42 protein-coding genes and 1 tRNA gene are annotated in these 57,671 nt (G+C 61.9%); 26 read left to right on the plus strand and 17 right to left on the minus strand.

Annotated features, from left to right (window positions below):
- Positions 1 to 56: 56 nt before the first annotated feature.
- Positions 57 to 3,011 carry an autotransporter family protein gene (locus AC0GUR_RS05735; protein WP_472876513.1) on the minus strand — a complete coding sequence of 985 codons (2,955 nt, stop codon included), beginning with the start codon at positions 3,009 to 3,011 and terminating at the stop codon, positions 57 to 59.
- A gap of 580 nt (positions 3,012 to 3,591) precedes the next feature.
- Between AC0GUR_RS05735 and AC0GUR_RS05740 the strand changes: the two genes are divergently transcribed.
- Together AC0GUR_RS05740 and AC0GUR_RS05745 are read left to right on the plus strand one after the other, a co-directional pair.
- Positions 3,592 to 4,395: a Mut7-C RNAse domain-containing protein gene (locus AC0GUR_RS05740; RefSeq protein ID WP_472876514.1), complete on the plus strand. Its 804-nt coding sequence runs from the start codon at positions 3,592 to 3,594 to the stop codon at positions 4,393 to 4,395.
- Positions 4,396 to 4,750: 355 nt separating this feature from the next.
- Positions 4,751 to 7,531, plus strand: coding sequence for an autotransporter family protein (locus AC0GUR_RS05745; protein ID WP_472876515.1), 2,781 nt, complete (start codon positions 4,751 to 4,753; stop codon positions 7,529 to 7,531).
- 35 nt (positions 7,532 to 7,566) lie between these two features.
- On the opposite strand, the gene AC0GUR_RS05750 is transcribed toward AC0GUR_RS05745, so the two are convergent.
- Positions 7,567 to 9,069: a DcaP family trimeric outer membrane transporter gene (locus tag AC0GUR_RS05750; protein ID WP_472876516.1), complete on the minus strand. Its 1,503-nt coding sequence runs from the start codon at positions 9,067 to 9,069 to the stop codon at positions 7,567 to 7,569.
- Positions 9,070 to 9,819: 750 nt separating this feature from the next.
- Between AC0GUR_RS05750 and AC0GUR_RS05755 the strand changes: the two genes are divergently transcribed.
- Together AC0GUR_RS05755 and AC0GUR_RS05760 are read left to right on the plus strand one after the other, a co-directional pair.
- Positions 9,820 to 10,461 carry a response regulator gene (locus AC0GUR_RS05755; protein ID WP_472876517.1) on the plus strand — a complete coding sequence of 214 codons (642 nt, stop codon included), beginning with the start codon at positions 9,820 to 9,822 and terminating at the stop codon, positions 10,459 to 10,461.
- Positions 10,462 to 10,718: 257 nt separating this feature from the next.
- A complete protein-coding gene (locus tag AC0GUR_RS05760; protein ID WP_472876518.1) occupies positions 10,719 to 10,934 on the plus strand; it encodes a hypothetical protein in 216 nt (71 codons plus the stop codon).
- A gap of 244 nt (positions 10,935 to 11,178) precedes the next feature.
- Here AC0GUR_RS05760 and AC0GUR_RS05765 read toward each other — a convergent pair.
- Positions 11,179 to 11,255 (minus strand) — tRNA-Arg (locus AC0GUR_RS05765).
- Positions 11,256 to 11,414: 159 nt separating this feature from the next.
- Here AC0GUR_RS05765 and amaB point away from each other — a divergent pair.
- The 6 genes from amaB (at position 11,415) to murB (ending at position 16,958) form a co-directional block, all read left to right on the plus strand.
- Entirely contained in the window at positions 11,415 to 12,950 is a 1,536-nt protein-coding gene (gene amaB, locus AC0GUR_RS05770) for an L-piperidine-6-carboxylate dehydrogenase (protein WP_472876519.1), read from the plus strand.
- A 66-nt stretch (positions 12,951 to 13,016) separates the two neighbouring features.
- Positions 13,017 to 13,328, plus strand: a complete 312-nt coding sequence (locus AC0GUR_RS05775) for a DUF4190 domain-containing protein (RefSeq protein WP_472876520.1) — start codon at positions 13,017 to 13,019, stop codon at positions 13,326 to 13,328.
- Positions 13,325 to 14,116 (plus strand): SDR family NAD(P)-dependent oxidoreductase, encoded by a 792-nt coding sequence (locus tag AC0GUR_RS05780; protein WP_472876521.1) that lies wholly within the window; start codon positions 13,325 to 13,327, stop codon positions 14,114 to 14,116. The genes AC0GUR_RS05775 and AC0GUR_RS05780 overlap by 4 nt, the downstream gene beginning before the upstream one ends.
- A gap of 4 nt (positions 14,117 to 14,120) precedes the next feature.
- Positions 14,121 to 14,888: a class I SAM-dependent methyltransferase gene (locus AC0GUR_RS05785; protein ID WP_472876522.1), complete on the plus strand. Its 768-nt coding sequence runs from the start codon at positions 14,121 to 14,123 to the stop codon at positions 14,886 to 14,888.
- Positions 14,889 to 14,890: 2 nt separating this feature from the next.
- Positions 14,891 to 15,928 carry a quinone-dependent dihydroorotate dehydrogenase gene (locus AC0GUR_RS05790; protein ID WP_472876862.1) on the plus strand — a complete coding sequence of 346 codons (1,038 nt, stop codon included), beginning with the start codon at positions 14,891 to 14,893 and terminating at the stop codon, positions 15,926 to 15,928.
- Positions 15,929 to 15,938: 10 nt separating this feature from the next.
- Entirely contained in the window at positions 15,939 to 16,958 is a 1,020-nt protein-coding gene (gene murB / locus AC0GUR_RS05795; protein ID WP_472876863.1) for a UDP-N-acetylmuramate dehydrogenase, read from the plus strand.
- 357 nt (positions 16,959 to 17,315) lie between these two features.
- Here the strand turns inward: murB and AC0GUR_RS05800 are convergent, their stop codons facing one another.
- Positions 17,316 to 18,554: an MFS transporter gene (locus tag AC0GUR_RS05800; RefSeq protein WP_472876523.1), complete on the minus strand. Its 1,239-nt coding sequence runs from the start codon at positions 18,552 to 18,554 to the stop codon at positions 17,316 to 17,318.
- A 126-nt stretch (positions 18,555 to 18,680) separates the two neighbouring features.
- Here AC0GUR_RS05800 and AC0GUR_RS05805 point away from each other — a divergent pair, with 126 nt between their 5' ends.
- Together AC0GUR_RS05805 and ppk1 are read left to right on the plus strand one after the other, a co-directional pair.
- Positions 18,681 to 19,463, plus strand: a complete 783-nt coding sequence (locus AC0GUR_RS05805; RefSeq protein ID WP_472876524.1) for an AraC family transcriptional regulator — start codon at positions 18,681 to 18,683, stop codon at positions 19,461 to 19,463.
- A gap of 252 nt (positions 19,464 to 19,715) precedes the next feature.
- Positions 19,716 to 21,839: a polyphosphate kinase 1 gene (gene ppk1, locus AC0GUR_RS05810; RefSeq protein WP_472876864.1), complete on the plus strand. Its 2,124-nt coding sequence runs from the start codon at positions 19,716 to 19,718 to the stop codon at positions 21,837 to 21,839.
- A 631-nt stretch (positions 21,840 to 22,470) separates the two neighbouring features.
- Here the strand turns inward: ppk1 and AC0GUR_RS05815 are convergent.
- A complete protein-coding gene (locus AC0GUR_RS05815; RefSeq protein WP_472876525.1) occupies positions 22,471 to 23,028 on the minus strand; it encodes an NADPH-dependent FMN reductase in 558 nt (185 codons plus the stop codon).
- A gap of 314 nt (positions 23,029 to 23,342) precedes the next feature.
- Here AC0GUR_RS05815 and AC0GUR_RS05820 point away from each other — a divergent pair, with 314 nt between their 5' ends.
- Complete coding sequence (locus AC0GUR_RS05820) at positions 23,343 to 25,085, plus strand: GGDEF domain-containing protein (RefSeq protein WP_472876526.1); 1,743 nt, start codon at positions 23,343 to 23,345, stop codon at positions 25,083 to 25,085.
- A gap of 84 nt (positions 25,086 to 25,169) precedes the next feature.
- Positions 25,170 to 25,604, plus strand: a complete 435-nt coding sequence (locus AC0GUR_RS05825; RefSeq protein WP_472876527.1) for a VOC family protein — start codon at positions 25,170 to 25,172, stop codon at positions 25,602 to 25,604.
- 12 nt (positions 25,605 to 25,616) lie between these two features.
- Here AC0GUR_RS05825 and AC0GUR_RS05830 read toward each other — a convergent pair whose 3' ends face one another.
- Positions 25,617 to 26,504, minus strand: a complete 888-nt coding sequence (locus AC0GUR_RS05830) for an AraC family transcriptional regulator (protein WP_472876528.1) — start codon at positions 26,502 to 26,504, stop codon at positions 25,617 to 25,619.
- Between the two features lie 220 nt (positions 26,505 to 26,724).
- Between AC0GUR_RS05830 and AC0GUR_RS05835 the strand changes: the two genes are divergently transcribed.
- The 5 genes from AC0GUR_RS05835 to AC0GUR_RS05855 all read left to right on the plus strand — a co-directional run bounded on the left by AC0GUR_RS05835 (position 26,725) and on the right by AC0GUR_RS05855 (position 32,920).
- Positions 26,725 to 28,650, plus strand: a complete 1,926-nt coding sequence (locus AC0GUR_RS05835; protein WP_472876529.1) for a CocE/NonD family hydrolase — start codon at positions 26,725 to 26,727, stop codon at positions 28,648 to 28,650.
- Positions 28,651 to 29,340: 690 nt separating this feature from the next.
- Entirely contained in the window at positions 29,341 to 29,934 is a 594-nt protein-coding gene (locus tag AC0GUR_RS05840) for a TetR/AcrR family transcriptional regulator (protein ID WP_472876530.1), read from the plus strand.
- Positions 29,924 to 30,895, plus strand: coding sequence for an HlyD family secretion protein (locus AC0GUR_RS05845; RefSeq protein WP_472876531.1), 972 nt, complete (start codon positions 29,924 to 29,926; stop codon positions 30,893 to 30,895). The genes AC0GUR_RS05840 and AC0GUR_RS05845 overlap by 11 nt, the downstream gene beginning before the upstream one ends.
- 7 nt (positions 30,896 to 30,902) lie before the next feature.
- Complete coding sequence (locus tag AC0GUR_RS05850; RefSeq protein ID WP_472876865.1) at positions 30,903 to 31,832, plus strand: ABC transporter ATP-binding protein; 930 nt, start codon at positions 30,903 to 30,905, stop codon at positions 31,830 to 31,832.
- On the plus strand, positions 31,829 to 32,920 hold the full coding sequence (locus AC0GUR_RS05855; RefSeq protein WP_472876532.1) for an ABC transporter permease: 1,092 nt from the start codon (positions 31,829 to 31,831) through the stop codon (positions 32,918 to 32,920). The genes AC0GUR_RS05850 and AC0GUR_RS05855 overlap by 4 nt, the downstream gene beginning before the upstream one ends.
- A 63-nt stretch (positions 32,921 to 32,983) precedes the next feature.
- On the opposite strand, the gene AC0GUR_RS05860 is transcribed toward AC0GUR_RS05855, so the two are convergent.
- From AC0GUR_RS05860 to AC0GUR_RS05875, 4 genes are all read right to left on the minus strand, one after another.
- Positions 32,984 to 33,472, minus strand: coding sequence for a DUF3761 domain-containing protein (locus AC0GUR_RS05860; protein WP_472876533.1), 489 nt, complete (start codon positions 33,470 to 33,472; stop codon positions 32,984 to 32,986).
- A gap of 273 nt (positions 33,473 to 33,745) precedes the next feature.
- A complete protein-coding gene (locus tag AC0GUR_RS05865; RefSeq protein ID WP_472876534.1) occupies positions 33,746 to 34,225 on the minus strand; it encodes an RcnB family protein in 480 nt (159 codons plus the stop codon).
- A 185-nt stretch (positions 34,226 to 34,410) separates the two neighbouring features.
- Entirely contained in the window at positions 34,411 to 35,697 is a 1,287-nt protein-coding gene (locus AC0GUR_RS05870) for an alpha/beta fold hydrolase (RefSeq protein WP_472876535.1), read from the minus strand.
- 200 nt (positions 35,698 to 35,897) lie between these two features.
- Positions 35,898 to 37,550, minus strand: coding sequence for a serine hydrolase (locus AC0GUR_RS05875; RefSeq protein ID WP_472876536.1), 1,653 nt, complete (start codon positions 37,548 to 37,550; stop codon positions 35,898 to 35,900).
- A gap of 141 nt (positions 37,551 to 37,691) precedes the next feature.
- Here AC0GUR_RS05875 and AC0GUR_RS05880 point away from each other — a divergent pair, with 141 nt between their 5' ends.
- Entirely contained in the window at positions 37,692 to 38,483 is a 792-nt protein-coding gene (locus AC0GUR_RS05880; RefSeq protein ID WP_472876537.1) for a phosphatase PAP2 family protein, read from the plus strand.
- A gap of 92 nt (positions 38,484 to 38,575) precedes the next feature.
- On the opposite strand, the gene AC0GUR_RS05885 is transcribed toward AC0GUR_RS05880, so the two are convergent.
- The 5 genes from AC0GUR_RS05885 to AC0GUR_RS05905 all read right to left on the minus strand — a co-directional run bounded on the left by AC0GUR_RS05885 (position 38,576) and on the right by AC0GUR_RS05905 (position 43,880).
- Positions 38,576 to 39,094: an Ivy family c-type lysozyme inhibitor gene (locus tag AC0GUR_RS05885; protein WP_472876538.1), complete on the minus strand. Its 519-nt coding sequence runs from the start codon at positions 39,092 to 39,094 to the stop codon at positions 38,576 to 38,578.
- A gap of 92 nt (positions 39,095 to 39,186) precedes the next feature.
- Positions 39,187 to 41,454 (minus strand): thiamine pyrophosphate-dependent enzyme, encoded by a 2,268-nt coding sequence (locus AC0GUR_RS05890; RefSeq protein ID WP_472876539.1) that lies wholly within the window; start codon positions 41,452 to 41,454, stop codon positions 39,187 to 39,189.
- 89 nt (positions 41,455 to 41,543) lie between these two features.
- On the minus strand, positions 41,544 to 42,023 hold the full coding sequence (locus AC0GUR_RS05895) for a nucleotidyltransferase family protein (RefSeq protein ID WP_472876540.1): 480 nt from the start codon (positions 42,021 to 42,023) through the stop codon (positions 41,544 to 41,546).
- Positions 42,020 to 42,562 carry a GNAT family N-acetyltransferase gene (locus tag AC0GUR_RS05900; protein ID WP_472876541.1) on the minus strand — a complete coding sequence of 181 codons (543 nt, stop codon included), beginning with the start codon at positions 42,560 to 42,562 and terminating at the stop codon, positions 42,020 to 42,022. Before AC0GUR_RS05900 ends, AC0GUR_RS05895 begins: the two co-directional genes overlap by 4 nt.
- A gap of 148 nt (positions 42,563 to 42,710) precedes the next feature.
- Positions 42,711 to 43,880: an acyl-CoA dehydrogenase family protein gene (locus tag AC0GUR_RS05905; RefSeq protein WP_472876542.1), complete on the minus strand. Its 1,170-nt coding sequence runs from the start codon at positions 43,878 to 43,880 to the stop codon at positions 42,711 to 42,713.
- 392 nt (positions 43,881 to 44,272) lie between these two features.
- Between AC0GUR_RS05905 and AC0GUR_RS05910 the strand changes: the two genes are divergently transcribed.
- The 6 genes from AC0GUR_RS05910 (at position 44,273) to AC0GUR_RS05935 (ending at position 55,449) form a co-directional block, all read left to right on the plus strand.
- Positions 44,273 to 45,148 carry a DMT family transporter gene (locus AC0GUR_RS05910; RefSeq protein ID WP_472876543.1) on the plus strand — a complete coding sequence of 292 codons (876 nt, stop codon included), beginning with the start codon at positions 44,273 to 44,275 and terminating at the stop codon, positions 45,146 to 45,148.
- 239 nt (positions 45,149 to 45,387) lie between these two features.
- Positions 45,388 to 46,623: an efflux RND transporter periplasmic adaptor subunit gene (locus AC0GUR_RS05915; protein WP_472876544.1), complete on the plus strand. Its 1,236-nt coding sequence runs from the start codon at positions 45,388 to 45,390 to the stop codon at positions 46,621 to 46,623.
- 19 nt (positions 46,624 to 46,642) lie between these two features.
- The gene (locus AC0GUR_RS05920; RefSeq protein WP_472876545.1) at positions 46,643 to 49,750 is read left to right on the plus strand and encodes an efflux RND transporter permease subunit; all 3,108 of its coding nucleotides are present in this window, start codon (positions 46,643 to 46,645) and stop codon (positions 49,748 to 49,750) included.
- Positions 49,747 to 53,052: an efflux RND transporter permease subunit gene (locus AC0GUR_RS05925; RefSeq protein ID WP_472876546.1), complete on the plus strand. Its 3,306-nt coding sequence runs from the start codon at positions 49,747 to 49,749 to the stop codon at positions 53,050 to 53,052. The genes AC0GUR_RS05920 and AC0GUR_RS05925 overlap by 4 nt, the downstream gene beginning before the upstream one ends.
- A complete protein-coding gene (locus tag AC0GUR_RS05930) occupies positions 53,049 to 54,506 on the plus strand; it encodes an efflux transporter outer membrane subunit (RefSeq protein WP_472876547.1) in 1,458 nt (485 codons plus the stop codon). The genes AC0GUR_RS05925 and AC0GUR_RS05930 overlap by 4 nt, the downstream gene beginning before the upstream one ends.
- A gap of 64 nt (positions 54,507 to 54,570) precedes the next feature.
- Complete coding sequence (locus tag AC0GUR_RS05935) at positions 54,571 to 55,449, plus strand: aldo/keto reductase (protein ID WP_472876548.1); 879 nt, start codon at positions 54,571 to 54,573, stop codon at positions 55,447 to 55,449.
- 144 nt (positions 55,450 to 55,593) lie between these two features.
- On the opposite strand, the gene AC0GUR_RS05940 is transcribed toward AC0GUR_RS05935, so the two are convergent.
- Together AC0GUR_RS05940 and AC0GUR_RS05945 are read right to left on the minus strand one after the other, a co-directional pair.
- Positions 55,594 to 56,523 carry a 5'-nucleotidase gene (locus AC0GUR_RS05940; protein ID WP_472876549.1) on the minus strand — a complete coding sequence of 310 codons (930 nt, stop codon included), beginning with the start codon at positions 56,521 to 56,523 and terminating at the stop codon, positions 55,594 to 55,596.
- 117 nt (positions 56,524 to 56,640) lie between these two features.
- Positions 56,641 to 57,402: an NAD kinase gene (locus AC0GUR_RS05945; protein ID WP_472876550.1), complete on the minus strand. Its 762-nt coding sequence runs from the start codon at positions 57,400 to 57,402 to the stop codon at positions 56,641 to 56,643.
- Between the last annotated feature and the right edge of the window lie 269 nt (positions 57,403 to 57,671).

The raw sequence follows: 57,671 nt of genomic DNA on the forward strand, positions 1-57,671 counted from the left end.
GTTCTGTCGTTTTGTTAGCCGCGCTCAAGCACCGTGGCGCTCTTCGCTGTTGGCGCTCACCAGACCAAACGCACGCCAACATCTCCCCACACACCATTGCGGCGAGCCAAATCGGTGTTGTTGACCGCGAACTGATAGCCAATCTGGCCGTAGAAGCTGAAACCGGCATCCAGTTTTCCTGTGATGCCCGCTGCGACATCCATGCGCGTCGCTTGCTGATCCAGTTCTACGCCATCGCTACCAGCGAACGTGGTCATCGCTTGTCCGCCTGAATCACGCCACAGGTTGGCTCGCAGATAAGGTTGCCATACATCGCCATGGTCACCGGGAATGGTCCATTGGCCACGCACACCCAAGCGCGCGGAGACACCGGTTGTCCCTCCCAGAGAGACATCACCCAGCCCATCGTTGGCGGAGTCCAACATCACACGCTGCCAAACCACCTGGGCCTGGGGTTCGAGGATGAAATTGGGGCCGAACTGAAGCGCGAATGGATAGCCGGCTTCCAGCGACGCCGCATAACCGGAACCCGAGACGGGCAAACGCGTATTGATCGTTGTCGAGTGGCCGCTGTAGTGCGTGCCCTGGAAGATGGCGTCGAGATACCAGCCGGTGGGGCCATAGTGCGTCCAGTACGCGCCGCCGGTGTAAGCGTCGAGGCCGAGCGTGCCCGTTTTGACATTTTCATAGCCATTCGCCGCTGCGTTGGTGACAAGGCCATTCACATCCACCGAGCTATGGCTGAAGGCAAAGTAGACACCCACCGCATCGGTGTGATCTGGCGCGGTGCTGCCACGCCAGATATCGAGGCCGGTTTGAAAACCGATCAGGTCGCCGCCGGCCTTGGGCTCAGCAAATGCACGATAGGTGTTGTCGATTTGCTGCCCGAACACGCGCGCCCACGCAGAGGGCGCCCAGCCTTCCACATCCGTCCCGACATTGGCCTTGGTGAGTGTGTCGCCAATGCGCTCGTGCAAGGTGCCCAGCATGGTGAGCCCCATTTGGCGGGCAATGGGCTGCACTACACCGTAGGTGGCCAGCTCCGGACCAATAATCGGGTACACGCCCGGCGGAAGCGGGGCGGGTGGCGGTGGCTCGTCGGGCACCGGCGGTTCTTCCTCTACTTCCAACGGTGGGATTTCGGGCTCGGGTGGCGCCGGAGGCACTGGAGGCACTGGAGGCACAATGATGGTCGAGCGCAAAAACCAGTCGTTGGCGGCGCTGCCATCCGGCCCGCCCTGCAGCAGGCGATACTCGAATGCACCAGCGCGCAGCTCACCCGTGAGCGCGAACGCGCCCGCGTTGGTGGTGGCGCCGTTGAGGGTTTGCACGACGAGAATGCCGTTGGCCATGGTTTCATCGCCAGGGCCGCCGGCGTTGGTAATGGCGAGTCCGGTCGTGCCTGTTCCGGAGCCCCCGTTGATGACCAGGCGATCCGATGGTGAAAAATCATCCGCGAGGTAAGTGTTGAGGGCGATCGTTCCGCCAAGGCCTACGTAACTGTTCGTTGTCAGCAACGTACCCGGGTCGCCGGATAAACGTATCAACCCTGCGTTGGTAACGGTGCGGACGGTCTGATCGAAACCATGCAGATTCATGATGCCCGCTGCTTGAACGTGGTAGTCCGAGTTGGGGCTGAATACATTCGCCAATGCAGCCGCGAGGGTACCGCCGTGCACCGTCGTCGGGCCCGCATACGTGCTTGCACCACTCATGACCGTCACGCCGTTATAGACGTCGACAGCACCGGTGCCGGTGATGACAGCGGGGAATAGGTAGTTGCCGCTGGTGTCGCTGTGATTGAACACGATGTTGCCGGTGCCGCTACCAAAGGCGATGCTGCTGGTGTGGATGACACCCGGCGCGGCGGCCGCTGCGGTGGCGCCTGCGCCAATGTTCAATGTTCCCGTAGAACCCGCGGCCTGCGCGATCAACATGGATGCCGCGGTGACTTGACCGCTATTGGTGACTGTCAGCGTGCCCTGTCCGTCACCACCCACCATCAGATTCCCGGCAACGTTCCAGCCTGAGCCGGGGTCCGTCACCGTAACGGCACCGACGCTGCCAGGCGTGCCGCCGATAAAACTGTCATTGACAAAAAGTGGATCCGCATGGGTGCCGACACCCGAGTTCACGATGCCGCCGCTGGAGATGGTCATTGTGCTATTGCCGGCAAAGAGGCTCGTGGCATCCAGGCCGAAGTTGTTGAGGTAGTAGGCAAGCAACGCAGGGTTCGTACCACCCACAACAAGCGGGTTATTGCTGGTCAGCTCGGAACCAGCCCCAGTCACAGCCACGATACCCACCGCTCCCGTCGACGTGCCGATGCTATCAACGGGAGTGACCACCCCACCGATCAGCGCAGGCGAATTGACGCCAGAAAATACCTTGGCGCCGTTGGCGACCGTCATGGTGCCTTGCCCGGCATCACCCTCGAACATGGTCTGACCAATCGTCAACGTGGTTCCCGGGTCGGTCACCGTCACCGTACCAACGCTGCCTGCACCACCGGCGACATCGAGTGTAATTCCCGTCGAGACTTGGGCGCCCTGGGAGACGGTCATCGTGCCGTTATCGCCAGCGAACAGCGCCACATAAATATAAGTGGCCACCGTAGCGCGGGTTCCACTGCCGGTCGCAATAAAGGTGGACGTCGTGGGAAAGTTTTGCCCATAGCTCACGGCAAGATAGCCGCCACCGGAATTGGTCGTGACATCGAGCGTGCCGCCATTCCGGACGGTCAATGAACCCGTGGTGGAAGCGCTGGTACCGTCAGCGATACGAATGATGCGCGATGTCGCGGCACCACCATTGATAACGGTTGGATTGGGGCTAACGGTATTGAGCCAGGTGGTGTTGGTGGTCAAGTCGGGTACGACGCCGTTACTCCAGTTGCCCGGATCAAACCAATTGGTGGAATTGGCTCCGGTCCAGAAGTTATTTGTCGTCAATTGCGCCTGCGCGGGGATACTGCCCAGCGATGCAAGACCGAAAAGAACGGTCTTGACCAATAGTGTTCGGTGCAGAGGAGAGCGCGAAGGTTGCCGATTCAGCAAACAAAGGTCATGAGGTATTCGCTTCATTGCCGTTCACTCCACACCAGGAGGAATCTAAAGCGCCGGCATGTACGCCCCATCAAAGAATCCGTCGAATAAAACCAGACGGGAACGCTATTCCAAGGCGACCTGCCCCGATCTCAAGCGCATCCGCAACTCGCAACACCAGAACTAAATCAATGAGCAGGCTCCCGCAGCGAGAGCGCTTGCTTTCATGACGCCACCCGCCCGTTCAAGGACATGAACGCACCGCGTCATATCGACGGCGTCTTCCAGGGGAGGGCTCGATGCGTGGGAGTGACTCGGGCCACCAGCCCAGTGCGCCTGCCGAATAACGACGCATCAATGAAAATCCCACGCGTTAAGTGATGATTCTGTGAGGTTTTCCGGTAACCACGAATACGGACAGAAGGGCTTCAGCTGCACGGCCAATCGACAACAGACGTGAGAAAATACACAACGTGCGGCCTAGCCTTATCCACCTCTGCTCGACCGCCTTCGAGGCCTTAGCTGGCATTGAGCTACCCATTCATTCATGGACGCCAGATCCACCAGGGCAACACTCACCAAGCCAGCAGGTGTGGCGGCATCACCCCTGCATTTGGCTCAGTTTCGCTTCTACGAGGAACTGAACGACTTTCTGCCGCTGAGGCGGCGAAAGCAGTCTTTTACGCATGCCTTCCACGGAAAACCTACGGTAAAAGACACCATCGAAGCGTTGGGTGTACCCCATACCGAGGTCGACCTGATTCTGGTCAATGGCAGGTCTGTGCGCTTTACGTTTCACCTGCGCGGTGATGAGCGCGTGGCGGTGTACCCGATGTTCGAGCGCCTCGATATTCGCCCTGTGTATCGTTTACGTCCACGGCCCTTGCGCCGAACGCGCTTTGTCGCTGACGTTCACCTTGGCACCCTTGCACGACGCTTACGCCTGCTAGGCTTTGACACGATTTACGATCCGGCTTTCGATGATGTCCAGCTTGCGGCGGTGTCGGCCCGCGAGCGTCGCGTGCTTCTTACGCGCGACATCGGCTTGCTAAAGCGCAGCGTCGTGACGCATGGACATTGGGTACGCCACACGGAGCCACTGGAACAGCTGCAGGAAATCGTCGAAGCCTTTTCCCTTCAGAAGGACCTGCAGCCATTTACCCGCTGCATGATCTGCAACGGCAAGCTGCGATCGGTCGAGCGCCATGCCATCTTCGGCATGGTTCCGCCACGCGTCTACGCACAATGCCGCCGGTTCACGCAATGTGCTCAATGCAAACGCCTCTATTGGCGTGGAACCCACTACAAGCACCTCAGCGTGCTCGCTCTCGCGTCGCGGCGGCCGAACTAGCGAATCAATGCCGCATGAATCCGTTACGGGGAACGATTCTTGATCGGCATCGTCACCCAGCACATTCACACGACGTATACCTGGCCCGTCGCAAAAAGCCGAAAACATTGCAGCGTCGATCAGCGATCAGCGCCAGCTGTCGGAGACTCGAAGAGGTTGCCCTGAGCTTGCGCGCCAAGCCGCGCCACTGTCGGGAGAGAGCATGTTTCGTCGTCACCATGAGCGCAGAAACGCGCATCGTATGAAGATCTGGCGCGCGCCATGGGGCGCCCCTTCACTGCTTTGCTTTTGCCTTGCACCGCTAGGAGTGATCCATGCGACGTGCACGGCCACAGCGCCAACAACGGGCGCTACGGTGACCTGCAGTGGTAGCGGTGTCACACCAGTCATTGCCGCGACGGGCAGCGGCAATGTTGCGATCAATATTCTCGCTGGTGTCAATTTCACCAACACGCGCAGCGTGAGCCCGGTTTCTTTCAGCATCGATCATTCGAGTCAGATCGCCAACCAAGGTGCGCTGACGTTGACAGGTGGTGGTGGCACCGGCACCAACCGAGGTGCTGAACTATTGGCCGTGGCCGATGGCAATACGCTGACCAACGCTAATGGCGCCAGCATAACTACCAGTGGCGCCTACAACGACGGCATGGCGGCGAGCGGCAACGGCAACACGCTGATCAACAACGGCAGCATCAGCACGTCAGGCCCCAACGCCTACGCGATGACAGCGGCGTGGGGACAGACGCAAACCGGCCAGGCCAACAACTCACTCGCCAACAACGGGTCGGTGACTACGAGCGGCAGCAATGCACGCGCCCTTTCCATCCTGGGTCAAAACGGCACGATCACCAATGTTGGGTCGGTGCTCACCACGGGCACCAGCAGTAATGGCGTCTATATGCAGGGCAATAAAGATACCCTGGTCAACAGCGGAACGATCCAGGTGCAGGGCGGCGGCGCGGACGCGGTGTTTTCCAATACCGTGTCTGCCAATTTCACTGCGAATATCCAGAACTTGCCGGGTGGTCGGATCATCAGCCAGCAAGGCGCGGCTGTTCGCTCGCTCAACGGCGCCACGACGGTGACCAATGCCGGTCTTCTGCAAGGTGGCAGCGGCACCGCCGTGCAGATGGGCACGGGTGCGAATGTGCTTATCTTGCAGACGGGCTCCGTGATTCTTGGCGCGGCCGATGGTGGCAGCGGCACCAACAAGAACACACTGATACTGCAAGGCAGTGGCAGCGCCACCAATGCATTCACGCATTTCAACACGCTGCAGGCGCTTGGTACCAACTGGAGCTGGAGTGGCAGCGGCGCTTTCGATTCCGCGTTGATTCAAGGAGGCGCATTTCACCTTACCGGCACCGTAAGTGGCACAGGTGTTGCCCCAGGCTCGCTCACCTTTGATCACGCCACGGCCACCGGCGTCAGCGGCTTCAGCAACTGGAACAGCGTGAACGTAACCAACGGTACGCAACTAGCCATGGACGGAACACTCACCATGGGCACTGTCACCACCGGCACTGGCACGGTCACGATTGACGCCAGCAGCACGCTGCTCGCGGGCAATGGCGCCAACGGCAGTATTGCGCCGCTCACCGCCGGTCAGCTGGTGCAGGTGAACAATGCAGGCACGATCGACCTCACCAACGGCGATCCACCGGCGGCGAACACGTTCACCATCATCGGCAACTACGTGGGACAACAAGCCAATGTTGTTATGGATACCATGCTGGGTGCAGACAGCTCGCCATCCGACAAGCTGGTGATCAGTGGAGGCAATGCCAGTGGGTCAACTCTGCTGCGCGTCACCAATCTGGGTGGCGCTGGCGCATTGACGGTGCAGAACGGCATTCTGCTGGTCCAGGCCACACAGGGTGCCACCGTGGCACGCACGGCGTTCTCGCTGAACGGTGGAAAGCTGCAGGCCGGCGCGTATACCTATCTGCTGTTTGAAGGTGGTGTGACGCCGGGCACCTCGCAGAACTGGTATTTGCGCTCATCACTGCCGCCATCACCGCCGATAGCCTCGGTGCCGCCACCAGGTACTCCGACACCGCCCATCGGTCCACTGCCACCCACCGGTCCGGGTGGCGAAAGCCCGATTACCGAACCCACTCCGGGCGAAGGCTCTCCACTACTGCCGCCCCCGCCTGCGCCAGGTGATCCGCCGACGCCGCTTTATCGCCCCGAAGTTGCGCTGGACTCGGCCATTCCTGCGGTCAACGTGCAAGTTGGCTTGCTGCAATTGGGCACCTACGACCAGCGTCAGGGCGGACAGTTGCTTGCCACTGGCAATGGGTGGCTACCCGGCGGCTGGGTGCGCGTGCTCGGCTATCGCGACAATCAGCAACAAGGCGGCATGGGCGCGCAACCGCGATTCGACGGGCATATGGACGGTGTGCAGGCCGGCCATGACATCTACGCCCACGAAACTGACCGTGGACAGCGCGATCGCGTCGGCATGTTCATCGGCTATCTGCACACGAATGGCGACGTGAATGGCAGCGTCGTTGGCTTTCCGGATGCGCATGCCGGCACGCTACGTGGAGATGCTGACAGTGTGGGCGCGTATTGGACGCACTTGTTTCCCAACAACGCGTATGTCGATGCCGTGCTGCTCGGCACGTGGTCGCATACCGAGGTCAACTCCATCCAGGGCTTCAATAACCGTACACGTGGCACCACGGTGGCCGCCTCGCTGGAAACCGGCCTGCCGCTGCGATTGTCTGACAACCTTACGCTGGAACCCCAGGCGCAGGTGATCATGCAGCATCTGGACAACGATGCGTTTACCGATCCCATTTCCACTGTCGCGTTTGAGCCGACCAATGCCGTTACCGGACGGATCGGCGCACGCCTGGTAGGCGACTTTCGCCCGTCGCAGCAAATCTGGCAGCCGTATCTGAAGCTGGATCTATGGCGGACTTTCCATCGCGTCTATAACACCGTGTTTGGCGGCATCGACGGCATCCCCACCAACCTGGCCAGCACGGCACTGGAAGCCGGCGCCGGTGTCACCGCGCAGCTTTCGAACCACATTGGCCTGTATGGCGAAGCCAGCTACCTTCGCAACACCGATGCATGGCATCGACGCGGAACAGAAGGTGACATCGGGTTGCGCGTCCGCTGGTGAGGTGATGTCACGTCACGTCACGTGGCATCAAAGCATCACGGGTTGAGGTCGTAGCGCAGCGAAGTCTGCACACGCTGCCCCTCCCCTCGCGAGTTGGCAAGGTCGATGTTTTGGCCCCACAGGTACTCGATGCCAAGCATGGTGCGCTGGGTGAATTGCCAGGCGAGATTGAGCGATGCGAACTTGGTGCTCTTTGGCAAGGTGTTCTCGATCAGCATGTTCGAGCTGGGACTGACACGCAGATAGCCATAGGCCAGGCTGGAACTGAGATTGTCTGTCCACCCATGGGTATAGCCGGCACCATAACCGCGCGCCTTGATGGCCTTCAAATCGCCGTTGGTAGTGAAGGCGGCGTCCAGCCCGAGGCCGGAAATATCCTGCAGGAAGTTGGCGTAGCCCTTGCCGTAGCTGCCCCATGCTTGCACGCTGTCACGTTCGAACACTTTGCTGGCGCCGGTAAGCTGCGTGGCATAGGCACTGGCATGCTTGGCGGTACCGGTGGTGCTGTTTTGCACGCCAAGGTCACGCAACAGGTTGGCCCACTGCACATGCCAGTTGGGCGCCTCCCAGCGTAGGCCCAGCGTAAAGTCGGCACGCCGTGAGTAAGGTGCGTAGCCTTGGGCCACCGCGATATCCGCGTTGGGCTTCTCGATGGACATGGGCAAGGTGAGCGCCCCGGCCGACGACTTGTAGAGATAAGGCGAGAAGCGCAGCTGCGGCCCATATTTGAAGGTGAAGGAGTTGGGGCCTTCGTAATCCAGCGTATTGGGAAACACCGAGATGTCGGTGAAGGCAGAGATGTTGTAGCCCGCGAGCAGCGTGAAGCGCTCGTTGTCCAGCTCGCCGTAGAAGAATTGCATGTTGTACGGCATGTCGCCGCTGCCGCTGCCGAAGAAGTTGTTCTTGTAGACCACCTTGACCGTGCCGTAGTCCGACTCACGCCGGAAGTCCATGCGCAAGAGGCTTTGCCTGGCACTCAAGTTGGTGCGCCAACCGGAGTCATAGAAGGGTTGCCCCTGTACAGGAATGGAGGAAGGCACGAACAGATCGCGCGAGCCCATGTACTTGTTGTCGATCATGGTGTCGAGTTGCGCTACCAGATCGATCTTGAGCAGGCTTCCCGTATCGCCCAAGCGCACATAACCTTCGGGCATGGGTTCCGACACACCCGCAGGAGCAGACGGTGGGCGGTATCCCGTCGAGACAGCCGTGGTCGGTGCGGTGGCGGGCGTCACCAGTGGCGTGGGGGCGGTTGGTGGCACTGCCGGCGTAGCTGCAGCTGTTGATGCCGCCTTCTCCTTCGAGGCTTCCTTTGCCTCCAGCTCATCCAGGCGCTGCTGCATCTTGCGCATGACGTCTTGCTGCGCCTGCATCTGCTGGCGCATCTGGGAAATCTCGGCTTTCAGTTCGGCCGACGAGTCGTTCGACTGGGCAAGTGCCGGCTGCGCAAGCGCGATGGCGAAACACCCCAACCAGGCCGAGCGGCAACTCCGCTTCAGATAAGCCATCGACACCTGGCGATTAAGCGGCAACCGCATGCAACACTCCTGTTCGGACACCTTCCATCGCCAACGGTTGCGGGCACGCCTCGCTACCCGATCTCTCGCAAGCTGGGCTGGCGAGGCATCCGCTTCATGCGGCCTGAACCGGCGACCACAGGCATGGCGCCCGGAAACCCATACGCTGGAGGCGTGAGCCGTGCTCGCGCCCACCCCCTCTTTCGATCGATTAGAGCCGAGAATTTGTCGAAAGCCCGTGAATCATGAAGGTTTGGGACACATGGCTGTGTGACTACTTGCCACGTGTCGTGCGCATGCCTGATATGGCACGCGAGAAACGTGCGCCCTGCTGAAATCTACGCTGCTAAGGCGTCATGTCGACATCGGGTTGACTGGTACTCAGCTGCACCACGCGGAGCATGCCCGTCGCACCGGTATGACTGAATAAGTGTGTACGCATTGGCCGCACGTCGTGCCAGTAAACGCCTGCCATCTTGAAGGGCAACACCTAAGCATGGACGCCCCTCGCCGACCGGGATGGCAGTATCGAACCAGGCCTCACACAGCCCGCGCGATACATCGAAGTCACAGTAAAAACACTGTAGCCCGCGTTGATTCCACAGTAGATGTGAAGGGGCGTTCCGGGCACGGTCTTGACGCGGCATCCACACCCTGCGCCATCAAATCTGACATCAACGGTCGGGGTGACGGATAGGACCATGCTCCAGACGCCTGCCGCACCCAGTCGAGTACGCTTAGGCCCACACTAGCAACAGGAATAAGCACACAGTGACCCTGCGCATCATTCTGGCCGATGACCACCCCATCGTTCGCAGCGGGGTGCGAGCATTGCTGGAGAACAGCGCCGGGGTCACCGTGGCGGCGGACGTAGGCTCGCCAACGGAGCTGGTGGATGCCATCGAAAAGACCGAATGCGATCTTGTGCTGACCGACTTCAGCATGCCGGGCGGACACATGGCGGACGGCCTGCACATGATCGGCATGATCCGCCGACACTGGCCCAAGCTGCCGGTCATCGTACTGACGATGGTGAACAACGGCGGCGTGCTCAATGCCATTCTCGCCACAGGTGTGCGCGGGTTGCTCAGCAAGTCGGATGCGCTGACCGAACTCCCTCTTGCCGTTCAGGCGGTATCGCATGGACGCGAATACCTCAGCACGAGCATCAAAGACATCTTGAATACCACGCACACCGAAGGCGGCTTGCCGACGCAACCGGTGCTGTCAAAGCGCGAAACGGAAGTGCTACGCCTGTTCGCGTCGGGCCTGACGGTATCCGAGATCGCTGCGCAGCTCAATCGCAGCGTCAAGACCATCAGCCGCCAGAAGATGGACGCGATGACCAAGCTGGGACTGAAGAGCGACCTGGAAATTTATACCTACGCGCGCGAGAAAGGGATGCTCGCCTGATCCCCACCACGGCTGCCACGGCACGCGAAGCACGTCAGTGCGCACCGCTCTCAAAAACGTAACGCGCCGCACACTTCCCCGCCCCACCTCTCCCCCGTCAATGTGCACGGGCTTGCGATGGCACGCTCCTTGATTGCCATACGGTGAGCAACGCCACATTCAACGATACGAGGCGCCAACCCTGGCCGTTACCCGGCCTTCCAGGCGCCCACACCACATCCGTCACTGTTTTGCAGGGCGCACAGGGGCGCCCACTCATGAACACGACATTCAACGTCGTCGACGAAACCGATCACCCACTATGGGTACAGTGCGAAATCAATGAGCTGGCCGGCAGGGTAAGTTGGCACGCGTCGATCTACGATGCCTCGTCGCTGCAGGCCGTGCTCGACGGTGAGGCCGTCGATCAGGATGCCGTCGCTGGCCATGTGCAAGCCGAAGTCCTCGACCGGGGCATTTTCGCCACAAGCTGACACGCTACGTCAGCGGCGTGACGAAGAGCGCCACTTGCGGCAGGGGCAGCGACCCTTCGATACGTCAGCCGTGGCCGCCCCAGCTCAGCCCCCTCCACGCTCACGCATCGCGCGCAATGGCGACAACTGTCGGTCATGTCGACATCACTGCGCCGACGTCCAGGCGAACACTGGCCATTCAGAGGCGCCCCATCCGCCCCAGCGATCGGACGGCGCCAAGGCTCACGGCCTCGCGAATGGAAAATGGTGCCCCCGATACGATTCGAACGTACGACCTTCCCCTTAGGAGGGGGACGCTCTATCCAACTGAGCTACGGGGGCAACGGCGGAATTCTGGCATGGATCGCCCGTCAGTGCGATCCACGCGGGCCATCGCCGCGGCTGGCAGGGCGGCCCGCACCAAAACAGGTGGTTACGGCCCCTGCTAGAATGACCGTTTTCATCCCGGCGCCATCCCCGCGCCACGGTCCGGAGTCAAGCATGTCCAACGCAATTCTCACCGCACTCGGTCTCGGCGCGACGCAGTCGGGTACGTATTTGGGTCATGGCGAGTGGTCCAAGACCACCGACGCCGGCACGCTGCAGCCGGTCAACCCGGCAACAGGCGAAGTGATCGCTTCGGTCCATGCTTCCAGTGCGGCGGACTATGAACTGATCGTCAAGCGCGCCCAGGAGGCGTTCAAGGTGTGGCGCACCACGCCGGCCCCGCGTCGCGGCGAAGCCGCTCGCCTGTGCGGCGAAGCGCTGCGCCAGCATAAGGACGCACTGGGTTCGCTGGTGGCCCTGGAAATGGGCAAGATCAAGCCGGAGGGTGACGGCGAAGTGCAGGAGATGATCGACATCGCCGACTTCGCCGTGGGCCAGAGCCGCATGCTCTACGGCTACACCATGCACTCGGAGCGCCCGGGTCACCGCATGTACGAGCAGTACCAGCCGCTGGGCCTGGTGGGCATCATCAGCGCGTTCAACTTCCCGGTGGCGGTGTGGGCGTGGAATGCGTTCCTCGCAGCCATCTGCGGTGACATCTGCATCTGGAAGCCGTCGCCCAAGACCCCGCTGTCGGCCATCGCGACCATGAAGATCTGCAACGACGCGCTGAAGGCCGCCGGCTTCCCGGATATCTTCTTCTTGTTCAATGACGCTGGCGTGGAGCTGTCGCAGCACTTCGTCGATGACCACCGCATTCCGCTGATCAGCTTCACCGGTTCCACCAAGGTGGGTCGCCATGTGGGCGAGCGCGTGTCCAAGCGCATGGGCCGCTCGCTGCTGGAGCTGGGTGGCAACAACGCCATCATTCTGGATGAGAGCGCAGACCTGAAGCTGGCCATTCCGGCCATCGTGTTCGGTGCCGTCGGCACCGCGGGCCAGCGCTGCACCACCACGCGTCGCCTGTTTGTGCATGAGGCGATCGTCAACGACGTCACCGACAAGCTGGTTGCCGCCTACAAGCAGGTGGAAGGCAAGATCGGCGACCCGACCCTCGCCACCACCCTGATGGGCCCGCTCAACAGCAAGGAAGCCGTGCAGGCTTACCTCGGCGCCGTGGAGAAGGCCAAGGCGACGGGCGGCAAGGTGCTGACCGGTGGCGCTGCGCTCACTGACCGCAAGGGCAACTTTGTGCTGCCGACCATCGTCACTGGCGTGAAGAACAGCGACGAAGTGGTGCAGACGGAAACCTTTGCGCCGATCCTTTATGTGATGCCGTTCAAGACGCTGGACGAAGCCATCGAGCTGCAGAACAGCGTGCCGCAGGGCCTCTCTTCCGCCATCTTCACGCAGAACCTGAAGTCGGCCGAGCAGTATCTGTCGGCAGGTGGCTCCGACTGCGGTATCGCCAACGTCAACATCGGCACTTCCGGTGCGGAAATCGGTGGCGCGTTTGGCGGCGAAAAGGAAACCGGCGGTGGTCGCGAGTCGGGTTCGGATGCGTGGAAGGTCTACATGCGTCGACAGACCAACACCATTAACTACTCGAACTCGCTGCCGCTGGCGCAGGGCATCAAGTTCGACCTGTAAGACCTGAAGGGCGACGCCACCTGGCGTCGCCCTTGCCAAAGCCAACCCGCGCAGGAAGTGCATGAGATGAGCTATCAGCCCACCGCCTATCGCACGACCAACACGCTCGCTATCGTGAGCCTGGCCTGCGGTATCGCTTCATGGGTTGTCCTTCCCATGGTGGCGGCGATTGCAGCCATCGTTTGCGGTCACATGGCGCGCGGAGAAATCCGCCGCGCACAGCCCGGCACCATGGAAGGCGATGCCATGGCGGTCATCGGGCTCGTTCTGGGCTATGTCCAGCTCGCGCTTTTCGCGCTCCTTCTCTTGTTTATCGTTGCCGCGCTACTGCTGGGTTTCGGCATGTTCTCGCACCTTCTACCCTGGCACTGGTCATGAGCAGCCTGCGACCAGCGTCGGACACACCGCACGCGCCCTTTGACTTCCACGGCTATCGCGTGGTCGTGGCGGGTGGGAGCAAGGGCATCGGTCGCAGCATCGCTTTGGCCTTCGCTGAAGCTGGGGCCGCCGTTTCCGTTTGCGCACGCGGCGAAGCAGCGCTGAATGAAGTGCGCCATGCCGTCGCCGCCTTCGGTGTTACCGCGCACACACGCAGCTGCGATCTGGCCGACGCAGCGGCCATCGACAGCTATATCAAGGAAGCGGCCGAAGTCCTCGGTGGCATCGATGTACTGGTGAACAACGCGAGCGGCTACGGCTTCACCAACGACGACGCCAGCTGGCTGGCCGGGTTCAACGTCGATGTGATGGCTGCCGTACGCGCCTCACACGCCGCCCTGCCCCATCTCAAGACCTCGCCACACGCGTGCATCCTGCATACGACCTCTATCGCGGCGTTCCACGCCAGCGTGCGCAGCGCCCCGTATGCGGCGGTCAAGGCGGCACTGAGTCAGTACACCACCTCGCAGGCGCTGGCGCTGGCCAAACATCGCATTCGCGTCAACGCCATTGCGCCTGGCTCCATCGAATTTCCCCAAGGCTTGTGGGATCGCCGCAAGGCCGAGGCGCCTGAGCTCTACCAGCAGACGCTGGCCAAGATCCCGTTCGGCCGTTACGGCAAGCCGGAAGAAATCGCCAACGTCGCGCTGTTCCTCGCTTCACCCTATGCCAGCTGGATCACCGGCCAGACGCTATGCGTGGACGGCGGTCAGCTGCTGAACGGGTGACACCATGACCGACCTCAAGCCTACCGAGCGCTTCAGTGATCGCGTTGCCGAGTACGTGCGCTACCGCCCTGATTATCCTGCCGCGATGCTGGAGTGGTTGCGCCGCGAGCACGGCGTGGATCCGCACTGGCTGGTGGCCGATATTGGCGCGGGCACAGGTATCTCGAGCAAGCTTTTTCTCGATGGCGGCCACCGTGTGATCGCGGTGGAACCCAACGGGCCCATGCGCGTGGCCGCCGAGCAGTGGCTCGGCGACAACGAGCGTTTTTGCATCGTCGATGGTCGTGCCACTGAGACGGGGCTGGAAAGCGGAAGCGTGGATCTGGTGGCCGTTGCGCAGGCATTCCATTGGTTTGATCAAGCCGCTGCCCGCCACGAGTTCCAACGCATTCTTCGATCCGATGGCCTCACGGCCGTGATCTGGAACTCGCGTCGACTGGTAGGCACGCCGTTCCTTGAGGGCTACGAGGCGCTACTGAAAACCTATGGCACCGACTACACCAGCGTCGCCGAGCGCTACGGCGACGAGCCGCGCATGCGCGCCTGGTTCGGTGCAGGTTATCGGGGCATGGGGCGTTTCGATCATGGCCAGCTGCTCGATTACGATGGCCTGAGCGGACGGCTGCTGTCCTCTTCTTACGCGCCACGCGCAGGCCACCCCCAACACGAACCGATGATGCACGCGCTGCGTGAGCTGTTTGACAGCTGCGCAGTCGATGGGCGCATCAGTTTCGATTACGACACTGTCATCTACGTAGGCACGCTGCCTTGAGCATGTACGATCTGATTCGCCCGCTGCTGTTCGCGCTCGACGCCGAAACAGCCCATGGCCTCACCCTTTACGGGCTGGATGTTGCCCAGCGCAGCAACTTCTCCCATCTCGTCGCCAAGCCGCCAGCCGAGTTGCCGACCACCGCGTTCGGCATTCGCTTTCCGAATCCGGTCGGATTGGCGGCCGGCCTGGACAAGAACGCCGACCATCTCGATGGACTGGGCGCTTTAGGTTTTGGCTTTATCGAAGTCGGCACGACCACGCCGCGTCCGCAGCCGGGCAACGACAAGCCGCGCATGTTCCGCCTGCCGCGCCACGAGGCGGTCATCAATCGCCTGGGCTTCAACAATGCGGGCGTCGACGCACTGGTGCGCAACGTGCAGCAGTCCAGCTATCGCGGCGTGCTCGGCATCAACATCGGTAAGAACAAAGACACGCCCAACGAAAAGGCCGTGGACGACTACTTGTTCTGTCTGGAGCGCGTATACGCCCTCGCCAGCTACATCACGGTGAATATCTCCTCGCCCAATACCCAGGGCCTGCGTGACCTGCAGGAAGAGGCCACCCTGCGCCGCTTCATCGAGACTCTGCGCGAAGCGCAGGAGCGCCTCGGCTCACAAAGCGGCGCACGCAAGCCGATGCTGCTGAAGATCGCGCCAGACCTCAGCGAAACCGAACTCGATGCCATCGCAGAAGTGCTGCTGGCTGCCAAGGTCGATGGCGTGATCTGCACCAACACCACGATCGACCACTCTGCCGTGGCCAGTGACCCGCATGGCAACGAAACAGGCGGGCTATCCGGTAAGCCACTGTTCGCCCGCTCCACCGCCGTCCTGCGCGGCATGCGCAAACGTGTGGGCAACCAGCTCGACATCATTGGCGTCGGCGGCATTCTTGATGGCAGCGATGCCGCCGAGAAAATGGATGCCGGTGCCTCGCTGGTGCAGATCTACTCGGGCATGATTTACCGCGGCCCGGCGCTGATCGCCGAATGCGTGGGCGAGATCCGTCGCCAGCGGGAAGAAAACCATGGCGGTTGAACGCATTGATATGGGCGGCTATACGCTGATCGAAAACGCCCCTTTGGGGACGCGCAATACGCTCCGTGTCGATGCACGCGCCAAGCTGCTGGCCGAGGTACACGATGCATCGAAACTGCCAGAGTTGCTGGACTTTCCCGCCGTTCGCAACAGCAAGTTGCTGGTACTGGGAGAAGGCAGCAACCTGCTGCTCACCGGCGATATCGATGGCACCGTATTAGCCATGGCCACGCGCGGCGTACAGGTGGAACAGGACGGCGAAGTAGCACGCATTGCCGTTGCCGCCGGCGAGCGCTGGGACGATTTCGTGCGCTGGACGCTCGGCCAGGGTTTCGCCGGTCTGGAGAACCTCATACTTATCCCGGGTACGGTGGGCGCCGCGCCGATCCAGAACATCGGCGCGTACGGTACCGAAGTGGCTGAGTTCGTCGAAAGCGTGGAAGCGTGGGATACGCAGGAACGCCGCGTTGCCACCCTTGATCGCGCAGCATGTGCATTCGCTTATCGCGACTCGATCTTCAAGCATCAGCCTGGGCGCTACATTGTGACGGCGGTTCGATTCAGCCTGCCTCGCACGCGCGAACTGCGGATGGACTACGCAGGTATTCGCGAAGAACTGGATCGCATGGGCATCGCCAAGCCAGCGCCGTTCCATGTCGCCGAAGCGGTGGTGCATTTGCGCACTCGAAAGCTGCCCGATCCGGCAGTGATCGGTAACGCAGGCAGCTTCTTCAAGAATCCCATCGTCGATGCTTCCGTCGGCGAGGCGCTCAAGCGTGAGCACCCGGAGCTGGTCTCGTGGGTAGTCAGCGACGGCCGCTGGAAATTGTCTGCTGCGTGGTTGATTGAGAGCAGTGGCTTCAAGGGACTGCGTGAAGGCGATGCGGGCATTTCCAACCGGCATGCGTTGGTGTTGGTGAATCATGGTCGCGCGACGGGTGCGGAACTGTGGGCGTTCGCGCAGCGAGTGATTGAGGGTGTGCGGGCGAAGTTTGGGGTGCGGCTGGCGCCTGAGCCGGTGGTTATCTAAATGCTTGCTTGCAGCGCGAGGTGGCGCGATGAAGTTGCTCGAGCCACCGATGATGCTCGCCTGGATTGACACCGCCCACCACGGAGAAAACCTCCTGCTTGGTACATGCCGGACGAATAGCCCGACAAGTCCGTGAGGTGTTCCTCAGATCAAGAGCATTCCGCCCGCGCAGCTGAGCGATAGGGCGCTTTGGCTTTTCTGTAGGAGCGCACTCGTGCGCGACCGCAGGGTTGGTTACTTGCGCAGCAGCAGAGCTCGCAAAAACGACCACCGAGGTAACCACGAAGCGCCGCGGTCGCGCACAAGTGCGCTCCTACATGGCAGCGTTGGCTGACCACCCCCTGGGGCAGGTACGAGTTAACCTCCCCCCACCATTGCCTTCCTCTCAATATCCGGCAAGAACACGGTGATCAGACCCATCAAGGGCAGGTACGCACACAACCCGTACACGTATTCAATGCCCCGAGCATCGGCGACATGCCCCAGCACCGCAGCACCAATGCCAGCCATGCCGAAGGCAAAACCAAAGAACAGGCCCGAGATCATTCCCACACGCCCAGGAATCAGTTCCTGCGCATAAACCAGAATGGCCGAGAACGCCGAAGACAGAATGAGGCCGATCACCACCGTCAGCACACCCGTCCAGAAAAGATCGGCGTGCGGCAGCAACAGGGTGAACGGTGCCACGCCAAGAATCGAAACCCAGATCACCCACTTGCGGCCAATGCGGTCACCCACCGGACCACCAATCAGCGAACCGGCCGCCACCGCAAACATGAAGACAAATAGATGCATCTGTGCGTTGGGCACCGATACGCCAAACTTGTTAATCAGGTAGAACGTGTAATAGCTGCTGATGCTCGCCAGGTAGAAGTACTTGGAGAAGATCAGCAGACCAAGAATCAGCAGCGACCAACCCACCTGCGCCTTGGTCAGCGGCACCAACAGCGCATGCCGCGGCTTGGCCTTGCCGCGTACCACGTGGTGATGGCGATACCAGCGGCTCACCTGCAGCAGTACCACCATGCCAAGCAAAGCAGCGAGTGAGAACCAGGCCACGCTGCCGCGACCGTGCGGCACGATGATCCACGCCGCCAGCAACGGCCCTAATGAAGCACCCGCATTACCACCCACCTGAAACAGCGATTGGGCCAGACCATGGCGGCCACCGGACGCCATGCGCGCCACGCGTGACGACTCGGGGTGGAACACTGACGAGCCCGCACCCACCAGCGCGGCGGCTACCAGCAACACACCAAAAGTGGGCGCGGTGGCGAGCAGCAGCAGGCCGCACAGACTGAAACCCATACCGACGGGCAATGAGTACGGCATGGGCTTCTTGTCGGTAATCAGCCCTACGGCGGGCTGCAGTAGCGATGCAGTGATCTGATACGTAAGCGTGATCAGGCCGATCTGCGAAAAGCTGAGGTCGAAGCCGGCCTTGAGGACGGGATAGATCGCAACGATCAGCGACTGGATCATGTCGTTGAGCAGGTGCGCGAAGCTGATGGCACCCAGCACGCGGAACTCAGTGCCTTGCTCGGATTGGCTGGTGGATGCCGCAGGCAGCGGCAGATCGGTGACGCGCGTTTGCATGGGGACTCGTTGTGGTGGCTGCGACACGACGCCGCACCTTGCGACGCCGGGGTGGTCACCTTAGAGTGGGCGAGACCGGCCCGCACACGCCAACGGGTCAACTTCTATTGAAATTGGGCCAAACCCATGCGTAATGCCCGCGCCGATGCCTACGAAGACACGCCCCGCGATGTCATCGCCACAGGCAACGAATACCCGCCGCACTATGTACTGCCCGCCCATTCGCATCGGCGCGGCCAGCTGCTTTATGCCTCCACCGGCGTGGTGACCACCTTTACCAGCGAGGGCAGCTGGGTGGTGCCGCCGCGCAGGGCGCTGTGGATACCGCCCGGGGTTACCCATGAAGTGCATATGGGCGGCCAGGTCTCCACCAACAGCGCCTACGTCACGCCCGATGCCGCCAGCGCCGCCGGCCTGCCCTCTCATTGCCAGGTCATTGCGGTGTCGCCGCTGCTCCACGAACTGCTGGTGGAAGCAGTGGACCTTCCGGCGGAATACGACCTCGACGGTCGCGATGGCCGCGTCATGGCCTTGCTGGTCGATGAAATCCGCCGCATGCCGACGCTGCCACTGAGCGCGCCACTGCCGCACGAGAAACGTCTGGCAGCGCTATGCCGGGAGCTGCTGGTTGAGCCCTCGCAAGAGGTGAAGATTGACGATATGGCTCGGCGTGCTGGCATGAGCCGACGCCATTTCACGCGCACCTTCCGCGAAGAAACCGGCATGAGCTTCACCGCGTGGCGACAGCAGGCCTGCCTGCTATCCGCCTTGACGCGACTGGGTCACGGCGAGTCGATCACACAGGTGGCGGTAGACCTCGGCTACGGGAACCCCAGTGCCTTCACTGCAGCGTTCCGCCGTGTTCTCGGCGCGGCGCCGAGCCGCTATCTGGCTGGCCCTGCGCTGTAAATGCCACGTCACGGTATCGTGACAGTGCCGCATGCACTGTCATATTCACGTCAGGCGGGATGTGCAATATGTCAGTGATCTGACAGCGCGAAGCTCGCGCTGTCATGCCATGGCCCGGTCTAGATCGGCGCCGTACTATGCTCCTTTGCGGATCAGCGCGGTCACATCGCGCTCCGCCTATCGAACGGTGAACCGATGAGTACCGATGTCGTTCGTCCCACCGCCGCCCGCGACACCGAAGTCTCCCCGATCATGCGCGATGTCCCGGCCGAAGCGCCGGCGCCCGCCGCTGCGCCGGACCTGAGCGACGCCGCGCTCTATATCAATCGCGAGCTATCGCAACTGCAATTCAACATCCGTGTGCTCGACCAGGCACTGGACGAGAGCAAGCCGATTCTCGAGCGACTCAAGTTCTTGCTGATCTTCTCCAGCAACATGGACGAGTTCTTCGAGATCCGCGTGGCAGGGCTCAAGAGCCAGATTGCCTTCGACCATGAGATCGTCGGCCTTGATGGCGTAGCCCCGCGCAAGGCGCTGGCCGAGATCAGCGAGATCACGCACAAGCAGATCGAGCGCCAGTACGCGATTCTCAACGACAGTATCCTGCCTGAGCTGGCACGGCACGGCATTCGCATCGTTCGACGCAACGAGTGGTCGCATAAGCAGAAGCTCTGGGTGCGCCGCTACTTCCGACAGGAGGTGGCGCCCCTGGTGACGCCGATTGGCCTGGATCCCACCCACCCGTTTCCCCTGCTGGTCAACAAGAGCCTCAATTTCATCGTGCAGCTGGAAGGCACCGACGCGTTCGGGCGCGACTCCGGCCTGGCCGTGGTGCCGGCACCGCGCGTTCTGCCACGCCTGATCCGAATGCCTGAAGATGTCAGCGAAGGCGGCGAGAACTTCGTGCTGCTGTCGTCGATCATCCACGCGCACACCGAAGAACTGTTCCCCGGCATGTCAGTGCGCGGCTGCTACCAATTCCGCCTGACCCGCAACGCCGACCTCACCATCGACCCGGAAGACGTCGAAGACCTTGCCCGCGCACTGCGCGGTGAGCTGTACTCGCGCCGTTTCGGTGACGCCGTGCGACTCGAAGTGGCCGATAACTGCCCGCCAGAGCTCACCGACTATCTCCTGCGCCAGTTTGGCCTGACCGCAGCCGAAATGTACGAAGTGAACGGCCCGGTGAACCTCGCGCGACTGTTTGGCCTGATCACCAAGACGCAGCGACCGGATCTGCAATACCCCTCGTTCACACCGTCGATCCCCAAGGCACTCAAGAAAGCCGAGGATCTGTTCCAGGTGATCGGTCGCCAGGACGTCTTGCTGCTGCACCCCTACGAATCGTTTGCACCCGTGGTAGACCTGCTGCATCAGGCCGCGAAAGACGCCAACGTGTTGGCGATCAAGCAGACGCTGTACCGCAGCGGCGCCAACTCCGAAATCGTGGACGCACTGGTGGACGCGGCGCGCGCAGGCAAGGAAGTCACCGTGGTGATCGAGTTGCGCGCACGCTTCGACGAGGAATCGAATCTGACGCTGGCCTCGCGTCTGCAGCAAGCCGGCGCCATGGTCATCTACGGCGTGGTGGGCGTGAAGACGCACGCTAAGTTGATGCTTATCCAGCGCCGCGAGGGTGACGAGCTGGTGCGTTATGCGCATCTTGGCACCGGGAACTATCACACCGGCAATGCCCGTCTCTATACCGACTACAGCCTGCTCACCTCTGATCAGGCGCTGTGCGAGGACGTGCACAAGCTATTTAGCCAGCTCACCGGCATGGGCAAGCTGCTGCAGATGAAAAAGTTGCTGCATGCGCCCTTTACGCTCAAAAAGACCTTGCTGGAAATGATCGCGCGCGAAACGGCACATGCGGCGGCAGGCAGGCCGGCGCAGATCATCATCAAGGTCAACGCGATCACTGACGCCAAGATGATTCGCTCGCTCTATAAGGCGAGTATGGCTGGTGTCAAGGTCGATCTGATCGTGCGCGGCATGTGTTGCCTGCGCCCTGGTGTGCCCGGCGTTTCCCACAACATTCGCGTGCGCTCCATTGTGGGGCGCTTTCTGGAACACAGCCGTGTGTACTGGTTCCAAAACAATGGCGATGAAAAGTTCTACTTGGCCAGCGCGGACCTGATGGAGCGCAATCTGGATCGTCGTGTGGAAACGGGTTTTCCGGTTGAGGGCAAGAAGCTGCAAAGCCGTTTGAAGAAGGAGCTGGAGTTGTATCTGGCTGATAATTCCAGCGCGTGGTTGCTACGCGCTGATGGACACTATGTGCGCACGCAGCCTTCTGCTACCCAGAGTGTGCGCAATGTGCAGGGGCAGATGTTGGAGAAGTTGTGTGGGTCGGGGGCTGGGGTGGAGGCGTGAGCGCACGCTGCGCTTATCTTTGCTGAGTCGCGAGTACTCGGCACTTATCCCTCTCCGTTTCTTTGTCGTAACACCACACTTCTCCCTCTCCCCGTCGGGGAGAGGGCTGGGGTGAGGGGCGGGTGCTCGCGAGGACGTGTGTTCCCCCCCACCGTCATCCCCGCGAAGGCGGGAAGCGCTTTACGACAGCGAAGCTGGTCATCCAGCGACTTTGCTATTGGATCTGGTTGAGCGCCGCCGCTAGCGTGCCGCCTACGCGGCGGGCGTTTCGATCGCCTGCCGGCGCTCGAGTCACTTTTCTTTTGCTGGCCCAAAAGTCCCACGGGGATTAGCATCGCGTCAACAGTAACCCAAAGAAAACGGCCTTAAAAGCGTGGTTGTCGTAGCACCGTGTTGAATAAAAACTTGGCGCTGACAAAGTCCGGATCGTCACGATCGCACGACACGCGTTACGGCTACACCGCAACGCGCCATCGCGAAGAGGACTTAAAGCAGCGCGGCTTCGCTCTTAGCTTCTAGCCTTTAGCTTCTAGCTCTTAGCCCCCTCTCCCCTTGCGGGAGAGGGCTGGGGAGAGGGGGCGGGTGCTCGCCAAAACGCTGATTCACCCGCCTTCGATTAACCCCAAACCGCCTACTTCTTCAAATGCAACTTCACCCACGCCACATATCGATCCATGAATCCCTGAAGAAATTTCTTCGTACTCTCATGACCGATATTCCCCTCGGCATCAAACGTCCCTTCCCTATGCTGGATAAAGACCTCCGGCTGCCCCAGCGTCGGCACATCCAGATAAGCCAGCACATTGCGCAGATGCTGCTGCGCCAGAGCCGTACCCGTAGCGCCCACGGAAATACCAATGACGGCAGCGGGCTTCCCGGCGAACGAGTTGGTGCCCCATGGGCGTGATGCGATGTCGATGGCGTTCTTCAACACGCCGGGCATCGAGCGGTTGTATTCCGGCGTAACGAAGAGAAGTGCATCGGCCGCAGTCACTTCCTGCTTGAGGCGTTTGCCTTCGGCGGGATAGTCGCCGTCGAAGTCCTGGTCGTACAGCGGCAGGTTGTCGATGCGAAGGTGTTCGAAGCTGAACTCGGCAGGCGCCAGTCGCTCTACGGCGTACGCCAGCTGACGATTGAAGGAGTCTTTACGCAGGCTGCCAACCAGTACAGCTACACGGATCTTGCTCATGCCTTTGTTCTCCAGGGGTCGGGGATGCGGGGGATATGCCGAGAGTTCCAGAGCATGGCAGCGGCAGCGGTTAAAGCCTTGTGAGGACTCCTCGACGCAGCCTGCACGCGCTTGTGGCATGCTGTTGACCAGCCATCCATACGGCTTGGACGCCAAATCGTTCCCGCGCATGGCAAGCACTTTGCCGCACGCAAGAACGTGCCCCTCCCCGCGCCACCGGTATCGCGGGGCTTTTTCCACAAGGACGACCGGAACAGCCTGGAAGAGATGCACTGCCTCCGGCATGGAGGCGTGTCGTAACAGGGGACCAGCGCATGAGCGGGCGTGTCGTTTCGACGACGGCGTGGGGCTTTAGGCGGTGGATGCTGGGCATCCTCGCTATGGCGTTGTTCGCCCCTGCGGCATATGCCAGCACGCCGGTGACCGGTGCCATGCGCGAGGTGCAGCCCGGTGACACGCCCCAGTTTGTGCTGGATGCCTATCGTCGTGGCGAACTCGCCGCGTTCAATCCAAGTCTGTTGCAGCGTTTTTCCACGCAGGGCGCGGGCACGTGGGTGGTGCTGCAGCCCCAGCCTCCGCTGGTGAGTGAAGAGCGTGTGCTGGTGATCTATCCGCCGCCGCTGACTCCGGTAACCCTGTTTAGTGCAGACGGCACCTCTCTCACGCTCTCGCTGGATGATCTGAGCGCAAATGCTCACGGACACGGCCGCCTGGCGTATCGCATCTCCGCCGACACGCCGGCTTCCACACCCTTGCTGTTGCGCTTCGAGCCCGTCGCTGAGCGCGCCTCACCGGTAAGTTTTCAGTTGCAGACATGGCATGAGTACCTGCGGGACGATGCGCAATGGCTTGCCTTTGCCAGCGCTTGTTTCGCGACGATGGTCGCCATGGCGCTGATGGCGCTGTGGCTGGCGATGATGCTGCGCGACAGTGCCTTTTCCTGGTATGCAGGCTACGTACTCTGCTATGCACTGATACTAGGCATCCAGACCGGCTATGTGTTCCATCCGCTGGAGCTGCGTTGGCTGGTGGGATCCGCCACGTTGCTCAGTGCATCGGCCATGGCGATGTCGTTGGCGTTCGCTGCCATGTTCATGGCCCGCTTCTGCGAGCTGCCCCGTTACGCGCCGTTGTTGCATACGCCCACCATTGCACTGGCGGTCGGCATGCCACTGGTGGTGCTGTTGCGCAATTGCCAGGTACCCATGCTGCAAGAGACGGCGCAGGTGCTGATTGGTCCGCTGTTGATGATCGGTACGCTGCTGTTGTTGGCGGCTGCCGTGGTTGCAGTGGTACGCGGCTCTCGGCCCGCTGGCTTCTTCCTGGCGGGCTGGACACCATTGCTTGCGCTTACCGCGCTCTCCAGCAGCCAGATGAATGGCATGCTCACCGATGTCATCTGGCTCGGCAGCGCCAGCCTTGCGGCCGGTGCGTTCGAGGCCGTCGTGCTGTCACTGGGTTTGGCCGATCGCGCGCTGATCATGCGTCGTGATCGGGAATTCGTGCAGGGGCTGGCCGACCACGATGCACTCACCAGTGTGCTCAATCGGCGTGCCTGGGCCGAAGGCATCGGCAAGCTGCTTGCCAGCGGTGGAACCCAACCGATGGCGCTGCTGTTCCTCGACCTGGATCATTTCAAGATACTCAATGACCGTCAGGGCCACGCTGCCGGCGACCGGGCATTGGTCGCCGTAGCCAGCGCACTTCGCAACGAGTTGCGCCCCCATGACCTGCTCGGTCGCTACGGTGGCGAGGAATTCGTCGCCATGCTCTATGGCGTAGAGCAGACGCAGGCCATGCAGGTGGCTACGCGCTTGTGCCGTCGCGTGTACCGGCTGGATATTCCGGTAAACAACGAAGGGCTGGTGCTGACCGTCAGCATCGGCATCGCCATGCGATTGCCCGACGACACCGTGGATACGCTGGTGGAGCGCTCGGACCTTGCGATGTACCGCGCCAAGCTGGCCGGACGCAACCGCGCCCGCCTCGACGAAAAGCTGGAAACGCCCGTGCGACGCGCCTGGCCTCGTGCAGTGGAAGACGATCAGGGCGGTTGATGTCCGCCACACTCAGAAAATCGACAAGACGGCCATATCCATTGGGCTAGGCTGTGGCCTGTCAACGCCCCCGGAGCTAAGGTCATGTCCCACCCCACGCCACACGGCAGCACCATCATTCCCTGCCTGCGCTATCGCGATGCCCACGCAGCCATCACATGGCTGTGCAAGGCCTTCGGCTTCAGCAAGCATGCGGTCTACGACGATGACCAGGGCGGCGTGGCGCACGCGCAGCTGGTATATGGCAACGGCATGCTGATGCTCGGTTCAGTGCGAGACAACGAGTTTGGCAAGCGCATGCTGCAGCCCGACCAGGTGGGTGGCAGCGAAACGCAATGCCCCTGTGTGATCGTGAAGGACTGCAAGGCGCACTACCAACAGGCCAAGGCGGCCGGTGCCGTCATCGTGGATGAGTACGCCGAGAAGGACTACGGCGGCGCCGGCTACAGTTGCCGGGACCCGGAAGGCCATCTGTGGTCATTCGGCAGTTATGATCCGTGGGCCGAGCACGGTAGCTGAAGTCCGGTTCGCTCAACCGAGCGCCACCGGAAGATAAATATCGGTGCGCAACACGGGTTCCGGTGTTTCCTCCGGATCATCCAGGAAATGCCGGAACGGCAGCTCGTCACGCAACACATAGCCGCTACCCGGCAACCAGCCTGCGATCAGCCGATCGGTGGCCTCGTAAAGATCGTCATAAGATCCAACGTAGCGCCACCGCACCCAGCTACCTCCGCCTAACGTCAGCGACAGCAAGTCACCATCGGCACTCACGTCATCGCCCGAAAACGCCAGCCCGCAATCGAACGTGCATCGCTCCGGTGGTGTCTCGCGTGGATCGTCCAACGGCACGCCGTATATACCTGCAAGACGTTCGAGTAGCTCCCGCTCGGCCGCCCATTCGAACAAGCCGGTATAGACCTGATCCAGATCCCGTGGATCGCCAACGTGGCGTCTGGCCACCACGCGGAAGGGCTCAACCGACACCACTTCCACCTGCAATGCGGCCGGTTCGGCGTCACGCATCGCCCGCGGCTGACGCAACCGTTGAATTTCTTCCTTCAGGCGGTCGCGTTGCTGCCGCATGTCGCTGGGTGTCGTGTCGAACGCCTGGCGGAATGCCCGGGCAAACGCCTGTGGCGTTTCGTAACCCACTGCCAATGCGGCTTCGGTCACCCGGCTTTCCGGTACCGCCAGCAGGTGCAGTGCGCGCAACAGGCGAAGACGCGCCACGGTCTGCCCGAGCGTTTCGCCGGCCAGGGCACGATAGATGCGATGAAAATGGAACGGTGACAGATGCGCGGCTGCGGCCAGCTGAGCAAGCTCCGGCAACTCCCCACCCTGCTCCACCGCTGCCTGCAGCAAGGCAACGACGCGGTCGATGCGTTGCATATAGTCCTGACGCGTAAGCGCTTTCATGGCGTGGCCTCGTGAGGGTGTCGCCAGTGTCGGGGCGCCAGGCCGCTGCTGCGTCTCCATTCTTGCGCATTCCAGCGGCCACCGTGCACGGCGCGTATAGGCAAGAAGTCATGGTGGGAGCCCGGTGGCTGCTCGCTTAAAGTCGGTGACGTTAGCCATTCACCATTTCGTCGACGCCATCTGGACGGCCATCGCACCCACCGTTCTGCCTGGAGGATTCATGCGCATCCGCCGTACCCTGCTCGCCGCCGCCACGATCACTGCATTTGCTGCCTCGCTCGCGCAAGCGCAAACCGCGCCACTGACGCCCGACATCCCGCAGGCCTCGTTTGCGCCATCAACGGCTGCTTACGACTACGTGAAGCGCGAAGTGATGATCCCGATGCGCGATGGCGTGAAGCTGCATACGGTGATTGTGATTCCCAAAGGCGTGCACAACGCGCCGATCCTGCTGACCCGCACGCCGTACGATGCCAGCGGTCGCACGGAGCGCTTCGTCTCGCCCCACATGGATGCCACCCTGCCCCAGGGCGATGAGGTGTTCGTACGCAGCGGCTATATCCGCGTGTTCCAGGATGTGCGCGGCAAGTACGGCTCCGAGGGCGACTACGTAATGACCCGCCCGCTGCGTGGCCCGCTCAACAGCAGCGAGGTGGATCACTCCACCGATGCCTACGACACCATCGATTGGCTGGTGAAGAACCTGCCTGAATCAAATGGCCGTGTCGGCATGCTCGGCTCCTCCTACGAAGGCTTCACCGTGGTGATGGCGCTGATCCATCCCCATCCCGCACTGAAAGTCGCCGCGCCGGAGAGCCCCATGGTGGACGGCTGGATGGGTGACGACTGGTTCCACTACGGCGCCTATCGGCAGACCAACTTTGACTACATCTACGGCCAGACCGCGCAGAAGGGCAAAGGCAATGGCGTGCCGCGCCTCGGCTACGACGATTACGACAACTTCCTTCGCGCCGGTTCCGCTGGCGACTACGCGCGCGCCAGCGGCCTCGAACAACTCGCCTTCTGGCGCAAGCTGCACGAGCACCCGGCCTACGACGCGTTCTGGCAGAACCAGGCGCTGGACAAGATCATGGCTGGGCAGCCGTTGAGCGTACCCACCATGTGGCTGCAGGGCCTATGGGATCAGGAAGACATGTGGGGCGCGATCCACACCTACATGACGACCGAGTCGAAGGACAAAGGCAACGACAAGAACTTCCTGGTGATGGGGCCGTGGCGCCATAGCCAAGTGAACTACGATGGCACCTCGCTGGGCCCGTTGCAGTGGGATGGCGACACCTCCCTGCAATTCCGCCGCGACGTGCTCAAGCCGTTCTTCGATCAATACCTGGTCGCCGGCGCGCCCAAGGCCAACACGCCGCCGGTGCTGATTTACAACACCGGCGAGAATCGCTGGGACCGTTACAAATCGTGGCCGCTCAGTTGTGAGCAGGGCTGCGCTAGCAAGCCCAAGGCGTTGTACCTGGGTGCCAACGGAGCGCTTTCGTTTAACGCACCGAAAGCCGGTGATGCGAAGTACGACGAATACCTCTCCGATCCCGCCAAGCCGGTGCCTTACCAGCCTCGTCCCGTGCATTTTGCCGATCACGATGCCTGGACACGCTGGCTGGTGAATGACCAGCGCTTCGCGGATGGACGTCCGGATGTCCTTACCTATGTCACCGAACCGTTGACCCAGCCGGTTCACATCGGCGGTGCGCCACAGGTCAATCTATATGCATCCACCAGTGGCAGCGACAGTGACTGGGTGGTGAAGCTGATCGACGTGTATCCCGATGTAGTGCCATCCAACCCGAGCATGAGTGGCTATGAGTTGGCGGTGTCGATGGATATTTTCCGTGGGCGCTACCGCACCAGCTTTGAGCGTCCGCAGGCGCTGACGCCGGATCAGCCGCTGCTTTATGCGTTCGGGTTGCCGACCGCGAATCACGTCTTCCAGCCGGGCCATCGCATTATGGTGCAGGTGCAGTCGAGCCTGTTCCCGCTTTACGACCGCAATCCGCAGACGTTCGTGACGAATATTTTTGATGCGAAGGCCGGGGATTATCAGAAGGCGACGCAGAGGGTTTGGCATGCGCCGGGGACGGTGAGTTTTATTGGGTTGCCGGTGGTGTCGAATAAGTAGTGATGCGCTCCCTCTCCCCTCCGAGGCACGCGGGGAGCGGCCATGGACGGCCGCGGCTTTGAGGAGCGAGGAGAGGGTTGGGGTGTTGGGTGGGTGCTCGCGGGAGCGCGTGTTCCCCTCTCGGTCACCCCGGCGCAGGCCAGGGTCCAGTGACTTTGCTCTTGGTTCTTAATGTGGCGCTATCGCCAGCGTGCCGCCTACGCGGCGGGCGTTTCGACCGTCTGCCGACGCTCGAGTCACTTTTCTTTTGCTGGCCCAAAAGAAAAGTAACCCAAAGAAAACGGCCTCAAGAGCGCGGTAGTCGTAGCGTCGTGATTAATACAAGCCCTGCCGCTAACGAAGCCCGGATCGTCACGATCGTCCGACACACGGTACGGCTACACCGCAACGCGCCATTGCGGAGAGGACTTAAAGCATCACGACGTCGCGCTTAGCTCTTAGCTCCCTCTCCCCTCGCGGGAGAGGGCTGGGGAGAGGGGCAATCTAGCGACAAGCCGCCACCTAGTCCCAACCAACTAACACCTTCCCAAAGCCCAACCCGCCCTGCGACAAACCATTCGTCACCAACAACTTGCACTTAATTAAACGTCAGTATAATTTAGTGCCATGAGCCCCACTAAACCCCGCGCCCCACGTCATCGCAGCCCTTCCCGGCGAGCGCCGGGTCGACCCGGCAACGATAGTCCCGAGTTGCGCCCTCACCTCATCGACGCGGCTCTGGCCTGCTTTGTGCGCGACGGTATTGCGGGCACATCCCTGCGCGGCATCGCCGCCCATGCAGAAGTCACGCCGGCCTTGCTCAACTACTACTTCGGCACCAAGCAGGCGCTGCGCGACGCAGTATTCGAGGAGCGCCTGATGCCTGCCATCGCCACACTGCGCCAACACATCGCCGACACGGGCGATGATGTGCATGCCCTGGTGAACACGTTTGTACGTGGGTTGCTCGGGCTGGTCGATACTCATCCGTGGCTGCCCACCTTATGGGTGCGCGAGGTATTGAGTGAGGGGGGCGCGCTTCGAGAATTGCTGTTCAGTCGTATTGGCCCCACCTTGCCGCTGATGCTGGCGTCGCGTTTTGCCGAAGCGCAGAAGCGAGGCGAGCTCAATCCCAATCTCGACCCGCGCCTGCTGGTGGTATCGCTGATCGGGCTTACGCTGTTCCCGGCAGCCGGCGCGCCGATATGGCGCCAGCTGTTTCAGGCGGACCTGGGCACCGAAGCCCTGGCCAATCACGCATTGGCGTTACTGACGCAAGGCATGGAAGGGAAGCATGAACGCTAAGCGCCGCTCTTTGGTTTTCGCTGCTCTGGCCACGCTGACACTTGCCGGCTGCCATCGCGAGCCGTCTCACGTGCTGGGCACGCTGGAATTTGACCGTATCACCCTGCCCGCACCTGCCGCCGAGCACATCGTGCAGATCGATGTGCGCGAAGGTCAGTACGTACCCTCCGGCACCCGCATCATGCAGTTGGAGACCACGCGCACCCGTGCGGCGCTGGAAGCCGCCCAGGCGGATGCAAGACAGCAACAGCAGGCCTTACAGGAGCTGCTCAACGGCCCGCGCGAGGAACAGATTCGCACAGCGCGCGCGAACCTGGTGGGTGCGCAAGCGCAGGCACGCGATGCCAACGCTTTCTACCAGCGGCTGTCAGCACTCGCCATGAAGCAATTCGTTGCCGCAGCAGACCTCGATCGCGCCAAGGCGTCGGCGGGCAACGCCGACGCGGCCGTCGGCGCCAATCGAGCCATGCTCGATCAGCTACTGAATGGCTCTCGTGCCGAAGACATCGCCCAGGCACGTGCAGCCCTCGCGGCGGCGACCGCAACAGCTTCGTCACGCGCCGTGGATCTTGAGAAGCTGGACCTGACCACGCCTCGCGATGTGCGCGTGGACAGCCTGCCCTTCAAGCTCGGCGACCAGGCGCAACCCGGCACGCCGTTGGTGATACTGCTGGCCAGCGACGCGCCTTATGCGCGCGTCTACGTGCCTGCAGCGCTGCGACCCTCGGTGAAAGTCGGCGATGCTGCTGTGGTGACGCTGGAAGACGGCAGACACGTCTTCCACGGCAAGGTGCGCATGATTCGCAGCGAACCGACCTTTACGCCGTACTTCGCGTTGAGCGGCGACGATGCCACGCGCCTGAGCTATCTGGCCGAGATTGCGCTAGGGCCGGACGCCAAGGACATGCCTCAAGGCTTCCCGCTTTCCGCCGTCTTTCCTGGCTTGACCACCCATGACTGACGTCGCCATCCACGCACGCGGACTCACCAAGCGTTTCGGGACACTGGTTGCCGTGAATGCGGTGAACCTGGATGTGCCACGCGCCTGCGTGTACGGCTTTCTTGGCCCCAATGGCTCAGGCAAGTCGACCACTATTCGCATGCTGTGCGGCTTGCTGACGCCTACGGAAGGTGAGATCAACGTTTTGGGTTTGCGCATTCCACAGCAGGCGGAGGCGCTGAAGCGACGCATAGGCTACATGACGCAGAAGTTCTCGCTGTTCGACGACCTGTCGGTGCGGCAAAACCTGGAGTTTCTTGCCACGGTGCAGGGGTTGTCCCGTCATCAGGAGAAGGCGCGCGTTGCGGACCTGCTCAAGCGTTATCACCTCGATGATCGCGAGGACCAGCTGGCCGGCACGCTGAGTGGCGGCCAAAAGCAGCGCCTCGCGCTGGCCGGCGCCACCGTGCACGAACCCGAGCTATTGCTGCTCGATGAGCCCACCAGCGCAGTCGACCCGGAGTCGCGCCGTGACTTCTGGGAAAAGCTGTTCGAGCTTGCCGACGCCGGCACCACCATCCTCGTCTCTACTCACTACATGGACGAGGCTGAGCGTTGCCATCGGCTGGCGATTCTCGACTACGGCACCCTGGTCGCAGACGGTACGCCCAAGGATCTGACGTCGCAGCTGGAAGGGCGTACGTTCCTGATCCGCGCCGTCTCCCCGCGTCAGGCGCGTGATGCACTGGCCGATGCACCCGGTGTATTGAGCGTGGCACAGATCGGCAACGAGCTGCGCGTGTTGATGCGCGATAACCGCGCCACGGTCGACACGCTGCGCGAGCGGCTCGTATCCATGGGTGTGCAGGCCGACACGGAAGCCGTCACACCCAGCCTGGAAGACGTGTTTGTGGTGGCCACACACCAGCAGCAGAAGCGCGAGGAGCAAGCTGCGTGAACCTTCGCCGCCTGTGGGCCATCATGATCAAGGAGCTGCGCCAGCTGCGGCGCGATCGCGTGACGCTGGCCATGATCATGGGCATGCCCGTGCTGCAGCTGATTCTGTTCGGCTACGCAATCAATCTCAATCTGCGCTACTTGCCAGCCGCCGTGGCGGATCAGTCGCAGACCGCCGGCTCACGTGCCGCGGTGCAGGACCTGCTCGCCAGCGACGTCATCCAAGTGAATGCCACCGCGCAGACACCGCAGCAGCTTGTCGACCTGCTGCGCGAAGGCCGTATCAGCGTAGGCGTTGCCATACCGCCCGACTTCGAGCGCCGCAAGCTCGATGGGCGCGAGGCGATCCAGGTGATGGTGGATGGCAGCGACAATGTGGTGCAGTCCGCCGCCGGGCAATTGGCACAGTACCCGCTCAATCAGCCGGAAAGCTTTCATGTCGACACAGCGCCGCCGATCAGCGTGGTCAGTTTCTACAACCCGGAGCGGCGCTCTGCGGTGAACATCGTACCCGGCCTGATCGGCGTGATCCTCACCATGACCATGGTGCTGTTCACTGCGGTGGCCATCGTGCGCGAAACCGAGCGTGGCAATATGGAACTGCTCATCACCACGCCAGTGAGCCGCACCGAACTGATGATCGGCAAGGTGTTGCCCTATGCCGGCATCGGCTTGATTCAGACCACCCTCGTGTTGTTGCTAGGCGCATGGCTATTCCAGGTACCCATACGCGGCAGCCTTTTGGACGTCTATATGGCGGCCAGCTTGCTGGTGCTTGCCAACCTCTCGTTGGGCCTGCTGATTTCCACACGCGCCAAATCGCAGTTCCAGGCGATGCAGATGACGTTCTTTGTCTTTCTGCCGTCGATCCTGCTGTCAGGCTTCATGTTTCCATTTGCCGGCATGCCGGTGCCGGCGCAGTGGATCGCCGAGCTGCTTCCCCTCACCCACTTCAATCGCCTGATCCGCGGCATCATGCTGCGCGGCGCCGACTTCGGCGACCTGTGGCCCGACAGCCTGGCCTTGCTTGCCTTTATCGCCATCATGCTGACGTTGTCGATACGCATGTTCCACAAGCGGCTCGACTAAGCATGCATAAGAAAGGGCCGGCATAAGCCGGCCCTTTCAGCAAACACGAAATGCCTGCGACGCTTACTTGGTGCAGGCCTTGCCATGGTCAGCGTGAAAACCCTTCGCCTTGGCGTCGGCTTCGCTCATGTACGAGCCCGACTTGGTCTTTCCATACCACTCGTCGCCCGGGCAGTGATAGACCTTGCTGCTGTTATTCACCCACACCAGGCCCGGGCCACCACCCGGCGCGGCAGTGGCCGGCGGCTCCGAGCTCGACTTGCTGCTCTTGGCGGGCGCGGCAGCCTTGGACGTATTGCTGGCTGCGGGCGCAGCAGCCGCAGGTGCGGCCGGTGCGGCAGCGGCAGCTGCACCGCCCGTGGCGGCAGTGCCCCAGAACTCCTTCACGCCCTTATGCCCCGAGCACGCACCCTTCTTGGTGGCGTTATCCGTATACGTGCCGTCCTTGCATTGTCCTGTCGAGCCGGCAGGCGCAGACGCCTGCTGTGCGTAAACAGCCGGACCTGCCAGAAGACCCGCGAGCAAAACTGCGATCAAACCATACGATTTCATCTTCGATCCCTCCCGTGCGAACTCGACTGTCCATGGGAAACCCGCCCGGTATGGGACGTGCCTCCCTACCCGCGACATCGCCCGTGGATGGCTAAACCAGCCTCGACCGATACCGTTCAAGCGCGTTGGCGCCTGTTGCTTCACTATGCGCCAAGCACATGACTGCTTCATCACGCTGCCCCGACGAGCGTTTATGCACCGTGATGGTATGTCGCAATTTCATGCGACATATCCAGGTGGCCGCATCGCGACCTGCGCGATGCGGCAGCAACCTCAGGGGTTGATCACGATATTGGCGATGATGCCGGAGGCGACTGCCACCAGCAGAAACTGGCCGTTGTCGCTACGCACCCACTGGTAATCACGCGGCGGCGGCGGCAAGCGATAATCGCGCCACTCTTCCACCACGTAGCGGTGATCCCGATATTCCTCGGGGATGTAACCGCCGCGGCGGTACCAGCCTTCGTGCTCGCCGCGATCATGGACGATCACGTAGCCGCGATGATCGTAATCGCGACGGTCATGGTCGTGGTCGTAGTCGCGGCGGTCGTGGTCATGATCGCGGTCATGATCGCGGTCATGATCATGGCCACGGTCGTGATCACGGTCGTGATCACCGTCATGATCGCGATCGTGGTCATAGTGGTCGCGATCGTACTGGCCGCGGTCTTGGTCGTACTGAAGCGGCGCTGCCGTGGCAGCCGTCGACGCCACCAGGGCGCCGAGCGCCAGTGCGAACAGTGAACTCTTCATGCAGTCTCTCCATCGGAAACGCCTGGCGGCGCACCAAACCGGCGCGCCTCCCCCTAGGCGGCGCCATGATGAGATTCGCAACGATGCACGATGAGTGAATCCGTTCGCAAAATACGTCGATCAGCTACACGCAAATTCATACGTTGAGGCGCCGTTTGGATTGGCGCCTCAACGTCAGGATGCCGTCAGCGTGGGGGTATCTGCGCCCGAACGCTGGCGCCATAGGGTGCGTGCTTCACGTCCTGCTTGATCCAGTCAGCCAGCAGACGGAAATAGCCTTCGGAAATGCGCGTGTAGTGACGGGTGCCGTCAGCGTCCTGCACAAACTCGTAGATGCCGTGGTCGGTGTGCGGGAACACATACAGGTCGATCGGCCGGCCGTCGTGGATCATCGTCTTGAGCCGCACTTGCGTGAGCGCATTGGGCGCCTCGCGATCATCACCTGCCAGCACCCACAGCTGCGGTATGTCCAACGAGCGCATCACGGCCTGCGCATCGTAGTTCCAGATGATATTGAGGTTGTCCAGCCGTGGTGCGCCGGTGCGCCGCAGATCCTGCTCGTCATCCGCCAGGACGTCGCCCGTGAACTCGCCTTCGATCTTGGACAACCACGGCTCGCCGGCATAACGCCGCTTCACTTCAGCCAGTCGCTCGTAACCACCGTTGAAATGCGCTGCCATGACCGCGCTGGTGGCATCGGTCACTTCGCGGGCTTTGGCTAGGGTGGCCGCGTCATAGTGCTTCTCTTCCATTTCGAAGGCGACCTGTTCCTGGTCCTCCTCCAGCGGTGTCAGCACCAGGCCAAAGCCGACCGTGACGAAATCCGCCTTGGCCAATTTGGCGGCAAGCGGGGCGATCCAACCGCCCTGGCTGCCACCAAAGAAACCGGCTCGGCTGTAACGCCCCGCCGCAAGCTTGCGAGCTTCATTCAATGCCGCAGCCGCGTCATCACCGAGCAGTTCGAAGTTCTGCGTATAGCTGCCTTCTGAGGCACCCGTGCCGCGCTTGTCATAGGCAAACACCGAGAGTCCTTGGGCCGCCAACACATAGGAGTAATAGCCGCCGATGCCTGGCGTCTTTTCCGCACCATGCACAAACACCACCAGCGGCGGTTTGCCCTTGGTGTTGAGCGGTTCAATGAGCACGCCAGCCAGCGACGTGCCGTGACTGGTGAAATGGGTGGGCGTTTCCTTCAGCGGCAGTTTCGGCCATGACGCATAGCGCCCATCCGCTGCCTTTACGCTGACGGCACCGTTCTCGCAGCGCACAGGACCGTCTGCAGCGTTGATGTCGCCACGACGCCCGTCGAGAAAGGTGTAGCGCGAGGGTGCATTCGCGCGGGAAGCGGTGGGATTGGAAACCACCACAACCTCTTTCCCTTCGACACCGTAGACGCCGTACTCGCAACCGGCGTGGGCCAGTGCAGGCGACAGGACCGACAGGGCAATCAACAGACCAGCGACACGTTCCATGATGTTTCTCTCCGCGCGGAATGGCGTCGCGCGTGCGGGCATATCTTCGCTGCCATACGAAGTGCGTGTGGGGAAACACGCAGCCTCACTATAGGTGTCAGCCAGCCTGCCGCCCCCTGCCGCAAGTCACTCGCAGCATGCTCACATTTCCGGGGCGCGCTCTGGGCGGCGCTGCGAGTGCCTGCGCCGCCCAACGCTACTTAGTTCGCGTTGGCAGTCACACCGCTCTTCACTGGCGACAGCCGCAGATCCTGGAAGTCAAAACTGAAGTCGGTGAGCGGTGACACCGGCTGCATACGTACCTCGCGCACCTTGCCATCGGCATCCAGCGCGTAGCTGACGAACGCGTCGGCATTGAGCGAGCGATCATCCCAGCGAACGATAAACGTGTCGTGCTGCCAGGGCTCCATGGTGCCCGTCAGCTGCGCCGTCTTGGAGAACGCAAGGCGCAGCTTGCCGCCCTGCTGACTCACCACGACATCGCCGTACCACGGATCGCGGAACGTACCCGCGTAACCGGCCAGCGGCAACGACGGCTTGCTTTGCTTGTCGCGCGCTGCCTGGTGCTTCTTCCAGCTGTCGTCGGCATTGCCTTCGGATTTCTTGACCGCAGCAGCGTAAGCGGCCACCCAGTCTTTTTTGTCTTTGCCGAGATAGGCATCAAGTACGCGATAAGTCACTGCATTAAAGGCAGCGCCCGACTCCTGGTTGGTCAACACCACCACACCCAGCTTCAACTCGGGCATCAGGGCCACACGCGACACCATGCCTGGCCAGCCGCCGGTGTGCGAGATCAGTCGATGCCCCTGGTAATCGGACAGGGACCAACCCTCACCGTAACCGGAGAAGTTGGGCCTCGTTTCCTTCAACTCCGGCACCGAGGGCTCGGAGATCTTTATCGGCGTCAGCATCGACCACATCTGTTTCTGGCTGTCTTCGGAGAACAGCGCCTTGCCATTCGGCAGCTTGCCGCCTGCCAGTTGCATGTTCATCCACTTGGCCATGTCGTGCACGCTGGCGTAGATGCCGCCTGCCCCTGAATTATTCGACCAGGCCATCGGCGGCACCGGCTTCAGCTCGGTGAAATTGAACTTGGCGTGGCCCGTCGCCACATCCATGCCTGGCTTCAGATCCGTCATGTCGACCAGCGACTCATCCATACCCAACGGCTTGAAGATGCGGCTGCGGATGAAGTCGGCGTAGCTCTGGCCGGAGACCTGCTCGATCACCAGCGTGGCGGCCGCGTACAGAATATTGTCGTAGGCATAGGCGCTACGGAAGCTGGTCGCCAACGGCACATAGCGCAGGCGCTGCACCACGTCCTTGGTCGAGTAGTTGGTCGGTGGCCAATACAGCAAATCGCCTGCGCCCAGCCCCAGGCCACTGCGATGCGCCAGCAGGTCGCGGATGCGCATTTCGCTCGTCACATAAGGGTCGGACATCTGGAACCAGGGCAGATAATCGATGACCCGGCCATCCATGTTGACCTTGCCTTCTTCAGCAAGCATCTGCAGCGATGCCGACGTGAATGCCTTGGTGTTGGAGGCGATGGCGAACAGTGTGTGCGCATCCACCGGCGCGGGCTTGCCAAGCTCGCGCAGGCCATAGCCCTTCTCCAGCACCACCTGCCCGTCCTTGACGATAGCGACGGCAATACCTGGGACATCGAACTGCTTGCGCACGCTATCGACATAAGCATCGAAGTCCTGCAGTTGCACAGGCAAGGTCGGCTGAGCGTTGCTGACTGCCACTGGCGCTGCCACAGGCGCCAAGGTCTGCGCCCATATCGGGGCGGAAAGCATCAGCAAGGCGCAACAACCCACCACGCGCGGGGACAGGGTTCGCAGGGACATCCATCGACTCCGGAACAATAGAAACACCCACTATCGCGGCAAATGCGACCCGATGCCAGCACCGGTAGTCATGCCCGCGGCTCGCTCTCGACGCGGCTCGCTGCAATGGGGATGATGCTCGATCAGCTTCGAGGAGTTTCGATGAACGATCTGGTGGAATGGATCGCCGAGCACGCCATGGCTGTGTGGGCCGGCCTGCTGGTGCTCGCCGTGCTTTCGGGGGACATGGCCTGGCACTGGAACCGCCGCCAGCGCGAAGCGGCAATCGCCGCCGGGCACGAGCCCACGGTGATTCGCGGCCTGACCGTGCTGATGCTGCTGGTCGCCATGTCGCTGCTGTTTGCGGCCATTGCCATCGCGTTGAAGGCGGAGGCCACCCTGTGGCTGCCCAGCTTCGACGCCACACTGGCCGAGGATCTGCGCGAACGCATGCAGCCGGCCATGCTGCGGGTAGTGGCGGCGGTTTCGCATCTCGGCGACCTCGGCACCGTGGCGGCAGCGACCGTGGTGGTGCTGGCAGCGCTGTTGTTACGTCGCCAGCCGCGCCTGGCAACCTGGTGGACCATTGCCATGGTCGGCGTCATGCCGATCAACAGCGGACTCAAGGCGGTGTTCCAGCGGCCGCGACCGCTGCACAACCTAGGGTTTATGGTCGAACACGGCTGGAGTTTCCCCAGTGGCCACGCGTTTGGCGCCATGGTGTTCTACGGGATGCTCGCCTATGTGTTGCTGTGCGTGCTGCCCCATCGGTGGCATCGACTGGTGATTGCTTGCGCGGTGGCGATGGTGACGGTGATTGGTCTCAGCCGCATTGTGCTGCAGGTGCACTACTTCAGTGATGTGATGGCAGGTTATGTCAGTGGGTTGGTGTGGCTGGTGGCGTGCATTGGCGGTGCGGAGTGGCGGAGATTACGAGCCTCGCACAATCGGTAGCCTTCCTGTAGGAGCGCACTTGTGCGCGACCGGGGTACACCAAGAGGCCGCGGTCGCGCACAAGTGCGCTCCTACAAAAAAAGCCAGTGGGCTCAGTTCGTCGAATACAGCTTCTGCTTCAGCAGTGCCTTCGCTGCTGCATCCGGCGCGCCCAGCCAGATCAAATCATCATTCGCCGAATCGTTACTGTCCACATCACTCGACGCCCCCGCCTTACGACGCGCAAACAAGCCGGACATGGCATGCGTATTCACGTCGTACAACACCAGAATGCGCTCGCTGGGACAGTCGTGAGGCTTGCAGGATTCAGCAAGTATCTGCGTGCGCCCGTCGACCTGCACTTGCTGCGCGGGCGTGGATGTTCCGCCCTGATGCGCCCACGGTGGCAGCTGATCGGCATTGGACAATGCTTCAAACGCACTGGCGAAATCCGGGTGCCGCAGCAGATCCGGAAAATAGGTGGGACCGTTTGACGTACCGTTGCCGTTCACCAAATCAGGGACGGCGGATGTCTCCGCTTTGGCGGGAGTTACCGCCTCGGCCGGCTCCTGCTTCTGCGAACAGCCGGCACAGGCGATAAGAAGACTTAAAGCGATCAAGCGGTACGACATGGGCATCTCCTTCGAAAACAGGCGCGCCCGTGCCAATTCGCGATGAAGCATGCATGACGCACCGGATCCACCGGCGCGTCATGTTGCTTCGATCAGGCCAGCTTGTGTGCCGCGGCGACGACGTCGGCCTCGCCCGGCAACACCAGCAACGCAGCACCGGCGAGTGGCGTGTAGGTGTCTGCACCCACCACACGATGCAGCGGTGTGGCACCGCTGCCGCCTTCGACGATGGCGGTGATCATGCCCTCGCCCACGCCCGCGCTGCGCCGGCCTTCGTCCAACACGATGATGCGCTTGGCCGACTTTGCCTGTTCTGCGATGAAGGCATTGTTGAGAGGCGCCAGCCAGCGCAGATCCACCACGCGCACTTTCCAGCCAAGTTCCGCTTCGATGGTGCGCGCTGCGCGCAGCGACATCGGCACACCGTTGCCGAAGGTGAACACCACCAGATCGTTGGCGCTCTCGTTGTAGATGCGGCCTTCGCCCAACGGCAAGGCCTGCCCCGGCGCGGGATAGTCGAACTGCCACTGACCATCACCCGCTTCGTACAGGTCCTTGGTCATGTACAGCGCGATGGGTTCGAGATACGCGCACACGCGCCCGTCGACCTTGGCCAGCGCCGTCATGGTGCGCAGCATATTGGCCGCATCGTCACCACGGCTCGGGCAACCCACCACGAGGCCCGGAATGTCGCGCAGCGCGGTAATCGAGTTGTCGTTGTGGAAGTGACCGCCGAAACCCTTCTGATAGCCCAGGCTGGCCACGCGCATCACCATCGGGTTGCGGTACTGGTCGTTGGAGAAGAACTGCAGCGACGCCGCTTCACCACGAATCTGGTCGCAAGCATTATGGAAATACGCCAGGTACTGGATTTCCGGCAGGGGCAGCATGCCCATGTTGGCGTAGCCCTGCGCCAGGCCGAGGATGATGGTTTCATCCAGCAGCGTATTGAACACGCGGCTGCCCTTGAACGCCTTCTGCAGGCCTTTGGTGACGGTATACACGCCGCCCTTTTGCGCCACGTCCTCGCCGAACAATAGCGATTCGGGATACTTGGCCATGATGTCGTGCAAGGCCTGACCGATCTGAATGGCCAGATGGCGCGGCGGTTGCTTTTCCGGCAGCTTCTCCTCGCTGCCAAACGCGGCGATGCGGCGATCCTGGTAATTCGTGCGCTCGGCCTCTGCCTTCACCGCGGGAGGCGTGTACGGCGCCAGCGGTGTCATCACCTGCTCCAGCGTGGTCAGGCGCGGGCGGCGGTCAGCGTCCTCAGCAGCCTCAAAGCAGCGCTTGCGCGTGGCCTCGTAGAGCGCCAGCAGCGATTCGCGGGTGTAGAGGCCCGACGAAAGCGCGATCTCGGCAGAGCGCAACAGCGGATCGCTCGCCTCCACCGCGAACAATTCTTCCACGCTGCGCCATTCGATTTCGAAATCAGTGCCGGCGTGCCCCATCACGCGCGTGGTGCGCAGATGCAGGAAGGTCGGGCGACGCGTGGTGCGGCAATGTTCCACCGCGGCCTGCACTTGCGCGTAGCCATCGGCCAAGTCGAGGCCGTCGGCGTAGAAGTAATCCAGATCGGCGCGATGGCGGAAGTTGTTGGCCACCCAGCCGTTGGGTGTCTTCACCGAAATGCCGATGCCGTTGTCCTCGCACACGTAAAGCACGGGCGCCGGAAGCTTCTGGTAGGCCGTCCACGCAGCAGCGTTGAATGCCGTCTGTGCCGTGGCGTGATTTGACGAGGCGTCGCCGAACGAGCAGATGGCGATGCTGTCGTCGGGAATCGGCAGCTGATGACCAATGCGGCGCGCCTGTTCGATGGCAACTGCCGTACCCAGAGCCTTGGGCAGATGCGAGGCGATGGTGGAGGTCTGTGGCAACACCCAAAGCGGCTTGCTGCCCCACACCTTGTGACGGCCACCCGATGCCGGGTCTTCCATGCTGGCGGCGAATGACAACGCCGAATCCATCACTGGATCCATACCCGGCAACTTGCGGAAACGTTCGGCCATGAAACCGCCGGAGCGGTAATGCAGGAAGGCGGGATCGGTGTGACGCGCGAGACGCGCCACCATCGCGTTGCCTTCATGGCCGCTGGAGCCGATGGTGTAGAACACTTTGTTTTGCACGCGCAGCACGCGCGCCATCAGGTCCAGGTGGCGGCTGATCAGCTGCGATTCCAGCAGCTCGCGAAAACCGCGCGCATCGAGCGTGCTGCCCGGCAGCACCGGCGCGTGGTCGCCGCCCGGCGTGTGCACCTCGCCCTGCCACAGCTGCACGAACTCGGTGAAGTTCTGATCGACGATCTCGGCGCGGTTGAAACCCTTGTGGCGTGCCGTGAGGGAATACGGAATGGCGGTCATGATGTCTCGTCAACGAACGGCCGCTAGGCGGCAATCAGGGGATTATTGAATTGGGAGTGATACATGCGCCAGCGTGCTGTACTGCGCCGTTAAGCCGAGGAAGCTACAGCACGCAGCAGCGTAGCGCGCTGGAAATCTTTCTCGCGCCCAAAACTTTCAAGAATGCGAATCTGGTCATCAATGGAAGGCACCGGCACCGCCAGCCCATGCAGGCCAACCAGCGTCAAGCGCCCAGCCTGCACCGGCTTCCAGCCATCGCCTTGATTGAGCTCCAGCCCGCCCATCAGTTCCACGGGCACGCCTGGAAAACGGAAGCGTGCGAAATGCGAGCGAAAACGCTCCGCACCCGCAGGCTCGTAAACCTGCTCGCGCTGCGATGCCCACAACGCCATCAGGCGTTCGGCATCGTCACGCGACAGCAGTACATCGACATCGGCGACATCCACGTTGGCGCCCACCAACAACGCCGCTGCGCTACCGATCAGGCACCACGGCGCAACGCAATGCACGTGCAACTCGGGCACGATCTCGGCAAGCGTGGCGTACAGCGCGGGCGTGACGTGACTCATGCGCGTCGACGCCGCCATTCATCGCGGGTCTGGCCCCAGAGATCGATGGGCATCTCTTCAAACGGCGTAGGCAGCTTCCCGGCACCGCGATTGCGAGACCCGAGGCGCTGAGCCAGCGCTTGCGAAGGAACGTTGGCGCGATCGATGCAGTGAATCACATCGTCCCAGCCCAGCTGATCGAACGCGAAATCCATGCAAGCGACGGCGCCTTCCTGCGCGTAACCCTTGCCCCAGGCATGGCGCGCCAGCCCCCAGCCGACTTCCCTGGCGGGCCAGCCATCCGGATACCAAGGACCCATGCGACCGATCCAGCGGCCGCTGTTTTTCTCGATGACCGAGAACATGCCGAAGCCCTGGATAGCCCAGGCGCCAACCATGGTGAGAAACCCTCGCCATGCCACTGGACGTGCTTGTAGCCCGCCGATGAAGCGGGCGGATTCCTCGTCGGCCATGTTGGCGGCCCAGGCGTCAAAGTCCTCAGCCTGCGGCGGGCGCAGGATGAGGCGGTCGGTTTCGATGCGGATGTTTTGCCAGCTCATGCCTAGCACTCCATCGCCATGGATTTGTCACCCTCACCATCATCCCGGCGAAGGCCGGGATCCAGTGGCTTCGGTCCAGCAATGAGGCGCTGGATTCCGGCCTTCGCCGGAATGACGACCATGTGACGTTACGTACAGATGTGGGAAATCAGAACGCGTTGATACCCGTCAGCTCACGCCCCACCACCAGCTGATGCACCGTCTCGGTGCCTTCATAGGTGATGACCGATTCCAGGTTCAGTGCATGGCGGATCGCCACATGCTCCGTGGTGATGCCCGCGCCGCCGAGGATGTCGCGGCACTCGCGCGCGATGTCGATGGCCATGCGGCAGTTGTTCCACTTCGCCAGCGACACCTGCGTGGGCTGCATGTTGCCAGCGTCTTTCAGGCGACCGAGCTGCAGCGACAGCAGCTGCGCCATGGTGATGCGGCGGGCCATGTCGGCCATCTTGAGCTGCACGGCCTGGTTGGAAGCCAACGGACGGCCAAACAGCACGCGTTCCTGGGTGTAGTCGAGCACTTCCTTCAGGCAGGCCTGCGCGGCGCCGATCGGGCCCCAGGTAATGCCGTAGCGCGCCTGCGTGAGGCAACCCAGCGGGCCCTTGAGACCCTTCACATTCGGCAGGCGGTTGGCCTCCGGGACGCGCACGTTGTCGAAGAACAGCGCGGAGGTGACCGACGCGCGCAAGCTCATCTTCTTGTGCACTTCCTGCGCGGTGAAGCCCTTGGTGTCGGTCGGCACGATGAAGCCCTGGATGCCGTCTTCGGTCTGCGCCCACACGATAGCGATGTGCGCGAGGTTGCCGTTGGTGATCCACATCTTGGCGCCGTTGATGACCCAGTCGCCGCCGTCTTTCTTGGCATGGGTCTTCATGTTGGCCGGGTCCGAACCACCGTGCGGCTCGGTGAGGCCAAAGCAGCCGATGACTTCGCCTGCCGCCATCTTCGGCAGGTAGTGCATTTTCTGCTCTTCGGTGCCATAGGCGTAGATGGGATACATGCACAGCGAGCTTTGCACCGAGGCGAAGCTACGCAGACCGGAATCACCGCGCTCCAGCTCCTGGCAGATCAGGCCGTAGCTCACACCGTTCATGCCGGCGCAACCGTACTTTTCGGGAATGGTGGCACCCAACAGGCCGAGGTTGGCGATTTCCGGAATCAGTTCCTTCGGAAAACGGCCCTGGTCGAAGCAATCCCCAATGATCGGCAACACTTTTTCGTCAACGAAGCGGCCGACGGTGTCCTGCACCATGCGCTCTTCATCGGTGAGCAACGAGCGGACATCGTAGAGATCGAGGGGATTCAGGCGAGCGGACATCAGTGAGGTTCCGTGACTGGGGCAAACCACCATTCTAGCGGGCCTTTCTGGCCGGGTCATGGCTGGGTGCAGCAGCTCGCTGCGCCTCATTAATGCGCGAGATCGACCGCGCAAGTAATTGATTGCATGGGCTCCGTGCAGGCCGAGACGCATAAAGGCCAGGAAAACGCCCGCGTACGGATCTGCCTGTGCCGTTCGGGGTAGGCGGCTGATGCAGGCTGTGGGACCATGCGCACCCATTCCCGTCATTCCAGCGTAAGCCGGAGCTGCGAACCCCAGAAGCGGTGAGCGCGGCGAGTCATCCGGTCTTTTGCAGCACATGAAAGGCACGGGGTTCCGGCGCAGACCAAGCCCGGACAACGGGTAGCTACGGCGTCTTGCGCGGATCATTCATGTTCAAAGGTGTTCTACTCGGCTTCGCCTGTTACGCCGCCTATGCGATCAGCGATGCTTTCGTGAAATCACTGCATGGCACGCTGCCGGCGTACGAGGCCGTGTTCTTCGGTGCGGTACTGATGCTCAGCGCCCTGCCCTTCATCCGCCATCCCGGCGACCGGTATCTGGATGTGTTCCGCGCACGCAAGCCGAGCCTGTGGTGGATTCGCGCCATCACCGGCGCCATCTGCAATATCTCCGCGGTCATCGCGTTTACCGCCTTGCCGATGGCCGAGGCGTTCGCGCTGATTTTTCTGTTGCCGATCTTTGTCACCGTGCTCTCGGTGCTGTTTCTGAAGGAACACGTGGGCTGGCGTCGCTGGCTTGCCGTCATCATGGGTTTCGTCGGCGTGCTGGTGGTGCTGCGCCCCGGCTTCCGTGCATTGGGCGTGGGACACCTCGCGGCGATGACGTGCGGCCTTTCAGGCGCGGTATCGGTAGTTGCGTTGCGCATGGCGGGGCCACACGAAAAACGCATCAGCCTGTATGGCGCCGGCGTCATTGGTCCGTTGGTGAGTGGTGGCCTGCTGATGCTGCCGCACTTCGTATGGCCGGATCTTCACCAGTGGTTTCTGCTTGCCGGTTATGGGCTGCTGGCCGGCCTTGCCGGCGTGCTGTTGATGCTTGCCACCCACCACGCGCCGGCCAATCGGGTGGCGCCCACCCAGTACAGCCAGATGCTGTGGGCCATCGGTTTCGGCTACTGGCTGTTTGGCGACAGGCTGGACTGGCCGATGCTGATTGGCATTGCGCTGATTCTCGGTTCGGGTTTGTTCACGCTAGTGCGCGAGGAGCAAGTCACCGGCTGGTGGAAGCGCGCTCGCATGGTGTAAACGCCTGCCCATGGCGGCGCGCCCTCTGGGCGCATCTCGCGCTCACCGATCCATGACGACACTTGTGCGATCAGTCCGCACAGGCGCAGTGATATTGCGTCAAGGCCGATACCCAAACGGGTGACAACCATCCGCCTGCCACCCTGCAGCGCACAGGGGTCAACCCTACCCACCACGAATCGTTAAAAGTATTTCGACAGATATTGCGAGCTGTGCAATGAATCGCTGGGAGATGGTGCATGAGTGCCGAAACCCCGAAAGCGGTCGGGCCATTCCATAAGCGTCGAGGGCTGCTGATCGCCCTGCTCGTCGCCATCGCACTGATCGTGCTGGTGGCCATCCATATCATCGGCGGTGGCAAGGCCAAGACAGGCGCGCCGCCGCAAGTAGTGAGCGCCGCCACCGCCACCCTGGGCTCCATGCCCGAAATCCTGAACGCGCTGGGCACGGTGACACCGATCGCCACGGTGAATGTGCTGCCGCAATTGAGCGGCTATCTGGTGGCCGTCGGTTATCAGGAAGGCCAGGATGTCGAGAAAGGCCAGTTTCTCGCGCAGATCGACCCGCGCCAGTTCGAAATCGGCAAGCAGCAGGCACAAGCGCAACTGATGAAGGATCAGGCCAGCCTGTCGCTGGCACGCTCCGACTTCGCACGCTTTACGCAATTGCACCAGCAGAACTCGATCGCCGAGCAGACCTACGTCGACCAGAAGTACACGGTGCAGCAGCTCGAGGCCACGATAAAGGCCGATCTCGCGTCCATCGCGCAGTTCGAGCTCGATCTCTACTACTGCCACATCACGGCACCTGTAGCCGGACGCGTGGGTTTGCGACTGGTCGATCCCGGCAACTTCGTCACCCAGTCGACCTCGCCAGGCATCGTGACTATTACCACCATGAAGCCGACCACCGTGCAGTTCACGGTGCCGCAGAATGCACTGGGGCGGGTGCTGGAACGGGTGAACAGCGGCGCGAAACTGCCTGTCACGGTCTACAACAGCGACAACACCAAAAAGCTTGCCACGGGCACGCTGTTTGCACTCAGCAACCAGATGGCGACCAGCACCGGCACGGTGACCTTGCGCGCCAGCCTTCCCAATGATGACGAAGTGCTGTTCCCCAATGAGTTCGTGAACGTGCAGCTGCTGGTCAATACCTTGCAGAACGCCGTGCTGGTGCCCACGCCTGCGGTATTGAGCGGCGCGCCGGGCCATTACGTTTACCTGGTCAATGCGGACCAGACGGTTTCGGTGCATCCGGTGACGCCGGGGCCGAGCGATGGCAAGCACACCGTGATCTTGACCGGCCTCACCGCCGGCCAGCAGGTGGTGACCGACGGCATGGATCGGCTCAGCGACGGCGCGAAGATCAGGATCGCCACCACCAGGCCCCGTGCCACGGAACACGCGCCGGCCACACCTGCGCAAAACCCACCGCAGGACGGCCAGCGTGCACACGCCACTGTGCCGTCGTGAGTAACGGGCGCGCGACCGCATGAACATCTCGCGCCTGTTCGTACTCAGGCCGGTGGCTACCTCGCTGCTGATGATCGCCCTTGTGATGGTGGGCCTCGTCGCGATGCGTTTCCTGCCCGTGTCGTCCTTGCCCAATGTCGATTACCCGACCATCCAGGTGCAGACCTTCTATCCCGGCGCCAGCCCCACGGTCATGGCCACCACCGTGACCGCGCCATTGGAAGTACAGCTGGGCCAGATTCCCGGCATGCAGCAGATGACCTCCAACAGCTCGGCGGGTGCATCGATCATCACCTTGCAGTTCGATCTGGCGCTAAACCTCGATGTGGCCGAACAGAACGTGCAGGAAGCCATCAACGCTGCCAACAGCTTGCTGCCTACAGGCCTGCCCGCACCGCCGACCTACGCCAAGGTCAATCCAGCTGATCAACCCATTCTCACGCTGGCGGTCACATCGGCGTCGATGTCGTTGCCGCAATTGCAGGACATTGCCAACAACCGCCTCGGCGCCAAGATTTCCCAAGTGCCGGGCGTGGGCCTGGTGACGCCAGCGGGTGGCAATGTACCGGCCATTCGCATCGAGGCTGATCCTAAGAAGCTCGCCGGTTACGGCATCAATATCGACGACCTGCGTTCGTTGATCGCCAACGTCAATGTCAGTCAGCCCAAAGGAAACTTCGACGGGCCGGAGTTGAACTACACCATCAACGGCAACGACCAGATCCAGGACCCGCAGGATTACCTCGATACGGTGATTGCCTACCAAAACGGCGCGCCCGTATTCATGCGCGACGTGGCCCGCGTCAGCCAGTCCGCGCAAAACACCGAACAGGGCGCGTGGTACGACAAGACCCAGGCCATCGTGCTCAACGTGCAGCGTCAGCCCGGTGCCAACGTCATCGCCACCGTCAACCAGATCATGAAGGTGCTGCCGCAACTGGAATCGACCTTGCCGGCGGGTATGAACGTGCAAGTGGTGTCGGACAGTACCGGTGTGATCCGCGCTTCCGTGTCCGATGCAGCCTTTGAACTGGTGCTGGCCGTGGTGCTGGTGGTGCTGGTGATTTTCGTCTTTCTTCGCAACGTGCCGGCCACGGTGATTCCCAGCATTTCCGTGCCCGTTTCCCTGATCGGAACGCTGGCATTGATGTATCAGCTCAACTACTCGATCGACAACCTGTCTCTGATGGCGCTGATCATCGCTACGGGCTTCGTGGTGGACGACTCCATCGTGATGATCGAGAACATCGTGCGTTATCTGGAAGAAGGCCGAACGCCGTTGGAAGCAGCGCTGGAAGGCTCGGGACAGATCGGCTTCACCATTGTTTCGCTCACCGTATCGCTGATCGCCGTGCTGATCCCGCTGCTGTTTATGGGCGGCGTGATCGGGCGACTCTTCAGCGAGTTTGCGGTGACACTGGCCGTAACCATCGTGCTGTCTGCCGTGGTGTCGCTGACCTTAGTGCCGATGCTGTGTGCACGACTGTTGCGTGCGCAGGCCGATCGTCATCCGAGCCGGTTCGAGCTCATCAGCGAGCGCCTCTTCAACAAGACGCTGGAGGCGTACAAACGCGGTCTGACGTTTGTGATGGCCCGGCAGACGGCCACCCTGCTGACCTTCGTGGCCACGCTGGCGCTCACCTTCATCTTGTACGTGATCATCCCCAAGGGTCTATTCCCGGTGCAGGACGTCGGCGTGCTCCAGGGCATCAGCATCGCGGACAACTCGGTGTCCTACGCCGCCATGGAGAGTCGGCAGGCCGCGCTGGCGGAAGTGATCCTCAAGGACCCGGATGTCATCAGCCTTACCTCTTACGTTGGCATCGACGGCACCAACACCACGCTCAACAACGGGCGCTTCCTCATCAACCTGACGCCGCGCGACGAGCGCTCGCTGACAGCCGCGGAAATCGCCAGGCGCGTGCAGGGCGAGGTGGCCAAGATACCGGGTATCAAGCTGTATCTGCAGCCTGAGCAGGATCTGACATTGGATACGCGCATATCCCCCAACCAGTACCAGTTCGTATTGCGTGGACCGAATCAGCAGGCGTTTCAGCAGTACGTGCCTGAGCTGATCACGCGCATGAAGCAGATCAGCTCGATCACCGATGTCACCAGTGATCTGGACAACAATGGCCTCGCGGTGGATATCGAGGTCAACCGCCAGCTGGCTGCTCGCTACGGCATCACGCCCGCCACCATCGACAACGCGCTGTACGACACGATGGGCCAGCGCATTGTCTCAACCATCTTCGAGCAGGCCAGCCAATACCGGGTGATTCTGGTCGCCAAGCCGGAGAGCTTGCCCACGGTGGAATCGCTGGGCGATCTCTATCTGCCCAGCCAGACCAGCGGCAGTGGTCAGGTGCCGCTCAAAGGCATCGCGGCCATCCACATCACCAAGTCGCCGCTGGTCATCAGCCATCTCGCCCAGTTCCCGGCCGTCACCATTTCTTTCAACCTGACCAAGGACGCCTCGCTCAGCAAGGCGGTGAGCGAGGTCAACCGGGTGGAACAGGCCATGCGCCTGCCCTCTTCCATCACCTCGTCATTCCAGGGCGCAGCGCAGGCATTCCAGGACTCGCTTGCCAGCGAGGTGTATCTGTTGATCGCCGCGCTGGTCGCCGTCTATATCGTATTGGGTGTGCTGTATGAGAGTTTCATCCACCCGTTGACGATACTTTCCACTCTGCCCTCAGCAGGTATCGGCGCTTTGCTATCGCTGATGATTGCCGGCAGCGACCTGGACGTGATCGGCATCATCGGCATCGTGCTGTTGATTGGCATCGTCAAGAAGAACGCGATCATGATCGTGGACTTTGCGCTCGAAGCCGAGCGGCAACATGGCAAGGCACCGGACGAAGCGATCTTCGAAGCATCGCTGCTGCGCTTCCGCCCCATCCTCATGACCACGCTGGCTGCCATGCTTGGTGCGCTACCCATGCTGCTCGGCAGCGGCACCGGGTCTGAACTGCGCCGACCTTTAGGCCTGGCCATCATCGGCGGCCTGGCTCTGAGCCAGGTCCTCACGTTGTTCACCACGCCGGTGATCTATCTGTTCTTTGATCGTCTGGCGCAGCGTTTCCAGCGCAAGCCCGCTGCCCCGGCCAGCGAGGGTGCGTCATGAGCATCCCCGGCTTCTTCATCCAGCGACCGGTGGCGACCACCTTGCTGGCCTGCGCCATTCTGCTGTCCGGCATCCTGGCTTACTTCCACTTGCCTGTCGCGCCACTGCCCAACATCACCTTCCCGGTGATTGTGGTTCAGGCGAACATGGCGGGAGCCAGTCCGGAGATCATGGCGTCGACCGTCGCCGAACCATTGGAGCGGCGCCTTGGCACGATTGCCGACGTCACCGAACTCACCTCGCAGAGTTCAGTGGGTGCGTCGAGCATCGTTGTGCAGTTCGGACTGAACCGGGATATCAACGGTGCAGCGCGCGACGTGCAGGCGGCCATTCAGGCGTCGCGCGCGGATCTCCCCACCACCTTGCGTAACAACCCGACGTATCGCGAGTACAACCCCGCGGATTCGCCGATCATGGTGCTGGCGCTGACCTCCGATACGCTGACTCGCGCCCAGCTCTACGACTCCGCTGATTCGGTGATTCAGCAGCAGCTGTCGCAAGTCAGCGGCGTGGGACAGATTACGCTCGGCGGCAGTGCGCTGCCGTCGGTTCGCGTGGAGCTGGAGCCCGACCAGCTCAGCAGCTATGGCATTGGCCTGGAAGACGTGCGTGCCGCCATCAGCTCGGCGAACGCCAACAGTGTGAAGGGCCACATCGATGAACACGGCCAGCGCTACGAAGTGCTTTCCAACGATCAGATCAGCAAAGCCGCGCCCTATCGCGACCTGGTGATCGCGTATCGTGACGGTGCACCCGTGATGCTGCGCGACGTGGCTCAAGTTGTGGACTCGGCCGAAAATATTCGCAACGCCGGCCTCTACAACGGCCAGGATGCCGTGCTAGTGATCGTGTTTCCCTTGCCCGGCAGCAATATCGTCAATACCGTGGCGCAGATACGCAAAAGTCTGCCCGGCATCGAGGCCACCCTGCCGCGCAATGTCCATATCGGTATCGCGGTGGATCGCTCGCAATCGGTCAATGCCGCCGTCAACGACACCGAGCGCACGCTGGTCCTCGCGGTGCTGCTGGTGATCGGCGTGGTCTACATTTTCCTGCAGTCACCGCGGGCGATTCTCGTACCAGCAGTGGCATTGCCGCTGTCGATCATCGGCACGTTCGGGCCGATGTATCTGATGGGCTACAGCATCGACAACCTGTCACTGATGGCGCTGACCATCGGCACCGGTTTCGTGGTGGATGACGCGGTGGTGGTGCTGGAGAACATCGTGCGCCACGTCGAAACCGGCATGGATGTGCGCGAGGCGGCCATGGTCGGCAGCGCGGAAGTCAGCTTTACCGTCATCTCCATGAGCCTCTCGCTGATCGCGGTGTTTCTGCCCATCCTGTTGATGCCTGGCATCATCGGCCTGCTTTTCCACGAGCTCGCGGTCACGCTGTCGGTGGCGATCCTGCTGTCGTTGGTCATCTCGCTGACGGTCACGCCGACCATGGCGGCCTACGTACTCCGTCGTGACAGCTTGCACTCCAAAGCCCGTTGGGCCCTCTGGTACGAACGTCAGTTCGATCGGTTCAGGAACGCCTATTCGCGCTCGCTCACAGCCGTGCTTGATCACGCCCTGCTGGTCGGGCTGACCTTGATTGGCCTGATCGTGCTCAACGTGTTTCTGATCAGGCTGGTGCCGTCCACTTTCTTCCCCGAGCAGGACAACGGCATCCTGATTGGGCAGATCATTGCCGACCAGGCCATCTCGTTTCAGGCCATGCAGAAGAAGCTTGCCCAGTTGCAGGCGATCGTGCAGAAAGACCCAGCCGTGGCATCGGTGGCCGGCTTTACCGGCGGCCGTGCACTCAACACGGCCAACGTTTATATCGAACTGAAACCGCTGGCGAAGCGAAAGCTGTCAGCGGCGCAAGTGGTCGACCGGTTGCGCCCCCAGCTCAATGCCGTGTCAGGGGCCAAGCTATTTCTGCAGGCCGCACAGGATCTGCATATCGGCGGCAGGCAGTCCGCCGCGGAGTACCAGTACACCTTAACCAGCGACGATGCCGACGCGCTGTTCAAATGGATACCGCAACTGGTCAGCGCATTGGGCAAATACCGCGATCAGTTGACCGACGTGAATTCCGACCTGCAGCAGAACGGCCTGCAGATTTACGTGAACATCGATCGCCCCACGGCAGCACGCTACAGCTTTGCACCCAACCAGATCGACAGCGTGCTTTACGATGCGTTTGGCCAACGCACCGTATCCACCGTCTACAACCCACTCAACCAGTATTACGTGGTGATGGAGGTGGCGCCCCAATACTGGCAATTCCCGCAGATGCTTGACCGTATCCACTTCAGCACCGCGGCGGGCAACCCCACCGGCACCCAGCAGACGCAGATGTCGAAGGCCCTGGTCAAAGGCGTGGTCGAGGTGTCCGCCGTAAGCACGGAAGGAGGTCCGGCATCCAACACCAATTCACGCAATGCCGACGCTCAATCCAACTTCCTCACCAATGCCATTTCCAACGCACGAGGTGGCAGCTCCAGCGGCAGCGCGGATAGTACGGCGGCGGAAACCATGGTGCCGTTCCCGGCGTTGGCCTCGTACATCAGCAACCACACCGCGACCCAGGTCAGCCATCAAGGCGGGCTGGTCGCTGGCACCATTTCGTTCAACCTACCGCCGGGCGGTTCATTGAGTGATGCGCTTGCCGCCATCAACCAGGCCGCGCTGGAGCTCGGCATGCCAGCCTCCATCCACGGCGCCACCGCGGGCGCAGCACAGGTCTACGCCCAATCGATGTCGACCATGCCCTTGCTGATACTGGCGGCGCTTGCAGCCGTCTATATCGTGCTCGGCATTCTTTATGAACACACGGTCCACCCCATCACCATACTTTCGACGCTGCCGTCGGCGGGCATCGGCGCCACGCTGGCCCTGCTGATCTTCGGCACACCGTTCTCGGTGATTGCCCTGATCGGCATCATTCTGCTGATCGGCATCGTCAAGAAAAACGCGATCATGATGATCGACGTAGCCATCCATCTCCGTCGCGACGAAGGCATGGCGCCACAGGACGCCATCCATCAGGCCGCCATCGTGCGTCTGCGCCCCATCATGATGACGACCGCAGCGGCCGTGCTGGGTGCGGTGCCACTTGCGGTGGGTTTTGGGCAGGGCGCCTCGCTGCGCCAGCCGCTGGGCATCACCGTGATGGGTGGACTGATCTTGAGTCAGGTCTTCACGCTATACACCACGCCCGTGATCTATCTCTACCTCGATCGCGTGGGCGTCAGGCTCTCGCGCTGGTCGCAGGGCTTGCCGTGGAATCGTTCGGAGGCAGGCGCATGAACACGAACACGCCGCTCAGGTTACTGACGTTCTCCATCTCGCTGCTGCTTGGCGGCTGCATGGTCGGACCGGACTACCATCGGCCCGACGCCAGCGTGCCGGTGGAATACAAGGAGCTTCCCGGCTGGACACAGGCAGCGCCCGCAGCGGAAGCGCCCAAGGGTGATTGGTGGATCGTGTTCAACGACCCCCTGCTCAATCAGCTGGAACCCATGGTGGCGGTGTCCAACCAGACGGTGCGCCAAAGCTACGCAAACTATGAGGCGGCACTGGCCGATGTGCAGGTGGCGCGCAGCAGCCTGTTTCCCACCATCGGCCTCGGTGCGTCGGTCAGCAAGCAGCGCAGTGCAGCCGGCAGTGCTGGCAGCGGCGTCGAACATCTTCGCCCCATCAGTACCGCTGGCTCGCTGGAAGGCAGCGTGAGTTGGGCTCCGGACCTTTGGGGCAAGGTGCGCCGCACCGTTGAGGAAGGCAAGGCAAACGCCGAGGCCAGTGAAGCTACGCTGGCCAATGCCACGCTGTTGGAGCAAACCACCTTGGCCACCGCGGTGATCGCGTTGCGCGTCGCCGATGCCAATATCGACCTGCTGCAGAAAACGGTGAAGGCGTACGAGGAATTTCTGCGCGTGGTGGCCAATAAAGACGCGGCCGGCACCGTGCCGCCTTCGGATGTGATCACGGCGCGCACACAACTGGAAAACGCGCAGTCCAGCCTGATTGCACTGGGCGTCGCGCGTGCGCAGTACGTTCATGCCATCGCGGTACTGGTTGGCAAAAATCCGGAGGAGCTGGACATCCCCCACAGCACGTCGCTACCTGACTTGCCGGGCGTACCGACTGGCGTGCCTTCCACCTTGCTGCAACGCCGCCCGGATATCACCGTAGCCGAACGCGAGATGGCGGCACAGAACGCCGCGATAGGCGTCGCCATCGCCGCCTATTACCCCACCCTGTCACTTTCCGCTGCAGACGGCTTTGCGCAATCCCCCTTGGCGGGGCTGCTGCGCATCGCGAACCATGTGTGGTCGTTGGGTGCGGATGTGAGCGAAACGATCTTCGATGCAGGCGCCAGGCATGGCCAGGTGAATGTTGCGAGGGCAAATTACGAAGCGGCCGTCGCCAATTATCGCGGCACCGTACTCAATGCGTTCAAGAACGTGGAGGACGATCTCTCGAACCTCCGTATCCTGTCTCAGCAGGCCGACGTGCTGGATTCCGCCGTGCGCAACGCCACCCGCGGCTCGGAAATCGCCTTCAACGAATACCAGGCCGGCACCGTCGACTACACCACGGTGGCCGCGGCGCAGGTGACCCAGCTGAGCACCGAAGAAAGCGCCCTGAACGTCAAGCAGCAGCGCCTGCTTGATACGGTGTCGCTGATTGGCGACCTGGGCGGTGGTTGGTCGGTGGCGCAGCTGAGCGATACGACATCTGCACCACCCAAGACACAGTAATGTCCGCTGGCATCCATGGGCACCGCTTGGCACACTGCCTATCCCTCCGGTGCCCAGCCCTGCCATGTCCTCCACCACGTTTGCGCTCTCCCCCATCGTCGCCGGACTCTGGCGTATCACCAGCTGGAACCTGAGCGTGGCCGAGCGCGTGCGCTGGATCGAGCAGGCGCTGGCGCTTGGCATCACATCCTTCGATCACGCGGATATCTACGGCAACTACCAGGCCGAGGGCGAGTTTGGCGAGGCACTGAAGGCTGCGCCGGAGCTGCGCCAGCGCATGCAGCTGATCACCAAGTGCGGCATCCGCCTGCGCTCCGAGCGGCTGCCCTATCGCATCAACTACTACGACAGCTCCGCTGGTTATGTGCGCGCCCAGGTCGAGCAGTCGCTGCGAAACCTGCACACCGAACAGCTCGACCTGATGCTGATCCACCGCCCCGACTATCTGATGGATGCCGCCGAGCTCGCAGACACCTTCGCCACGCTGACGCGCGAAGGCAAAGTGGCGCGTTGGGGCGTTTCAAACCACAGCGCCAGCCAGTTTGCCCTGTTGCACCAGCACCACCCACTGCTGACCAACCAGCTCGAACTGTCGTCGCTACAGATGGATGCACTGGATGACGGCACGCTGGATCAGGCACAGCAGCTGGGTACGCGCCCCATGATCTGGTCACCGCTGGCAGGCGGACGCCTGTTTACCGGCGAGGATGAACAGGCGCAACGCGTGCGTGCTGAAATGACTGCCATCGCCCAACGCTACGGCATCAGCCTCACCACCCTGGCCTTTGCATGGGTGCTGCGCCATCCCTCGCGCCCCTATCCCATCACCGGCACAGGGCGCATCGAAGGGCTGCGTGACGCCGTCGCCGCTCTGGAAGTTACCCTCGATGCCCAAGACTGGTACGCGATCTGGACAGCGAGCAAGGGCCACTCCGTGCCCTGAGCGGCATTGCATTCTGTAGGAGCGCACTTGTGCGCGACCGCAGCGCCACGATGTACCACTCCGTATGTCCTCGCGCCGTCAGATGCCGTGAGATCAACGCGCTGCACCTGTCGCGCACAAGTGCGCTCCTACAATAGGAACGGGTCAGCGGTTACTCACGCCATGCGGCACATGGCCGGTTGCGACATGCTTGCGCGCCGACTCGACGTTGGCCGGTGAGTCATCGAAGAAGATGTCCGCGCCGAACGCATCGAGGAATGGTCCCTTGTCGCGCCCGCCAAGGAACAGCGCCTCGTCGATACGCACACCCCAGCGGCGCAGGGTAAGGATCACGCGCTTGTGCGCCGGCGCCGAACGCGCCGTGACCAGCGCCGTACGGATCGGCGAATCCTCGGCGGGAAACGCCGCCTGCAGTCGATGCAGGGCGGAGAGAAAGCCACGGAACGGCCCCACCGACAACGGTTCGTCGGCAAGCTCACGCTCGCTCCGATGGAACGCTTCCAACCCTTCTTCACGCGAAACGCGCTCGCCTTCGTCGCCAAAGATCACCGCGTCACCATCGAAGGCGATACGCAGCTGTTCGGTAGCGCGCGGCGGCGCGACCGACGGCAGGATAGTGGCTGCCGCTACACCAGCGGCCAGTGCACGGCCCACGTCTTCAGCGTTGGCGGAAAGGAACAGATCCGCCTTGAACGGCCCGATATAGTCCGAAGTAGGTGCGCCACTGGTGAATGCAGCGCGACTGATCTCCAGCCCGTAATGCTGGATGGCGTTGAAGATGCGCAGCCCCGTGTCGCCTGAATTGCGCGACAGCAGTATCACCTCAACCGGCGGCTTGTCGCCCGCCAGCTTGTTCAGGTCCAGCAGTTTCTGCACCAGCGGAAATGCCACGCCCGGCTTAAGGATGTCGTCCTCATGCGCGATCTGGAATGAGCGATAGGCATCCAACCCTTCGCGCTCGAACAGCTCATGGCTGTCACCCAGATCAAACAAGGCACGCGAGGAGATGGCTACCACCAACCGGTTGTCCGTGGTGGAGGAAGGATCGTGGAAGTCGCTGGGGGAGCGGTTCATGGCGTTCAATTTAGCGCAAAAGGCGAGAAGTGAGTGAAGAGGAGTGAGAAGTGAGAAAAGGCCGGCAAACTCCAGCTCTTCTCTCACTTCTCACTCCTGCTTTCTCACTCCTGCCCCTCAGTCTTGCGCAAACTGCTCATCCAGAATGCGCTGTTCGAGGTTGTGCTCAGGGTCAAACAACAGACGCACGCCCTGCCCGGCGGACTGGCGGATTTCCACCTCGCGGATATCGCGCACTTCGTGATAGTCGGCCGTGGCGCTGACTGGCCGCTTGCCCGGATCGAGCACACGCAAGGTGACCAGCGTACGGTGCGGAAGAATGGCGCCACGCCAGCGGCGCGGCCGGAACGGGCTGATCGGCGTCAGCGCCAGCACATTGGCGTCCAGCGGCAGGATCGGACCGTGTGCGGACAGGTTGTAAGCAGTAGAGCCGGCCGGCGTGGAAACGAGGATGCCGTCACACACCAAGGTGGTCAGCTTTACGGTCTCGTTGAGCTTCACTTCCAGATGCGCCGCCTGGTTGCTCTGGCGCAGCAGTGACACTTCGTTGAACGCCAAAGCGTGATGCACTTCGCCGGCTGCATCGACCGTGCGCATCTCCAGCGGGTACAGCACGGCGGCGTGAGCCCGTGAAATGCGATCGTCGAGACCATCCAGCCGATGCTTGTTCATCAGAAAACCGACGCGACCCAGCTTCATGCCATACACCGGTGCAGGCAGGGCGCGATAGGCATGCAGCGTGCGCAGCATGAAGCCATCGCCGCCTAGTGCGACGATGACATCGGCCTGTTCGGGCGGTACGTCGCCATAGCGATCGATGAACTTGCGTCGGGCCTGCTGGGCAACATTGGTCTCGCTGGCAACAAAGGCGAAGCGCATGGGTCGTGGTCATCGGCCGGCCGGGAGGTTCCTTGAGCATAGCAGCCCTTGCCGGCGGCTAGGCCAGTCAGCCTAGCGTCGCGCCAGACGGTCGGCCAGCCATAGCCGTTCTGTCAGATTTTCCGGGCGGAAGCTGGCAGATAGCGTGCCGTTTGATGCGTCCGGCCCTTGGATTCGGGCTACGAGAAAATTCCACTTCTGACGTCAGCTAATTTGCGGGGGCATTACCCCTAGACTCTATCGTGCTTCGATGTTCGTCTCGTAGCTAG

It is taken from the genome of Dyella sp. PARNA 12/25, assembly GCF_055702865.1.

Bases quoted from the DNA above. Each gene is read 5' to 3' on its own strand.
- AC0GUR_RS05740 (WP_472876514.1), top strand. From the start codon at position 3,592: ATGGACGCCAGATCCACCAGGGCAACACTCACCAAGCCAGCAGGTGTG.
- AC0GUR_RS05750 (WP_472876516.1), bottom strand. From the start codon at position 9,069: ATGCGGTTGCCGCTTAATCGCCAGGTGTCGATGGCTTATCTGAAGCGG.
- AC0GUR_RS05760 (WP_472876518.1), top strand. From the start codon at position 10,719: ATGAACACGACATTCAACGTCGTCGACGAAACCGATCACCCACTATGG.
- amaB (WP_472876519.1), top strand. From the start codon at position 11,415: ATGTCCAACGCAATTCTCACCGCACTCGGTCTCGGCGCGACGCAGTCG.
- AC0GUR_RS05775 (WP_472876520.1), top strand. From the start codon at position 13,017: ATGAGCTATCAGCCCACCGCCTATCGCACGACCAACACGCTCGCTATC.
- AC0GUR_RS05780 (WP_472876521.1), top strand. From the start codon at position 13,325: ATGAGCAGCCTGCGACCAGCGTCGGACACACCGCACGCGCCCTTTGAC.
- AC0GUR_RS05785 (WP_472876522.1), top strand. From the start codon at position 14,121: ATGACCGACCTCAAGCCTACCGAGCGCTTCAGTGATCGCGTTGCCGAG.
- AC0GUR_RS05790 (WP_472876862.1), top strand. From the start codon at position 14,891: ATGTACGATCTGATTCGCCCGCTGCTGTTCGCGCTCGACGCCGAAACA.
- murB (WP_472876863.1), top strand. From the start codon at position 15,939: ATGGGCGGCTATACGCTGATCGAAAACGCCCCTTTGGGGACGCGCAAT.
- AC0GUR_RS05800 (WP_472876523.1), bottom strand. From the start codon at position 18,554: ATGCAAACGCGCGTCACCGATCTGCCGCTGCCTGCGGCATCCACCAGC.
- AC0GUR_RS05805 (WP_472876524.1), top strand. From the start codon at position 18,681: ATGCGTAATGCCCGCGCCGATGCCTACGAAGACACGCCCCGCGATGTC.
- ppk1 (WP_472876864.1), top strand. From the start codon at position 19,716: ATGCGCGATGTCCCGGCCGAAGCGCCGGCGCCCGCCGCTGCGCCGGAC.
- AC0GUR_RS05815 (WP_472876525.1), bottom strand. From the start codon at position 23,028: ATGAGCAAGATCCGTGTAGCTGTACTGGTTGGCAGCCTGCGTAAAGAC.
- AC0GUR_RS05820 (WP_472876526.1), top strand. From the start codon at position 23,343: ATGAGCGGGCGTGTCGTTTCGACGACGGCGTGGGGCTTTAGGCGGTGG.
- AC0GUR_RS05825 (WP_472876527.1), top strand. From the start codon at position 25,170: ATGTCCCACCCCACGCCACACGGCAGCACCATCATTCCCTGCCTGCGC.
- AC0GUR_RS05830 (WP_472876528.1), bottom strand. From the start codon at position 26,504: ATGAAAGCGCTTACGCGTCAGGACTATATGCAACGCATCGACCGCGTC.
- AC0GUR_RS05835 (WP_472876529.1), top strand. From the start codon at position 26,725: ATGCGCATCCGCCGTACCCTGCTCGCCGCCGCCACGATCACTGCATTT.
- AC0GUR_RS05845 (WP_472876531.1), top strand. From the start codon at position 29,924: ATGAACGCTAAGCGCCGCTCTTTGGTTTTCGCTGCTCTGGCCACGCTG.
- AC0GUR_RS05860 (WP_472876533.1), bottom strand. From the start codon at position 33,472: ATGAAATCGTATGGTTTGATCGCAGTTTTGCTCGCGGGTCTTCTGGCA.
- AC0GUR_RS05865 (WP_472876534.1), bottom strand. From the start codon at position 34,225: ATGAAGAGTTCACTGTTCGCACTGGCGCTCGGCGCCCTGGTGGCGTCG.
- AC0GUR_RS05870 (WP_472876535.1), bottom strand. From the start codon at position 35,697: ATGGAACGTGTCGCTGGTCTGTTGATTGCCCTGTCGGTCCTGTCGCCT.
- AC0GUR_RS05875 (WP_472876536.1), bottom strand. From the start codon at position 37,550: ATGTCCCTGCGAACCCTGTCCCCGCGCGTGGTGGGTTGTTGCGCCTTG.
- AC0GUR_RS05880 (WP_472876537.1), top strand. From the start codon at position 37,692: ATGAACGATCTGGTGGAATGGATCGCCGAGCACGCCATGGCTGTGTGG.
- AC0GUR_RS05885 (WP_472876538.1), bottom strand. From the start codon at position 39,094: ATGTCGTACCGCTTGATCGCTTTAAGTCTTCTTATCGCCTGTGCCGGC.
- AC0GUR_RS05890 (WP_472876539.1), bottom strand. From the start codon at position 41,454: ATGACCGCCATTCCGTATTCCCTCACGGCACGCCACAAGGGTTTCAAC.
- AC0GUR_RS05895 (WP_472876540.1), bottom strand. From the start codon at position 42,023: ATGAGTCACGTCACGCCCGCGCTGTACGCCACGCTTGCCGAGATCGTG.
- AC0GUR_RS05900 (WP_472876541.1), bottom strand. From the start codon at position 42,562: ATGAGCTGGCAAAACATCCGCATCGAAACCGACCGCCTCATCCTGCGC.
- AC0GUR_RS05905 (WP_472876542.1), bottom strand. From the start codon at position 43,880: ATGTCCGCTCGCCTGAATCCCCTCGATCTCTACGATGTCCGCTCGTTG.
- AC0GUR_RS05910 (WP_472876543.1), top strand. From the start codon at position 44,273: ATGTTCAAAGGTGTTCTACTCGGCTTCGCCTGTTACGCCGCCTATGCG.
- AC0GUR_RS05915 (WP_472876544.1), top strand. From the start codon at position 45,388: ATGAGTGCCGAAACCCCGAAAGCGGTCGGGCCATTCCATAAGCGTCGA.
- AC0GUR_RS05920 (WP_472876545.1), top strand. From the start codon at position 46,643: ATGAACATCTCGCGCCTGTTCGTACTCAGGCCGGTGGCTACCTCGCTG.
- AC0GUR_RS05925 (WP_472876546.1), top strand. From the start codon at position 49,747: ATGAGCATCCCCGGCTTCTTCATCCAGCGACCGGTGGCGACCACCTTG.
- AC0GUR_RS05930 (WP_472876547.1), top strand. From the start codon at position 53,049: ATGAACACGAACACGCCGCTCAGGTTACTGACGTTCTCCATCTCGCTG.
- AC0GUR_RS05935 (WP_472876548.1), top strand. From the start codon at position 54,571: ATGTCCTCCACCACGTTTGCGCTCTCCCCCATCGTCGCCGGACTCTGG.
- AC0GUR_RS05940 (WP_472876549.1), bottom strand. From the start codon at position 56,523: ATGAACCGCTCCCCCAGCGACTTCCACGATCCTTCCTCCACCACGGAC.
- AC0GUR_RS05945 (WP_472876550.1), bottom strand. From the start codon at position 57,402: ATGCGCTTCGCCTTTGTTGCCAGCGAGACCAATGTTGCCCAGCAGGCC.